Raw genomic sequence first — 46702 nt, 5'->3', positions numbered from 1 at the left:
GCACTGTGGACAGGAGGGGGTGGGCGTAAGATGATTGATCGAATTATCAGAAGGTTGCCTTAGAAACGCGTGATTTGAATCTCAACCAGTGATCATGAATGGTGAAAAATGCGGGTAATGGTTACAGGTGCCACAGGGTTTGTGGGGCGCGCATTGGTCGAAAGTCTCGGTAACGAAAGTGGTGCGTTCGAGGTGGTTGCGGCTGTCAGGTCAAGGGCGAGTAGTTACGCCCATTGCGCTGATGTTGTGCAGGTTGGCGGCGTCGATGGCTCAACTGAATGGCAGGTGGCTCTCACGGGTGTGGAGGTAGTGGTCCATCTTGCTGCGCGGGCTCATGTGCTGGACGACAACTCTGCTGATCCGCTGAGCGAATTCAGGCGAGTAAACACGGACGGTACGTTGAACTTGGCGCGTCAGGCGGCATTGGCAGGTGTAAAGCGCTTTATCTTCATCAGTACCATTGGTGTGAATGGTGCGCAGAGCTTTGGCGAGCCCTTCACTGAGCGAAGCGCTGTAGCCCCCCATTCGCCTTATGCGCAGTCGAAGTATGAGGCTGAGTGTGGGCTGCTGGAGATTGCTAATAATTGCACTATGGAGGTCGTGATCATCCGGCCGCCCATGATTTTCGGGGTGCAGGCGCCTGGCAACTTTGCTCGGTTGTTGAAGTTGGTATCCTGTGGCGTGCCGCTGCCTTTTGCGCGGGTAAATAATTCGAGAAGTTTATTATCGCTCGAGAATATGGTTGGTTTTGTCAAAACGGTTGTCACTTGGCCGGGGGCGGCCAGTGGGGTGTATTTGGTATGTGATGGCGATGATCTCTCGGTGGGGGAGATGGTGCATGCCTTGGCCCGTGGCATGGCACGCCGCAGCGTTCAATTTCCATTCCCGAAAATAATCATTCGGTGGCTGGCCGGCAGGCTGGGAAGAGAAAATATGTATGTTCAATTGTTCGGATCGCTTCGGATAGACGCTGCCAAGGCGCGTGAGGCACTGGGGTGGCGGCCTTTGAAGACCTCTCGGCAAGCACTCGAGGACGCAGGTCAGAAATTCAAAAGTGGCTGATCGCTGTGGATCGCACGCTTGCCCGTCAGTCAAAGACTGTCGGGTGGGCGGGCATCGTGGTTCGCCCCGGCACGTCGGGAGCCGCGCAATATCAGCGCTCGGGGTGATTTTCTGATAATCTCTTGCGGTTCGATAGGGGGTGAGCGTCCTGAGTGTCCAGGCATATTTCAGGGCAGTAGTTGCTTTCACTCTCTACCGCTGAGAGCGATGGTCACTTGTAAGTAGGATATTGAGTACTGGTATGTTGAAGCGCTTGCTGGACCTCATGATGGCTATGGTTCTTGTGGTGTTTTTTGTGGTGCCTTTCTTGTTGGTTGCGGTCGCAGTGCGATTGACGTCCAAAGGAAGCGTGCTCTATTGGTCTGACCGTGTTGGGCGGGATAATGTCATTTTTCGCATGCCGAAATTCCGATCGATGCGTACCGAGACGCCCTCGGTGGCGACACATCTGTTAGAAGACCCCTTGAGTCATCTTACACCGATCGGTGGTTTTCTTCGAAAAACAAGCCTGGACGAACTTCCGCAGCTGTGGAGCATTTTTCGGGGCGATATGAGCTTTGTTGGGCCGCGTCCGGCGCTTTATAATCAGTACGATCTTATCCGCTTGAGGACTGAAGTCGGTGTTCATGTGTTAAGGCCGGGGCTCACGGGGTGGGCACAGGTCAATGGGCGCGATGAGTTGCCGATACCAGAAAAAGTAAAGTTTGATGCAGAGTACAAGCGTCGACAGTCACTGATGTTTGATATGAAGATAATGTTTATTACGGCCTGCAAGGTAATAAAGCGAGATGGCGTCGTTCATTGAGGCGTGCGCTGCTTCCTGGAGGGATTTTAAGTGGGTAGGAGGGAGTAATGGACGCTCGTAGCAGGTTGCTTAAACTGTCCAGGTCAAAAAAACGAATCATCCAGGTGTTCGTGGATGTCATATTGGTCTGGGCCACGCTTTGGCTGGCCTTTGTTGTCAGGCTGGGCGTGGACGAGTTTGTCAATCCGGTGACTCAGCATGTCTGGTTGTTCATTGCTGCGCCGCTGATTGCTATTCCGTTGTTCATTCGCTTTGGCCTGTACCGGGCAGTGATGCGGTATTTTGGTAACGACGCACTAATTACCATTGTCAAAGCCGTCAGTTTGTCTTCGCTGATACTGGCGCTTCTCGTGTATTGGTACAGCAATCACCAGAATATCGTGCCTCGCTCGATTGTCTTCAACTATTGGTGGCTCAGCCTGATTGCCATTGGTGGCGTCAGACTAGGCATGCGTCATTATTTCACGGGGGACTGGTTCAACGGGGCGAGCTACCGGCCATTCTCCGGGCGAGAGGACGATCTGTTGAAAGTTGCGGTGTACGGTGCGGGGGCGGCCGGCAATCAGTTGGTGGCTGCGCTTCGAATGGGGCGTCTGATGCGCCCTGTTGCCTTCATTGATGACGACAGGGATATTGCCGGTCGAGAGATATCCGGTCTTCGTGTGTACCGTTCCCAGGATATACAAGATGCCATCAATGAAACGAATGCCAAAGAGATACTCTTGGCAATCCCGTCGGCGAATCGTGGCCGTCGCCGGGAAATTCTGAACTACCTGGAACGCTTCCCGATACATGTCCGTAGTGTGCCTTCTGTGCTCGATCTTGCCAGTGGCAGGGTACAGGTCGACGATATTCAGGAGGTGGACGTAGCCGATCTTTTGGGGCGGGACGTAGTGCCTGCTCAATCAGAACTGCTTGAGCGCTGTATCAAAGGGAAGACGGTACTTATTACGGGCGCCGGTGGTTCCATTGGTTCGGAACTGTGTCGGCAGGCATTGGCGCTGCAGCCGGTGACGTTGATTCTGTATGAGGTAAGCGAGTTCAACCTCTATAGTGTTTTTTCTGAGCTCGAGCAGCAAGTGCTGCGTGGATCACTGACGACCACAGTGATTCCCATGTTGGGCTCTACCAATAATGTAGCCCGGCTACAAAGCATTATGCGTCGTTGGCGGGTAGATACCGTCTACCATGCGGCTGCTTACAAGCACGTCCCTATTGTCGAGCATAATATCTACGAGGGGGTGACGAACAATGTCTTCGGCACGCTTGCCACCCTTCGAGCGGCTATTGAGTGCCAGGTCCCCAATTTTGTTTTGGTATCGACCGACAAGGCGGTACGCCCAACCAACATCATGGGCTGCACAAAACGCCTGGCCGAACTGATACTGCAAGGCGCAGGTGCTGAAGACGCACTGGTGTTCCCCGGTGAACAGGCACTTGTCACGAACCGGACGCGTGTCACGATGGTCAGGTTTGGCAATGTCTTGGGGTCCTCCGGGTCGGTGATCCCGCTGTTCCATAAACAGATCAAGGCGGGCGGACCGCTTACCGTTACACACCCGAAGGTCACTCGCTATTTCATGACTATTCCCGAAGCCGCACAGTTGGTCATTCAGGCCGGCTCGATGGGGGAGGGAGGGGATGTCTTCGTTCTGGATATGGGAGAGCCGGTCAGGATTGTTGACCTTGCCCAGAAGATGATTCATTTGTCGGGTCTGAGCGTGCGCTCAATGGATCAGAAGCATGGTGATATTGAGATCAGGTTTTCCGGTTTGCGACCTGGGGAAAAGCTCTATGAGGAGCTGTTGATCGGGGACAATGTCACGGTCACGCGACACCCGATGATTATGCGTGCGAGTGAAGACTTTATCTCCTGGGCTGACCTCAAGTTGCGCCTGGTGGAGCTTCAGGATGTGCTGCAGCAGGAGGACTTTTCCAAGGTTCGCCAGATTCTGAAAGAACTGGTAGTTGGCTACAGCCCCAGCGAAGATATTGTTGATTACCTCTATAACGCAAACCCTGATCGGGCGATGTAGGAGAGGCCGCTACTCTCCGCGTCTCTACAAGAGGCGGCGCTTTGAACGGTGGGGCTGCTCGTCACGGCCCCACTGTCAAAACGGATAGGCGGGTGCCGACAAGCTACCGGGTCATTGCAATGCTCAGTTGCTGCTGCTCGAGGTCAGCTACAAACTTTCTGGCTTCGATCAGGTCGTTCGCGGTGTCCACCTCGGCCAAATCCAGGTGCATCGAAGGCAGTGGAAGGTGTTCTTCTAGCCTCTCGTACACATAGCCGTTTGCATCGGTAAGCAAATCTGACGGGCCGCTGACTACGTTCGCCCACTCGAATGGGCCCTTCACTGTGCGCGTGAAAGCCTCCACGATTGTGCCATCGGATGTCTGTTGGCAGTCGGCGAACACAGCATTTTCACTCTTCGAGTCAGTCAGCCCCACCAGAATTTCGTGTTTGTGCGACGCTGCAATGAATTGACTCAGCGAGGTTGGCGAAATAATCAGGTCACCGTCGATATAGATGATCTTTCCGTTGGTGTGCTTGGCGCCTTTGTCAAAGCTGAAAGCAGTGTTGGTAGTTCTGTATTCCTTGTTTCGAACTAGTATGACATCGCGATGGTGCTGCGCGCAGTACTCAATTACCATATCTTCCCGATACCCTACGACCACCTTCATGATGTCCACTTGTGGTCGAAGCTGTTCGATCAGTCGCGTAAGGATGGTTTTGCCGTCGATCTCGATCATGCATTTTGGCATGCCGAGCCCGATCCGCGTGCCCATGCCTGCTGCCGCAATTACAGCGCACGTAACATTTTGCATAGTGCTTCCCCCTCGTGAATGATATGGCTGGCGACTTTTTTTGCGGCCTGCGCGGGAGGGTGAACACCGCCATAGGCAATGGAGATGTCCGCGAGTGCAAGCATGGGGGCGTCGTTGGCACCATCTCCGATGGCAATGATGCGCTCATATCCTTCTTTGCGTAACGCCATGATCACGTCCGCCTTGTTCAAAACCTTTTCCACGCGGATCCTGTTGTTTTCATAGAGCCCTTTTGATGAAAATGCGTGACAGCTACACCGTTCAAGTAGGGGGGCGATCCACAAATCTAGATTGCCGGTAACAATAAAGGAATTTTCTTTATTCTGCTGGATGAATGAAAGGAGAGATTTGTCCAGGGGGACTTCCGAGACAATGCTTGCAATACGTGAAGGGTGAACCTGCCCTAGGATTAGGCAGCGGAGCCGAAATGAATCCTCGAAGGGAATCAGTCCGTCCATAGTTATCCGGGTAAGTGTTGAAATTTCATCGGCTACGCCGAGTTCGGAAGCGATGCAAGGTAAGATTTCCAGGCTTGAGACAGTGCCATCCAGGTCGAAGCAAAATGCCGTCTTCATGGGCTACGCTTTCTCCCACAGGAACCATTTCTGCTTGGTCTCAACACGATTGTTGAGCGTGTTATCCGAATAGACGTCACCTTCAGAAACCTGCCGAAAACCGTGCTTCTGTAGCGTGGGTTGCATCAGTTGTCGCAGTTCGCCTTCTGTGCGATAGATTGCGCTGTATTGCTGATTCATCTCATCGGAAAAGTGTTCAAGCAGTGTCAGGCGTTCAGAGACAGCGATCGGTTCACGGAACAGTATCTTGGTTGCCGTGCTAGCTACTGAGAGGTAGCCATTCATGGCTTTTGTGATCTCGTCGTCATTTAAATAGATAAAGACGCCAAATGACAGGATGTGACTGAACGGAAGGTCCATGTCTTCGGCGTTTGGGGTGATCGTATCGACTGCGCAGACATGGAAGCGAGCGTTTGACGCTGCGATGAAGCGCTGTTTCGCTATGGCTACCAACCCGGGGCTGACGTCCACCCCAACATAGCTGGAACAGAGAGGAATCACCACTTCTGCCCAGCGACCGGTGCCGCAACCTGCGTCTAGAACTCGACTGTTGTCTGTCAGGTTAAGTTTGGGGAGCAGAAGCGCTTTCTCGGCATGATCGCGACGCTCTGCCAGGTCGAGGCTTTTATCCTGATAGATGACTGCGCGTGTGGGGCCAAGATCTGCAGCTTTCTTGGCGCGTTGCTCGAAAAAATCCAGCACAGACTGTTTGTCAAGTTTGGGCTTTTCATCGCCGGGCTTTGTGTAAATGCGTGTCATGAGTGCCCCGTTTCTTGTCAGGAACTGAAGATGGCTTTGAAAATGAATAACTTGTTGACCAGTTGTCGCTCCCTGGCCTCGGTAATCAGAATTTCCTCAGAAAGCTCAAATCCGAGTTGTGTGACCAGGGTTTTGTAGTCAGAGATTGATCTGTAGCAGGCTTGGTAGCCACTTTGGTCTTCAGCAAACTGATCCGCGGCGGTGGACAGGCTGTCAATGAGCATCAACGTGGCGCCCGGTTTGGCCAATGACTTGAGGCGTTGCAGGAAGTGGATGAATTTCAGGCTGTCGATGACGCAACTGGTCACGCCGAGGCATGAGATGAGGTCGAATTTCTCAAACGGAGCGATATCGTCCAGCTCATTCTGAATGAAGGTGATGTTCTTGGCATTATTGAGTTGCGCGCTTTCGTGTGCTTGAGCCACAAGGTTGGCAGACAGCTCGTAGGCTTGTACCCTTTTGGCGTGCTTGGCTATTTGTAAGGAGTATTTACCGTCGCCGCAACCGATGTCGATGGCGCTGTGAATGTTCTTGAGTTTTGACAGTTGCTCCTCGAGGATTAATGTTTTTTTCTCATAATACTCGGGAGGAGCCAGGTAGGTTGTTGTTGATTCTCGCCAGTAGTTTTCAGACTTCAGCTGGCTGTCGGAGTGCGAGGGGTCGAATGCAGGGGACCAGTCGTCGCCCTGGTGCAGGCTGTCATAAATGATGTCACAGATATTTTTAGCGATGTTCTCATTGAGGCCAAATAGGAATTCTGATTTGGCTCGAAGTCGCATGTTCAGGCGGTCGTCTTCGCCGGCTGCAATCATATTTACGAAATTGATGATGTCATTGGTGCCCGCGGCTTTATATAAACTCTCAACCAGCGCGCTGTCGTCATTCATGCCCAAACCTTCTGGGTGGTGCAGGTAGAGCAGCGGCTTGTCGGTAGCCAGGTATTCAAGCAGAAACGAGCCCACATCAGTCATGAGTGCACTGGACGCGTTGAACGCGCTCTGGTAGTCCGGCGTGTCATCCAGTGCCATGTTTTCACTGTATTCCAGCATCTGGCGAAATGTCGCTTCGCCGTCCTCTGTCCAGTGGCCATTGTCGCGCATGGCCTTATAGAAAAGCGGGTGTGGTCGTACGAGCAGGAAGAGATCCGGCCGTTTGGCAAACGTTTCGAATATAGTTTCGCTGTACAGCGTGAATGTTGACCAGGCTGGCGTCTGTGTTACCGAAAAATGAGGTGTCCAGAGTATGGTTCTTCGGCCTTTCGACTTCGCGGCGAACAAGGGCTGGGCGGGGAGGGACTGGGTGGCCTCAGTCGGTTTGTTATCGAATTTCGGGTGGCCGGTAACTACAACGTGATTGCTGCCAGATCGGCAGTATTTTGCGAACATGGCCTTATGCCGCTCGGATCTGGCAAATATTCTCCAGGCCTGCCGCTGAACGGGCAAGTCGAACTGAGCCTTGAGATTCCATGCGCCTCCGCCCATTTCCAGGCCGTAGGGGATATAGGCAACGCGGATACCCGCCTGTGCCAGGGCTGCGCTTTTGAAGCGTGCAGGGCGTGTTTCGTCGTAAGGATTTTGCAAGAACGCGACATGCGGTCGATAGTGTTCCGGATTGATGGCGTCAGCGGTGCAAAAGCTGATGTTCTCGTCAATCAAGGCCTGTCGCATGCTGTGCAGGGTGGCCGACGCAGAGGTCAAAGGATGAAGGAATGGGCAGAGTAGGACCTTGATGATGAATCTAGAGTCCTCATTCATTTGTCGGATCAGACTGCGCCAGCCCGAGAGCAAGGAGGGGTGCTGGGCGACGAATAAAACGCGCACCCCTTTGCCGTCCTTGCTGGAAAAGGGTACAGGTGCCAAGTGTGGCTCCTGGGTTTGAGTGATAGCCGCCTGCCCGTCTTCGGCGGGTGGGCATTCATCCTGCCGGAGCTCCTGCGGGGTGGCAGCCGCCGGGGATTCCGATAGCGGGAGGTCGGCTGCTGAGGAATCCGGTGACGGGAGGTCGACCGTTGGGGCTTGCGGTGGTGGGAGGTCTGCCGCTGGAGGGGGGACTGAAAGGGACTCGGGAGGTTGCGCTTGAGCTTGGTGCTTTCTGCACAGAAAGCCGACTGCAGATCTTATGCTGTTTGTTAAGAACGTCATTTTTCTGTTGATGTTCGCTCGATGATTGATGAATTATTTTTATTAGCGAGTGGTTAGGTGCTGCTCTGTCAAAAATACGCTATCCCGTCAACGTAGGGTGTCTATTTCCGCTTCTGAAAAAACGGCTCGCCTGGAGATGAGGGGGGTGCCGGCGACCCTGGTCGATTGCTATAATAGCGAACTATGTCTGGGGAGGGGCTGCGCGCGACGCACGGCAGATCAGCGGATCCCCAGGAGCACAGCGCAACTCATGATATGATGCCTTCACTTTGTACTGGGTTTTGCCCAGGCAGTTTTGCCGCACGCCCCCAGCACCAGCTTTTTCACGGCAGTGAAGGGCACACGGCCAGCGCCGGCTGGTCGGGCGCGGATCGGCTGGTGAATGCATGACCAAAGCGACTGCTTTGAAGCTTAATATTTATGGAGGACGAGGCTGGTGAGCCTGGTTAAATGGATTGATTTTCAGGTCCTGGGTGATGCGCGAGGGAGCCTGGTGGCTCTCGAGCGAGAGCATAATGTGCCCTTTGAGATCCGCCGCGTTTATTTCATCTACAACACTGCTGAGGGCGTCAGTCGCGGCTATCACGCTCACCGCAAACTTCGCCAGGTAGCGGTGTGTGTGGCAGGTTCCTGCACGATGGTGCTGGATGACGGCCACAAGCGCGAGGAAGTCGTCATGGACACACCTACGCGTGGGCTGCTCATTGAAGACTTGGTTTGGCGAGAAATGCACCATTTCAGCGATGATTGCGTACTCATGGTGCTCGCCAGCGAGCTTTATGATGAGGCGGATTACATCCGCGACTACCAGAAGTTTGTCACGGAGCGATGCAAATGAGAATTGAATCCAAGACGGTTCGGTTGCGACTGGTCGAGCCCGACGATGCATCGTTCATTCTGTCTTTGCGCCTGGACCCCAAATACAATCGTTTCCTGTCCGAAGTGACCAACGACGTCGATGCCCAGCGCCGCTGGATCGAACGCTACAAGCAGGATGAGCGTGACAGGACCCAGTTCTATTTCATCATCGAGCGGCTGGATGACGGAAGCCGATGCGGGACGGTCCGTCTCTACGATTTTCGGCAGGATTCGTTCTGCTGGGGAAGCTGGATTCTCCTGGAAGAAAACAAGACCAAAACAGCGGCGCTTGAGAGCACCTTGATGGTGTATGACGTCGGTTTTGATGAGTTGGGCTTCGCGAAGTCACATTTTGATGTGCGAAAGGGTAATGAGAAGGTCGTGAAGTACCACGAGCGCATGGGCGCAGTCCGCGTTTCGGAGGATGATGAGAACTTCTATTTCGAAATCACCAAGGATGCGGTTGATCAGGTTCGTGTTGATTTTGAAAAAGTCATTCACAAAGAGCCCAGAAAGGGCTGACTCATAATGCATTGCTTGCTTTGGGGCGACCTCGAAACAGGGGCTCCAAGGTATTTACCTGATTGGTCGTATAGGGTGCTCGTGATGCACCTTAGGGGGTTGAGTGATTAGTTTTCTGGATTTGAAAGAAGTCAATAAGTCTTTCCGCGATGAACTCGTTGAGGCGTGTCGTCGCGTCATCGATTCTGGTTGGTTCATTGGCGGGCGTGAGTTGGAGGCGTTCGAGCATGAGTTCGCCGCCTGGTGTGGTGTGCGTCACTGCATCGGTGTCGCCAATGGCCTGGATGCGCTGATCCTGACGTTGCGAGCTTGGAAGCTGCTAGGCAAGCTGAAGGAAGGGGACGAAGTCATCGTGCCTGCCAATACCTACATTGCCAGTATTCTCGCGATTACCGAGAACCGCCTGGTGCCTGTGCTCGTCGAGCCGGAAGAGGGCACATTCAACCTGGGCACTGCAGCGCTCGAAGCGGCGTTGACCGAGCGCACACGTGCCATTCTGCCCGTTCACCTCTATGGGCGCCTGGCCGACATGCCTGGCATCATGGAAATTGCCCGTAAGCACAAGCTTCTGGTGCTTGAAGATGCCGCCCAGGCCCACGGTGCAACCATCGACGGGCGCAAGGCAGGCAATTGGGGGGACGCGGCAGGTTTCAGCTTCTACCCTGGCAAAAACCTGGGGGCCCTGGGGGATGCAGGGGCGATCACCACCAATGACGATGATCTGGCCCAAGCGTTGCGAGCCCTTCGCAACTATGGCTCCCATGAGAAGTACAAGAACATTTACCCGGGCGTTAACAGTCGACTGGACGAAATTCAGGCGGCCATGCTCTCGGTCAAATTGCGCCACCTCGATGCCCATACTGAGCGTCGTCGTGAAATTGCCCGACAGTATCAGGATGGCATCAAGAACCCCGCCATCCAGCTGCCACTGTGGGAGCACGATGAGCACCAGCAGCATGTGTTCCACCTCTATGTGGTGCGCAGCAGTCGGCGTGCCGAGCTGCAAGCGCACTTGGCCAAGAATGGCATCAGTACGCTGATCCATTACCCGATCCCGCCCCACAAGCAGGAAGCGTATCCGCAGTTCTCCCATCTGTCTCTGCCGTTGACCGAGCGCATTCACGATGAGGTGCTGAGCCTTCCGATCGGGCCGACGATGTCCGATGAAGAAGCGCAGCAGGTCATCGAGTGCTGCAACAGCTTCCAGGCCCAATAGCATCACGACAGCGGACAACCGGGTTGGCCGGGGGGAAGTCGATGACGCCCTGGCGTGATGTGTGACGCGCTGTAGACTGGCCCGCCTGCACGGGCCAGTCTCGTTTCGGCAGGCAGTGGCGCAAGTGCGCGGGCCGGGCGCGGTCACCAAGGGCAGGCGAAATTTATTGCGATTGAGGTGGTGAAGTAGTGGTAGGAATATCGCGGCGATGGACTGAAGTCCAAGCCAATAGTTATGTGCTCTGGCAGTTGGTGCGCCAGCAGTTGATATTGCGTTATCGTCGCACGGTGGTGGGGTACTTCTGGACCTTGATCAACCCACTGCTGATGATGTCGGTGACCGCTATTGTATTCTCGGCCTTGTTCAAGGTGCCGCTGCGGGAGTACTCCGTGTTTCTGTTCTCCGGGATGATAGCCTGGAACAGCTTCAGTTCCACGGTCTCGCAGTCCTGCCAGGCGATCATCAGCAACGAAGGGCTGATCAAGAAAATCTATTTGCCCAAGATTCTGTTCCCCTTGGCGGTGTCATTTGGGGTTGCCATTGATACGCTGCTGTCGTTCCTGGCGCTGTTTGTCATCATTCTCGTGTTGGGCGGTAAATTTTCGCTTGCGTTGTTTGTTCTTCCGCTCTCGTTTTTATTGCTGTTTATATTCTCGCTCGGTATCGGCTTGGTGATGTCGGTTGTCACCGTGTTCTTCCGGGACCTTGTCTATATCATCAACGTGATTCTGCAGGCCATGTTCTTCCTGACGCCGATCATGTATGACAAGACCATGCTGGGTGGCCCGGCTGCCTTCTTGATGAAGATCAACCCCTTGGTTGCCTATGTTGATCTTTTCCGTTCGCCGCTGGCGCATGGTACGTTGCCTTCGGCTACGTCATTCTCGCTCGCATTTATTTTTGCAATTCTTTCACTGCTGATCGGTCTGGCGGTATTGTCGGCAAACGAAAAGAAACTTGTTTACAGGCTCTAATGTATGTCGAATATCGTTATCGAAAATTTGTCCATTGACTTTCGCCGCTACAGTGATCGATCGCCGTCGCTGAAGGACTATATTTCGAGTATTTTCAGACGGCATGTAAAGAAGTCGTACTCGGAGTACAGGGCTGTCAATGAGGTGTCGCTGACCGTCGGGCGCGGTGAGCGTGTTGGTATCGTCGGGCATAATGGCGCGGGTAAAAGCACGCTGCTCAAGGCATTGTGCAATATCTATGAGCCGACCCATGGGTCGGTAAAGGTTACTGGGCGTGTGGCGCCACTGCTTGAGATTGGTGCAGGTTTTCACCCGGAGTTTACCGGGCGTGAGAATATCTACCTCAATGGTGCCATCCTCAAGTACGACCAGGCTGAACTGAAGCGCCTGGAACCCGAAATTATCGCGTTCTCGGAGATTGAAGAGTTTATTGATACGCCGGTGAAATACTATTCAACGGGTATGTATCTGCGCTTGGCATTCTCGCTGGCAACTGCAATTCAACCGCAGATTCTTATTCTCGATGAAATGTTCGCCGGGGGTGACGCTGCCTTTGTAAAGAAGGCGACGGACCGCATGGCCAATCTGGTCAACCAGTCAGACATCATGATCCTCGTTTCGCATGATATAAACCTGTTGCGCAAGATGTGCACGCGTGTCATCTGGATGGATCATGGACGGGTCAAGGATGATGGTCATCCGGATATCATCATTGATCGATATCTGGGTGGGAATACTCAATGAAAGGCCTGATGAATGAGGAGTCCAGGAACTGGCAGGACTCCGCCCGGTTGTATCTCCTCAACAGGACACCGTTGGGGCGGTTCTACCATCGCTACATGAAGCCTCATGCTTTTTCTCGTCAATTGGCTATCTGGGCCTGGACGAGAGGATTTCCTCTGTTCGTTACCGTTTTCCAGCGGTTGTCTTCGCGCATCCAGCCATTTCGCCTGAGAACCATACGCTCCTGTGCGCAAACCGTGGTTACACTCGCGCCAGACGAATCGGTGGTTACACCGTCGCCAAAAATTTTTCCCGCACGCCTGGTTGCACGGTGCCCCTCGCCGCATGACACTTACCAGTTTCCTGAGGTTTACACTACCCAGTTAACCGACTGCGTAGTGCGCGGCGGCAGCAATTTCATTATTCATCGTGAAAGGGTTTTGCATCACGAGCTTTTTCGTGCGACCCATGATTACACCAGCGAGGAAATGCACGGTCGCTTGGTCCTTAAGCCCAAGCGGCGGAAAGCCTATGCCTTCAGGGTAGATCCCGATATCGAACGCATCGACGAGGCGGCGATTTTCACGGATGCGTTGAGCGCAAATTACGCGCACTTCATGACTGAAGTCCTGCCGCGTATCGCGATGTTCGTAAAACACGCCCCCCCTGGACTGCCGTTGCTGATCGATGCCGGGCTGCATGCCAACATCATGGCGGCCATTCGCTGCGTGGTCGGGGAAGAGCGGACGCTGATTCTGCTCAACAAAGGCAAGCGTATTCGTGTTGGCTTGGCTCATGTTATTTCAAATTGTGGTTATGTTCCTTTTGAGCGGCGCCCTGGGACCCAGCAACTGAGTGGGCATTCTCAGGGGCAGTTCAGCCCTGCTGCGCTGCATGCCGTACGCGATGCGGTATGGGGTACATTGGGCACTGCGGATTGCGCCGGTCGGTATTTGTACATTCGGCGAAACTCGGGTTACAGGAATGTGGTCAATGCTCAAGAGTTGGAAGATGCGCTGGTTCGGCTGGGTTTCGAGGTCGTAGAGCCAGAAAAACTTTCGTTCGCCCAGCAAGTCGAAACCTTTTCTGCTGCGAAAGTGGTGGTGGGTGCAACCGGGGCAGCCTTTGCCAACTTGATTTTCTGCAAGCCTGATACACGGATCGTGATCATGATTGCAGAGCTTGAGAATACATCATATTACTATTGGCAAAATATGGCGTGCGCCGCTGGCAGTACGGTGACGTATGTGTTTGGCGAGATTAAATACGCGCTCGGTCAATCGATCCACAGCGATTTTCATGTGGCACTTACCGATGTAGTTGATGCCTTGGACGGATGCTTGCCCGAGAACGGCTCTCCCGAGGGCGTTCACCCGTGACAGTGCGCTCCACAGTGCTGGCGGATTTCATTGGCGCGTTGGTAGCGCGGGTGAGCGCCGAGCCAGACTTGGACAAAGCGATCAAGCACGCCAGGTTCCTGGGAGAGTTGCTGTGGAAGAATGCCTTCGGGGTTTATCAGTTAATTGACCTCGAACAAGCGCTGCTTGAGCGATTCGAGCCTGTGTCGTTACCCCAAAGGGCGCCGCGGTTGTGTCGATACGGCCATGTTCTGACCAAGGCATACGACACGGGCGGGCACACCAGGCTGGTCGAGAGGCTGGTCGGTTCGGTGGCCCTGGATGACTCCGCTGTCATCGTGCTGACGTCGGCTTCCGACTTGGCTGCACAACGTCTAGGGAAGGCCAGGCACGGGGTCAGGAGAGTGCCGCGGCATGCCTGTGGCACGGCACGTGTCATGGCGTTGATGGAAGAGTTCTCGCGCTACGAAACGCTGGTCTTGTACATCCACCCTCATGATATCGAGGCAGCACTGGCCGCGGGCCTGGCCAAGAAGCATGCGGGTATTCGGGTTCTATTGTTCAACCATGCCGATCATGTTTTCACGTTCGGTTTGGGTGTGGCAGATAGGGTCCTGGAGATCAGCCATTTTGGCTGGCAACTGCGCGGCGTACGTAAAACTACCGACCGCTCGCTGTTCGTGGGTATACCGCTGGACCTCCCGAGCATCCGTGACACGTCTTGCGTTCGTGACGGGCCAGTCGTTGCTGCCGGGACCGCTTACAAGTTTCGCCCTGCGCTTGATTGGTCATTTCCTGATTTTGTCCAGGCACTGTGCAAACGGATAAAGCGCAACGTGCACATCGTTGGACCGCGGATGCTGGTCGACTGGTGGTGGTGGTCGGCGCAGGTTGTACTGGGCCGAAGACTGACGCTGCACAGGCGCCTGGGGCATGCTGACTACCTGGCATTCATCTCCGGCGCTTCGGCCTATGTCGATAGCTTCCCTTTCGTGGGGGGAACGGCATTTGCGGAGGTGATGGGAAGAGGTGTCAGTTGCTTCGGCGTGCTGACGGGGACGCATGGATATTCACCGGCGGACCTCCTTAAATCTTCCAGTGTCGAGCAACTTCTGGAGGCGTTGACGCATTATGTGCAGTCAGGTTCCAGGGAGACGATTGACGAGGATGAGATCTACAGGCAGGTGTTGGCAGTGCATGCTGTCGAGTGCGTCGCAGAGCGAGTGGCCGGAGCGTTGACGGCTGAAATCGGCGTGGCGCCGCCTTGGCCTTGTGAAACAGATATCGATGTCACCGCCTTCGAGCGTATATGGCGCCAGCGAAGAATTCCGGTTTTACCCGTGCATACACTGCCACGCCCCACGGTGATGGCAAAATTGCTGTTCATTAAACTTTTCTTTAGGTCTGCGCGCGCATAACCCATGCACGTGTGTTTCAGGGTTGACTAGGGATGTTGAATAACCGGCCGCGGGTTGCAGTGTTGTTGGCAGCTTATAATGGCATGGAGTATATAAGCGAGCAGGTTGACTCGATACTCCAGCAGGAACATGTGGATGTTGATATCTACGTGAGTGTTGATCGTTGTGTTGACGGTACTCAACTTTGGGTGCAGGCACTGGCGGAGCGAGAGCCACGGGTGAAACTGCTTCCCTATGGCGCTGCATCAGGGGGGGCCGGTCAGAATTTCTATCGGCTTATCGCCGATGTCGACTATTCCAATCATGACTATGTTGCCTTTGCGGACCAGGATGATATCTGGCTGCCGGGGAAGCTCGCGCGCGGGCATCAGGTACTGTGCAGCGGGCAGTATGTCGCTTACTCCTGCAATATGATGGCGTTTTGGCCTAACGGCACCGAGTCGAGGGTCACCAAGTCACAAGCTCAAGTGGCGCACGATTACATTTTTGAATCGGGCGGGGCGGGTTGTACCTACCTCTTTTCCGTCCCGTGCGCGTTGCAGATGAAGGCATTCCTGTCGACGAACCGGGATGCGGTACACCCCATTGACTCCCATGATTGGCTGATCTATGCCTGGTACCGGGCCAATGGGTTGCCCTGGTTCATCGATGAGCAGTGGTGGATTCGCTACCGGCAACATGACGCCAACCAGGTCGGCGCCAATCGCGGGCTCCGGGCATTGGCCAGGCGGCTGGGCCGGGTCCGGGATGGCTGGTACAGAAGCGAAGTGGAAAAGATTGCCAGGCTCGTTGACCCGGCGGGTAGCATTTCCAAGCTTGCGAGCTCTGGGCGTTGGTGCGTGCGATTAGGGCTGATTCCCCATATCAATCAGTTACGCCGCAGCCGAATAGAACGGCTGATCCTGCTTGCCTTCATTATCCTGGGTATTTTTTAACGCGCCTTGCCCATCCCGGGCGTGTGTCCCACAATGCGGCCAGGAATACTGGCTACCCTTTGGTACGGTCCCTGTGCGCAGTGTGACTCGTGAGATAACCAGCAAGAGAAAGATTGAAAAATGACTATTTTGGTAACTGGCGGTGCAGGTTTCATCGGGGCGAACTTCGTAATGGAGTGGCTTTCCGGCGCTGATGAGAAAGTCATCAATCTGGACAAACTGACTTACGCCGGCAACCTCGAGAGCCTCAAGTGCCTTGAAGGCAACCCCGCTCATGTATTCGTGCAGGGCGATATCGGCGACAGCGCGCTGGTACAAGATCTCCTGCAAAAATACCAGCCCCGTGCCGTGATCAACTTTGCCGCGGAGTCGCACGTCGATCGTTCCATCCACAGCCCTGGCGATTTCATTCAGACCAACGTGGTGGGCACGTTCCACCTCTTGGAAGCTGTGCGTGCCTATTGGAACGAGCTGCCAGAGGACGCGCGCACGGATTTCCGCTTCCTGCATGTCTCTACGGATGAGGTTTACGGTAGCCTCGCGGCGACGGACCCTGCGTTCACCGAAACCAATCGCTACGAACCGAACAGCCCCTATTCGGCAAGCAAGGCCGCCAGTGATCACTTGGTTCGCTCCTACCACCATACCTACGGGTTGCCGGTGTTGACGACCAATTGCTCGAACAACTACGGCCCCTACCACTTCCCCGAGAAGCTCATTCCTCTGATGATCGTGAACGCGCTGGCCGGCAAGGCATTGCCGGTTTACGGCGATGGTCAGCAGATTCGTGACTGGCTGTATGTCAAGGATCACTGCAGCGCCATCCGCCGCGTGCTCGAAGCCGGGCGGGTTGGCGAGGTCTATAACGTGGGCGGGTGGAACGAGAAGCCGAACCTGGAGATTGTCAATCGCGTCTGCGCGCTGCTCGATGAATTGCGGCCGCGCGAGGATGGCCAGTCGTACCAGGAGCAAATCAGCTTTGTCACCGACCGGCCTGGCCATGACCGCCGCTACGCCATTGACGCGCGCAAGCTTGAGCGCGAGCTCCAATGGAAGCCTGCCGAAACCTTCGAGACCGGTATCCGGAAAACGGTTCAATGGTATCTCGAGAACCAGCAATGGGTGGAAAACGTGCAGTCGGGTAGCTACCGTGACTGGGTTGAGAAAAACTACGATGGCCGTAGTGCGTGACACGTTGCTGCCGCGCTCAAGTTCTAGTGCGGTCTACGATTAACTGCTGATATGGCCAATGGCATACAGTGTTCACACGCTGCCGTGACGAGCGTTGATGTCCTCGCACAGAGCATGTGGGCACTGCTTGAATTACAGAGAAGTTCAAAACATGAAGCGTAAAGGAATAATTCTGGCGGGTGGGTCCGGTACTCGTCTGCATCCAGCGACTCTGGCGATCTCCAAGCAGCTACTGCCTGTCTATGACAAGCCGATGATCTATTACCCGCTGACCACGCTGATGCTTGCGGGTATTCGCGATATCCTGATCATCTCCACGCCAATGGATACGCCCCGTTTCGAACAGTTGCTGGGTGACGGTGCGCGTTGGGGGATGAACATTTCCTACGCTGTTCAACCATCACCGGATGGCCTGGCTCAAGCGTTCCTGATCGGTGAGCAGTTCCTGGGCAATGACCTGGCAGCGTTGGTGCTGGGAGACAACATCTACCACGGTCACAACTTCCAGGAGCTTCTTGGCAACGCAATGACGCGTGAAGAGGGCGCTAGCGTCTTCGCGTATCACGTCAATGACCCAGAGCGTTATGGCGTGGTTGAATTCGATCAGCGTGGCAAGGCGATCAGCCTTGAAGAGAAGCCTGCGAAGCCCAAGTCGAACTATGCGGTCACGGGCTTGTACTTCTACGACAAGGATGTTGTCGAGATGGCGAAGACGATCAAGCCGTCGGCGCGGGGTGAACTGGAAATTACCGACCTGAACCGCCTCTATCTGGAACAGGGCAGGTTGTCGGTCGAAATCATGGGGCGCGGTTACGCGTGGCTGGATACCGGGACACACGAATCGCTTCTGGAGGCCAGCCAGTACATTGCGACCCTGGAGCATCGCCAGGGCCTCAAAGTCGCTTGCCCGGAAGAAGTTGCATACCGTCAGCAATGGATTGATGCAGCACAACTGGAACAGTTGGCTGCGCCATTGACCAAGAATGGTTATGGTCAATACCTGAAGCGACTGCTGGAAGAGCGCAGTGCTTGATGGGTGAATGTATGCGAATGTTTCGTATGATTCAGTAAAACTTGCATGGGTTTGTCGGTTTGCAATGGCCTTCGCCGAGGGCTAGTTTGGTTGAGGCAGCGAGGGAAACGTTGCCTCAACCTGGCTAAAGGAGTGCTATTGCATGCGTAAATCGATGTTGTCCTACCTGTTACTTCCAATCTTTGCCAGCGCCAGTTTCTTGCTGAGTGCTGCCCCCGCGAACACCGCGAGCGTGCCGATTTCCGCCAGTGCGGAGCAGGTCGAGATGCAGGCATCTCAACCCAGGCTTGACCTCAACAAAGCGGATGCATTGACCCTGCAAACGACACTCAACGGGATCGGCAAGACCAAGGCCGATGCCATTGTCGCGTATCGCGAGCAACAGGGGCCCTTCACCTCGGTTGATGAGCTATTGGAGATAAAGGGTATTGGCAAGGCGCTGCTCGACCGTAACCGTGACAAGTTGATGGTTGAGTAAGTGCAGGGGTCAATTGCCCGGGCACACTCCAGGTAATTGACCCGCCTTTATGAAGTCAGCGATCTTCTGCATCTTTTGCATCCATTTCCGCATTTCGCTCATGCACCTTCTTCAGCTGCTCTTCAGTCAACGGCAACTTCTTCGCCGTATCGCGCAGCAGCAACAGCCCGCCGATGATGGACCCAAGGGCGAGGACCAGTATCAACCACGCATACCAAGGCATAGCTATTCTCCTGGAGTCGAAGGCGACAGCGCTTGCACAAGATTCGAGCCCTGGGCGTGCGCAATGGTTCAATTATAGGAGTGGTGCGGCCCCAGGCCAATTCTCGTGATCCACGGCCCCCAAAGCCCCCGCCACTTCGTTTACAATGCGCGCCGTTCAAGACTTGCCAAGAGACCCTGCCCATGTCCGCCTGCCAGACGCCCCTGATCGTCGCCCTGGATTTCCCCACCCGTGATGCCGCCCTGAAGCTGGCCGACCAGCTCGATCCGGCGCTGTGCCGGGTGAAGGTCGGCAAGGAGCTGTTCACCAGCAGCGCCTCCGGCATCGTCGAAATCCTGTGCGCCAAGGGCTTCGAAGTGTTCCTCGACCTCAAGTTCCACGATATCCCCAACACCACGGCGATGGCGGTCAAGGCCGCGGCCGAGATGGGGGTGTGGATGGTCAATGTGCACTGTTCCGGTGGCCTGCGCATGATGTCGGCCTGCCGTGAAGAGCTGGCCAAGCGCAGTGGTCCGCAGCCATTGCTGATCGGCGTGACCGTGCTGACCAGCATGGAGCGTGAGGACCTGGCCGGCATCGGCCTGGATGTCGACCCGCAAGAGCAGGTACTGCGCCTGGCGGCGCTGGCGCAGAAGGCCGGGATGGACGGGCTGGTGTGCTCGGCACTGGAGGCTCCGGCATTGAAGGCGGCGCACCCCTCGCTGCAACTGGTCACCCCGGGTATTCGCCCGGCGGGCAGTGCCCAGGACGATCAGCGCCGTATCCTGACCCCGCGGCAGGCGCTGGATGCTGGCTCCGACTACCTGGTGATCGGTCGCCCGATCAGCCAGGCCGCAGACCCGGCGCAGGCGCTGGCGGCAGTGGTTGCCGAAATTCGCGGCTGATCATAGGCCCCCATCGCCGGCAAGCCGGCTCCCACACTGACCGCGCCATTCTCAAGGCTTGCGGTGTACCTGTGGGAGTCGGCTTGCCGACGATGAGGCCAGTACAGGCAACACAAGACAGCTGCTCCCGCAGAAGCCAGTCTGTCGGTGATGGGGGCCTTCCGCATGCTCAGACCTTCAACACCAACTTGCCGAAATTCTCCCCGCTGAACAGCTTGAGCAGCGTCTCGGGGAAGGTCTCGAGCCCCTCGACCACATCCTCCTTGCTCTTCACCTTGCCGCTGGCCAGCCACCCGGCCATCTCCTGTGCGGCCTTGCCATATTCCTTGATGTAATCCATGACCACAAAGCCTTCCATGCGTGCGCGGTTGACCAGCAGCGCCAGGTAGTTGGCCGGCCCTTTGACCGCTTCCTTGTTGTTGTATTGGCTGATGGCGCCGCAGATCACCACCCGGGCCTTGAAGTTCAGGCGTGACAGCACCGCATCGAGGATGTCGCCACCGACGTTGTCGAAATACACGTCCACCCCGTTCGGGCATTCGCGCTTGAGGCCCGCCAGGACGTCTTCGGCTTTGTAGTCGATGACCCCGTCGAAGCCCAGTTCGTCCTTCAGGTACTGGCATTTCTGCGCACCGCCGGCGATGCCGACCACGCGGCAGCCTTTGATCTTGGCGATCTGCCCGGCAATGCTGCCGACCGCACCGGCAGCGCCGGAGATCACCACGGTCTCGCCGGCCTTGGGCTGGCCAACGTCGAGCAGGGCGAAGTAGGCAGTCATGCCGGTCATGCCCAGGGCGGACAGGTAGCGCGGCAGTGGCGCCAGGCGTGGGTCGATCTTGTGCAGGCCCTGGGGTTCGCCCGTGAAGTAGTCCTGCACCCCCAGGGCGCCGCTCACATGATCGCCGGGCTTGTAGTCGGGGTGGTTGGAGGCGACCACCTCGCCGACACCGAGGGCGCGCATCACTTGGCCGAGGCCCACGGGCGGAATATACGACTTGCCTTCGTTCATCCAGCCGCGCATGGCTGGGTCCAGGGACAGGTAGAGGTTCTTCACCAGCACCTGGCCTTCGCCCGGCTCGACGGCGGGCACCGTTTCGAAGGTGAAATCATCGCGGCGTACGGCGCCGACCGGGCGTTGGGTGAGCAGGAAGCGGCGGTTGGTATGGGGCATGGCGAGTTCTCCTGAACGGGGCGAAAAATAATGATCGACTGCAATGATGCATGGCGTCACGCAAGATCACCGCGAACGATAGTAGTCCAACCGTGCCCCTGATGATGCTGCCCAGCTCGGCGGCACGCTGACTAGACTCAGCCTCGATTCCCTTTTCCCATGCAGGAGCCCGTGATGAGCATGACTTTCTCCGGCCAGGTTGCCCTGGTCACCGGTGGCGCGGCCGGCATTGGCCGGGCGACGGCCCAGGCGTTCGCCGCCGAAGGGTTGAAGGTGGTGGTGGCCGACCGTGACGCGCTGGGGGGCGAGGCCACGGTGGCACTGATTCGCGAAGCCGGCGGCGAGGCGCTGTTCGTGGCCTGCGACGTCACCCGTGACAGCGAGGTGCGCCAGTTGCACGAGAAGATTGTCCAGGCCTACGGCCGCTTGGACTATGCCTTCAACAATGCGGGCATCGAGATCGAGAAGGGCCGCCTGGCAGAGGGCAGCGAGGCGGAGTTCGACGCGATCATGGGGGTCAACGTCAAGGGCGTGTGGCTGTGCATGAAGTACCAGCTGCCGCTGTTGCTGGCCCAGGGCGGCGGGGCGATCGTCAACACGGCATCGGTGGCCGGGCTGTCTGCGGCGCCGAAGATGAGCATCTACGCGGCCTCCAAGCATGCGGTGATCGGCCTGACCAAGTCGGCGGCCATCGAGTATGCGAAGAAGGGCATACGCGTCAACGCGGTGTGCCCGGCGGTGATCGACACCGACATGTTCCGCCGCGCTTATGAAGCCGACCCGCGCAAGGCTGAGTTCGCTGCGGCGATGCACCCGGTCGGGCGCATCGGCAAGGTCGAGGAAATCGCCAGTGCGGTGCTGTACCTGTGCAGCGATGGTGCGGCGTTCACTACCGGGCATAGCCTGACCGTTGACGGCGGTGCGCTGGCGATCTGAGGGCTTATGAGGTGCTAAGGGGCGTTGTGAGCCCCTTGGCCGCCTGCATCGGGGGCCGCGTGGGAGCCGGCTTGCCGGCGAGAGGCCCTCGAGACCTTCCACAAAATGCGCGACACCATCGCGCACCCCACTGACAACACCACCCCAAACACCATCAGCGCCACGCGCGAACCCAGCCGGTCGCTGAGCACCCCGGTAAAGATCACTGGCACGCTGAACCCCAGGTACGCCAGCAGGAAGAACCCGGCGCTGGCGCGGGTTTTCTCGCTGCCCGCCAACCGGTTCACCGCCGCCAACCCCCCCAGGTAGATAAAGCCATAGCAGGCGCTGCTGGCAGCGATCGCGCCCAACAGTACACCCGCCAGGTTGCCGCTGTCGGCGCCCCAGGCCAGCACCCCATAGCTGCACGGCAGGATCAGCAACCCAAGCAAGGTCGCCTGGGCGCTGGCCAGGCGCCGGGCCATGGGCTGGAACAGCAACCCGCAACTGATCACGCAGAAGGTCGAGAAACCCGACCAGGCGCTCAACCCGTGTTGGCGCAGAATCCCTGGTAGCAGCGCGATCACCAGCCCGACGCAGGCCCAAGCCAGCAGGATCGCCAGGCCATAGGCCAGGCTGCCGGCGGGATAGTACGGCAGGCGCAGCATGGGGTTGCGCCCGGCCGGGCATGGGTCGGGCAGGCGCCACACCAGCACCAGGGCGAGGCCTGCGAGCAGCAGTTGCAGGTGGAAGCTACCGGGGGTGAGGCTGGGGCCGTGCAACAGGAACACGCTGGTCAGTGCCGCACCCAGGCCGAAGCCCAGTGAGGTGCTGGCGGTGACCCAGGTCGCTGCGTGGCCACTGCCACCTCCACCCATCAATTCGTCCATGTAGGCGGTGGCCGTGGCCGAGGCCAGGCCAGTGCCCAACCCCAGGCACAGGCGCGCCACGCCCAGTGCTTCCAGGCTTGGGGCCAACAGCATGATCAGCGTGGCGACCATCGACAGCACCAGGGCGGCGAGAATCAGCGGGCGTCGCCCGACCCGGTCGGCCAGCCCGCCCAGGGCCAACAGCACCGGCAGTACCCCCAGCACATAGCCGGAAAAGGCCACGGCGGTGGCCGCAGCACCGCGCCCGGAAAGCTCGGCGTAGGTGATGTACAAGGGCGCCTGCAGGTTCACTGCGAGGGTGATCAGGCACAAGGCGAATGCCAGTAGGGCAGGGGCATGGCGGGTATGCATGGGGTTATCCACAAGGTTATGAGTATCTGCTGGCAGCTTCGAGCCTGCGGGGCCGCGCAACAAGGCACACACACCGGGCATTTGTGCTTAACTGTTCGCCTGAAATCAGCGAACACTTGCCATGCACCTGAACCTCGATCGCCTTCACCCCACGCCGCTGGTCCAGCAACTGACCGAACAATTGCAAGCCTGGATCGAACAACAGCGGTTGCGCCCCGGTGCCCGTCTGCCGTCGATCCGTACGCTGGCCAAGGCCCAGGCGGTCAGTGCCTCCTGCGTGATCGAGGCCTACGATCGCCTGGTGGCCAGTGGCTGGCTGGTGGCGCGGCACGGCGCCGGTTTCTTCGTCGCCGAGCGCAAGGCCGGACAGCAAACTGACGCCGGCAGCGCCTGGGGCGAGGCCATCGACGGCAGTTGGCGGTTGTTTGGCGAAGGCCATGAGTCGCTGCTCAAGCTCGGCTGTGGCTGGCTGCCGGTGGCCTGGCGCGCCGAGGCCGAGCTGGCCCAGGCGATACGCCAGGTCAGCCGTGGCGAACCGGAGGCGCTGTTCGACTACTGCCCGCCCCAGGGCCTGGCCAGCCTGCGCCTGCAACTGCACAAGGGCCTGGCGCGGCTGGATATCGCCGCCGAACCCGAGCGCATCCTTACCACCCAGGGCATCAGCCACGCCCTCGACCTGCTGGTGCGCACCTTGCTGGCGCCGGGCGACACGGTGCTGGTGGAGCGCCCTGGCTACTACAACCTGTTCAACCTGCTGCGCCAGCACGGCGTGCATATGCTCGAAGTACCGCGCACACCCAACGGGCCGGACGTCGCCGTGCTCGAGCAGTTGCTGGCCGAGCACCGCCCGCGCTGCCTGTTCACCAACAGCCTGTACCAGAACCCCACCGGCACCAGCCTGACACCAAAGGTCGCCTATCGCCTGCTGGAGCTGGCCCGCGAGCATGACCTGCGGATCATCGAGGACGACCTCTATGCCGACTTCCAGGAAGGCCCGGCCACGCGCCTGGCCACCCTCGACAGTGAACAGCGGGTGATCTACCTGGGCAGTTTCTCCAAGACCTTGAGCAGCTCTCTACGCGTAGGCTACGTGGTGGCCGATCCTGTGCTGATCGCCCGCCTGGCCGAGCTGAAGATGGTCAGCGGCATCGGCACCTGTCGCTTTGCCGAGCAGGTGATCGGCCAGATGCTTGTCACTGGCAGTTACCGCAAGAGCATCCAGCGTTTGCGGGTGCGCCTAGGGCAGCACATGGCCAAGTTGCTCGGGCAACTGGAAACGTGGGGCTGGGAGGTGTTCTGCGAGCCTTGTGGCGGCATGTTCGTCTGGGCGCGTGTGCCCGGGCGCGGCTTCGCCGAACTGGAGCAGTTGGCACTGGAGCATGCCGTGCTGCTCACCTCGGGCAGCGCTTTCGATCCGCAGGGCCGGGCCTGCGACTGGCTGCGAATCAATGTCGCCTACGGGCAGGATGTGCGCGCCCAGGCGTTCTTCGAGCATGCGGGGCGACCTTGAGCGGTCTGAAAGCGACACGCTCATAGCTAAATGACACCATTCTGGCGCCAGGCTCTTGTGAGGTGAGCGTCGCGGTTGTCAATCTTGTTGCTTGGAAAATTCCTACGACATAGCGGGCCGACTTGCGGCTCATCACCGGCGCTGGCTCTGCTTTTGTGGGAGCTGGCTTGCCAGCGATGGTTGCGCGGCAGCCCGGTAAGAAAGACCAGCGCAGGGGGAATCGATGATGGCGCCAACCAAGCACGGTGTTCTGGCCAACCTGGGCATGGCCCGCAAGCTCGCGTTGGGCTTCGCCCTGGTGCTGCTGCTGACGCTGCTGGTGGCCGTCATTGGCGTGTATGCGCTGTCCAGCGTAGGCCAACGTTTCGAAGGCCTGCGCCAGATGGCCCAGTTCAACACCGACCTGTCGCGCCTGCGCCAGCATGAACAGGCGTTCGCCCTGCGCTCCGACATCAAGGAGGCCGACGCCCTGCGTGAAGGCCTGCAAGCATTGCTTGAACGCGCCCGTGGCGTGCCGGCGCTGGCCTCGGCCGAGAGCGACTTGACGGCCTATGGCCAGGCCTTCGACCAGTTCGTCCAGGCGGTGCAGGCCAAGGAGCTGGCGCTGGACATGGCCAGCTGGTCGGTATCCAGCGTGGCCAACAACCTCGATGTGTTGCAGGCCGGCCTGGCCGACGACGGCACCTACACCCTCAAGCAGTCCCAGGGCCAGCAGGGCGGTGAGTTTCTCGAACAGGCGGGGCAAGTGGCGCAGGTCTCGCGGCTGATGTTGCAGGCCATGGACGAAGCCCGCGTGCGCCTGGAGCAGAGCCGCAAGGGCGACGAGGCGGTAGGCCAGGGGCGCATCGCCCAGACCGTCGAGGCTGCCAGCCTGGTCGAGCAGCTCAAGGGCGCGATCAGCGACGCGGGCTACCAGAGTGTGCTGGGTGAGGTGGCCGGGCATATCGCCAGTTTCTCCGACAAACTCAATGAATACACCGACCTGCTCGGCCAGGAGCGCGGTATCAAGGACCGGCTGCAGGCCAGCGCCGGGCAGGTCACGGCACGGGTGGAGCAGGCCTACACCGCCCAGGAGCAAGCGATGCAGGCAGAGCTGGCGCGCAACGCCGTTGCCATTGCCGCCGCCACCGCGCTGGCGCTGCTGGTTGGCGTGCTGGCGGCCTGGTTGATCACCCGCGCCGTGGTGGCGCCACTCAAGCGAGTGATCGCCCGTGCCCGGCGCATCGCCGCTGGTGAGCTGGCCAGCGAGGTGCAGGCGCCGCGCAGCGACGAGGTGGGGCAACTGTTGCAGGCCATGGAGCAGATGGCCGAGGGTTTGTCTGGTGTGGTCAGTGGCTTGCAGCAGGGCATCGAACAACTGGCCGGCAGTGCCCAGGCGCTGTCGGCGGTGACCGAGCAGACCAACCGCGAGGTCGGCAGCCAGAAGGACGAAACCGAGCAGGTGGCCACCGCCATGCAGCAGATGACCGCCACCGTGCACGATGTGGCGCGCAATGCCGAGCAGGCGGCACAAGCGGCGCAGGCCGCCGACGACAAGGTCGGCTCCGGCCAGCAGGTGGTGCGCCAGAGCATGCAGCGCATCGAGCAGCTGGCGGCGGCCGCCGAAACCGCCAGCAGTGGCATTGACAGCCTCAGTGCTGAGATCCATACCATCGGCGACGTGCTGGAGGTGATCAAGAGCGTCGCCGAGCAGACCAACCTGCTGGCCCTGAACGCCGCCATCGAGGCGGCCCGGGCCGGTGAGCAGGGGCGTGGCTTTGCCGTGGTGGCCGACGAGGTGCGCGCGTTGGCCCGACGCACCCGGCAATCCACCGAGGAGATCGAGCGCCTGGTCGCCAGCTTGCGGGGCAATGCCCAGCAGTCGGTGGCGCAGATCCGTGGCAGCACCGAGCTGGTGCGCCTGGCCGTGGCCGATGCGCTGCATACTGAAAGCGCTCTGGGCAGCATCGCCGCTGCGGTGTCGCTGATCCAGCAAATGAACCAGCAGATCGCCGCCGCCGCCGAGCAGCAGAGCTCGGTGGCCGAGGAGATCAGCCGCAGTGTCACACAGATCCGCGGCAGCGCCGATCAGGCGGCGCTGGCGATGGAGGACAATGCGCGGTCAAGTGTCGAGCTCGCGGGGTTGGCGGATGATCTGAAAGGGGTGGTGGGGCATTTCCGGCTTTGAACGTGATCGAACCATTGCACAATGCGTCGGATCACCGCGCCAGCCTCATCAGCCGTCAAGTGAGTTCAGGATAGGCAAAATCAGCAAGTGGTGGAGGCTACTGCAGAGGTATCGAACACATCATGTCAGCCTCCAGCCAGCATCGTTACGACGGGTATCGCACAGCAGCGTTCGACTTCGTTTTCTTCGAGTTGAGAGTCACCAGAATTCAGGTAGCTGGTGAATGCACCGCGATGCCGATGCCGCCAACAGCTACGTCAGCGTCATCGTTGCGGGTATACTTGGCGGCTGAGGTCCCTCCGGCCAGGCCTGCATGTCAAGGAAGGTGAGGGCGTGGCAGGGGATCCAAGATTCTGGTCATTTTCAAACCCGGTGTTTGCAAACCCAAGCATCGGCTTGAGGGGCTGCAGTGCAAAGACCTGTAGTAGCGGATAGCACGTGATGCTCTTGGCTTTACGCCTACAGAAACGCTGGCTTGGGCACGGATGTCTGCACGATGAACTCAGCTCCCGTACAGTATGGAATTATACAATGATTGAAAAGTCAGAAATCCTCCCGCTTACCGGTTTGCGATTTTTTGCAGCGCTTTATGTATTTATTTTTCATATCCATATCCGCTGGCCGCTCACTGAGAACCCGTATGTAAAAAACATATTGGATCAGGGGGCGATTGGCATGAGCCTGTTTTTCATTTTGTCGGGGTTTGTGCTCGCCTATAGATATTCAAGCGGTGGTACGGCGTACAGGTCGTATTTGGTCAGCCGATTCTCTCGCATATATCCCGTCTACCTGTTGGCTGCAGTTGCAACCATTCCGTGGATGGGTGTGAATTTTGGGGACGGGTCTTTCGTTGACACCGCATTGGCTGTTTCGAAGGTGGCGATGCTGGTGGTTGCCAACCTTTTTGTGATCCAGGCCTGGTTCCCACAGATGTTTAACTATTGGAATGACGGGGCAAGTTGGTCGATTTCGGTTGAGGTGTTCTGCTATTTCCTTTTGCCTTTGATGCTCCCGGCACTCAACAAAATGAAGAGCACACGTTTGTTGTTGCTGGGCGCGGGGTGCGCCGTCTTTTCTGCACTGATAGGTGTCAGTGCGGCGCTGTTCGACGATGCGGCCAACAAAGTATTTTACTCAATTCCAATTTTCAGGCTTCCAGAGTTCGTTGTGGGTATTTGTGCCTGCCTCTGTTTCATGCGAGGCCACGGCAGGCGCGCTGGTCAGTCAATGCAGGTGGTTGTACTTGGGTTGCTTGTCCTGTATTTGTCTGTGGTTGGAAGTAAAATGCCACTGTATGTCGGGCATAACTGGATTGTCATTCCCACCATTGCATTCTTGTTGGTTTCGCTTTCTGCGGGGGGCGGTATTCTGAACTGGTTGCTTTCTACTCGGTTGGTCGTATGGCTGGGGAAAATTAGCTACTCGTTCTATTCGCTGCAGTTTCTGGTCATTATTCCGCTGGTTGAGCATCACGCTGACGTGGTCGGAGAATTCTCAGCGCTGAACAATCCAAAAATCCTGATGGTCTGTGCATTTCTTGTGCTGGTCGCTGCATCAGCAGTTGCGCACCACTTTGTTGAAGAGCCCATGCGGAAGTGGATAAACAGAAAGTATCAAGAAAAGCAGCGGGGGAGTCGCCATGATGATCAATTGCTGGCGGTAGCCAAGTAACGGGTTCTGGCCGGTTTGACAATAAATGCTGGTGGGCCCGTCAAGTATCCCTTGAACACCTTCGAAAACGCGCCGGCTATCGAACTCAGCAGCGATGCCGGCCAGCCAGGCCTATGACCTGTCTCGGAAACAAGCCGTTCGCTGCTGGCGGTGTATTGGCCGCCTGGCCGGCGTTGCCGCTCCTCGCCTGTTTTCGCTTTGCCTGATTGCCGCTGCGTGACTTCGTACAAACCCCAGGTGGGCGTGGTCCAGCAGCTGGCGCGACTGTTCCCCTTGCTGAAAAGCCAGGTCGGCAAGCAAGGGGCGCTTGAGAGGCGTGTCCTGTCCATGGCATCTCCCGCAACAGTGCACCTGCTGGAGCCGCTTTTTCAGTGACAGGGCCGGTGCCTACTTTCGATTGATCACGCCTTGCGCGGGCTCAGGATCAGCAAGGTCAACACTCCCGCCACGATCCCCCAGAACGCCGAGCCGATCGAGAACAAGGTGAAGCCCGACGCCGTCACCATGAAGGTGATCAGCGCCGCCTCGCGCTCGCGCACCTCACCCATGGCCACGCTCAAGCCATTCATGATCGACCCGAACAGCGCCAATGCGGCGATCGACAGCACCAGCTCCTTGGGCAACGCACCGAACAGCGCCGCCAGGGTGGCGCCGAAGGTACCGGCGATACCGTAGAAAATCCCGCACCAGACTGCCGCGGTGTAGCGTTTGCGTGGGTCTTCATGGGCATGCGGCCCGGTGCAGATCGCCGCGCTGATCGCCGCCAGGTTGATGCCGTGGGAGCCGAACGGCGCCAGCAGCAGCGAGGCGAAGCCGGTGGCCGAGATCAGTGGCGAGGCCGGCACCTGGTAACCGTCGGCGCGCAGCACGGCCACCCCGGGCATGTTCTGCGACGTCATCGCCACCACGAACAGCGGGATACCGATGCTGATGGTCGCCGCCAGCGAGAAACTCGGTGTGGTCCACACCGGTGTCGCCACCTCCAGCTGGAAGCGGCTGAAATCGAGCAGCCCGAGGGCACCGGACAGCGCCGTGCCGACCAGCAGCGCCGCCAGCACGCAATAGCGCGGCGACAGGCGCTTGACCAGCAAGTAGCTGAAGAACATGCCCAGCACCAGCACAGTGCGGTGCTGGGCGGCGACGAAGATCTCGCTGCCGATCTTGAACAGGATGCCGGCCAGCAGCGCCGAAGCCAGCGAGGCGGGGATGCGCCGGACCAGCCGCTCGAAACTGCCGGTCAGGCCGCAGATCAGCACCAGCACGGCGCAGGTGATGTAGGCACCGATGGCCTCGCCGTAGCTCACTCCGCCCAGGCTGGTGATCAGCAGCGCCGCGCCTGGCGTCGACCAGGCTACTGTCACCGGGGTGCGGTAGCGCAACGACAGGCCGATGCTGCACACCGCCATGCCGATCGACAGCGCCCAGATCCATGACGAGATCTGCGCGCTGGTCAAGCCGGCGGCCTGGCCGGCCTGGAACATCAGCACCAGCGAGCTGGTGTAGCCGGTGAGCATGGCGATGAAGCCGGCGACCACCGCCGACGGGGAGCTGTCTGCCAGCGGGCGCAGTGGCGCAGTGGTGGCATCGGTCATGGGTGAATTCCTTGTACAGATGTAAGCATTTTTTGCAGGCTACCCTGTGATAGCGCGAACCGTGCCATACAGCAGGCATTGCATTTAGCCGTACAGTCGCCAACTATTGGCCACGACTACGCAACTGCGTGAAAGGGGAGGGGCGATGTACAAGGTGTATGGCGATTACAACTCGGGCAACTGCTACAAGGTCAAGCTGATGTTGAGCTTGCTCGACCGACCGTGCGAGTGGCACCCGGTGGATATTCTCAAGGGCGAGACCGAGACCCCCGAGTTCCTGGCCATGAACCCCAACGGCAAGGTACCGGTGCTCAAGCTCGAGGATGGCACCTGCCTGTGGGAATCCAACGCGATCCTCAACTACCTGGCCGATGGCAGCGAGTTCCTGCCCAGCGAGCCGCGCCTGCGCACTCAAGTGCTGCAATGGCAGTTCTTCGAGCAGTACAGCCATGAGCCGTACATTGCCGTGGCGCGCTTCATCCAGTTCTACCTGGGGCTGCCGCAGGAGCGTCTGGAGGAGTACAAGGGGCTGCACAAGGGCGGCTACAAGGCGCTCAAGGTGATGAACAAGCAGCTGCAGATGACGCCGTATCTGGTGGGGGATCAGTACTCGATCGCCGATGTGGCGTTGTACGCCTACACCCATGTGGCACACCAGGGTGGGTTCGATCTCACCGATTATCCGGCGGTGAAGGCCTGGCTCGAGCGGGTGGCCAGTCATCCGCGGCATGTGCCGATGGTGGACTGAGGGTCTTTTCGCGGGTAAACCCACCCCACACCTGTGGGAGCGGGTTCACCCGCGAAGAGGGCGACAGATCCGTATCAGGCCGCCGCGAACCGCTTGTCGAGGTAGGCAATGATGTCCTTGGACTCATACATCCAGGTCACCTTGCCGTCTTCCTCGATACGCAGGCACGGCACTTTCACCCGGCCACCGCCCTCGAGCAGCGCCTGGCGGTGCGTCGAGTCGTTCTTGGCATCGCGCAGCGCCACCGGCACGTTCAGCCGGTGCAGGGTGCGGCGGGTCTTCACGCAGAACGGGCAGGCATGGAACTGGTACAGCGCCAGGCCCTTGGCATCCTGTTCGACACGCGCCTGGGCGGCGGCGTCGCGCTTCTTCTTGGCCGGGCGGCTGACCCAGTCACCGAACACGATGAGCTGGCCGAGGCCGACGCGCAGGGCTTTGACGATCATGCTTCACTCCTGAAAAAGAAAGGGCCGACCCCAAGGGGCCGGCCCGGATCCTGCGCCGATCACTTGATCAGGCTGAGGAACTCGCTGCGGGTGGCGGCGTTTTCGCGGAACTCACCGAGCATCACCGAAGTGAGCATGGTCGAGTTCTGCTTCTCCACACCACGCATCATCATGCACATGTGCTTGGCCTCGATGACCACGGCTACGCCTGCGGCGCCGGTCACCTGCTGCACGGCCTCGGCGATCTGACGGCTGAGGTTTTCCTGGATCTGCAGGCGGCGGGCGTACATGTCGACGATGCGCGCCACTTTCGACAGGCCCAGCACCTTGCCTTTGGGCAGGTAGGCGACATGGGCCTTGCCGATGAACGGCAGCATGTGGTGTTCGCACATCGAGTACAGCTCGATGTCCCGGACCAGCACCATCTCGCTGTTGTCGGAGGTGAACAGTGCGCCGTTGGTCACTTCTTCCAGCGTCTGCTCGTAACCGCGGCAAAGGTACTTCATGGCCTTTGCTGCCCGCTTCGGCGTGTCGAGCAGGCCCTCGCGGGAGACGTCCTCGCCCAGTTGGCTGAGGATCGCGGTGTAGTTCTGTTCCAGGGACATGGATCTACCTGTGGAAAATTTCGCAAAGGCGAAGGGTACGGCGGCGGCAGCGGCGCTGCAAGCACGATGTCACTCGTCGCGGCCTTCGAGCATGGTTCGCTTGAGCATTACGTAAAGCGCGCCAGTGCCGCCATGGCGGGCCTGGCAGGAGGCGAAGCCGAGCACCTGCGGGTGCTGGCGCAGCCAGGTGTTGACGTGGCTCTTGATCATTGGCCGCTTGCCATCGATGCGCGCCGCCTTGCCATGAGTGACGCGCACGCAGCGCACTTCGAGCTTGGTGGCCTCGGCGATGAAGTCCCACAGGGTCTCGCGGGCTTTCTCGACACTCATGCCGTGCAGGTCGAGGCTACCCTCGAAGGCGATCTGGCCGAGCTTGAGCTTGCGGAGCTGGCCTTCCTGCACGCCGTCGCGGCGCCACATCAATTCGTCTTCGGCGCCGACATCGATGACGAACTGGTCGGACAAGCCATCGATCACCAGCGGCTGGTCGCTGCGAATGGTCGCCGCCTGGCGCAGCCCGGCCAACTGCTTGCGGTCGGCCTTGGGCTTGCCGACCTCGGCGCGGTCGTGCTTGATCGGCTTGACGCCACGCACCTCGGCGCTGAACAGGGAAAAATCGTCGTCTTGCATGGTGCCTCCACGTGGGCGGCGTAGTTTACGCGAGTCTTGGCCCGAGTGAAGTCCTGTGTTTCACGCGCTCTGTAGGAGCGGCCTTGTGTCGCGAAAGGGGCGCGCAGCGGCCCCAGATTCTGGTGCAAGCGCTCAACTCGTCGGGGCTGCTTTGCAGCCCTTTCCGGCCGGTCCGGCGCCCCGGCAAGGCCGCTCCTACAGAAGAGCGTGTCTGGGGTGATCAATCGTGCTTCTTCATCAAGTGCGGCGACAGGTTCAAGCCATGCCCACGGCGCAGGCGAATGCGGCTGCGCCGCCAGAAGCGCACCCCCACATACAGCAGCAACAGCCCGACCACGGCCAGGGTGGCCGCGAGCGGGCGGTTGGCGTTGAGTTCGGCGAGGGCGGCATAGTTGCCCAGCAGGCCGGCGATGCCGGCCATGGCGAGCAGGATGCCCAGGGTGGCCAGCAGCACGGAGAAGGCGGCAGCCAGGCGCGCCCCCCAATTGCTCGGTTCGCGCTGGCGCAGGCGCTTGGCGTCGAAACTGCCTTTGAGCTTCATTCGGTTTCCTCAGGATCTGGTGTAGCTGATCCGCAATTCGACCTGTCGCCGGCCCTTCGGGTTCCGCCCGTCCGCCGGGCGGTGCGTGGCTCAGACCAGGCTGGCGGTTTGAGCGACGCAGGCGAAGTTGTCGGCCATCACGGCCATTTCGCACTGGTGGATCTGCGCGGCAGGGATCACCTTGTCGCCGAACGCCAGGTCGCGCGTCGCCGAGGCATCTTCCACCAGGGTGCAGCGGTAACCATAGTCCTTGGCGCGGCGCACGGTGGTGCTGACGCTGGAGTGGCTCATGAAGCCGCAGACGATCAGGTCCAGGTGGCCGAGTTCCTGCAACTGCTCGTGCAGCTTGGTGTTCTTGAAGGCATTGGGCATGCGCTTTTCGATGACGATCTCGCCATCGCGTGGCTCCAGGCCGGGAATGAATTCGCCCGCCGGGCCCTGGGGGTCGAAACGGCCGCCAACGGTGCCGAGGTGGCGAACATGGATGATCGGGCGCTTGGCCTCGCGGGCCGCTTTGAGCAACCGGGCGATGTTGGCCACGGCCTCGTCCATGCCCGACAGCGCCAGCGGACCGCTCAGGTACTCCTTTTGCGCGTCGATGACGATCAGGCTGGCTTGGCCCAGCTTGGCCGGCGGGTAGTCGCGGCCAGTGAGGCGGAACATCGTGGTTGGAACGGAGGACATCAAGGGCTCCTTGGATAGGGCTTTTGTATACCTATTCTCCCTTGCCTTGGCGTCAATGTGAATGGTTGACATTGCAGGCGGCATGATTACTGGCCTGGGGCTACCCATTCGGACGGCGTGGGGAACAATTGTGCGGGTGGGGCTGTTAGACTTTTGTCCTGTCTTAAAAGGAGTCCTCCGTGATCACATCCCGCCTGCGCACCCTGCGCGACCATATCCGCTGGGCGGTCAGCCGCTTCCACGAGCATGAGCTGTTCTTCGGCCACGGCGCCGACAATGCCTGGGACGAGGCCCGCCTGCTGGTGCTCGGCGCCGTGCACCTGCCGTGGGAGGTGGCCGACAGCTACCTGGATTGCCAGCTGGAAGACGACGAACGGGTACGCCTGCAGCACCTGCTCAAGCGCCGCATCGAAGAGCGCGTGCCGACGGCCTACCTGCTGGGCGAGGCGTGGTTCTGCGGGATGTCGTTCATCGTCGACGAACGCGTGCTGGTGCCGCGCTCGCCCATCGGCGAGCTGATCGAAAAACGCTTCGAGCCGTGGCTGGCCAGCGAGCCTGCGCGCATCCTCGACCTGTGCACAGGCTCTGGCTGCATCGGTATCGTCGCTGCCGACGTGTTCCAGGACGCCGAGGTAGTGCTGGCCGACCTGTCGTTCGACGCGCTGGCGGTGGCCAACCAGAACATCGAGCGCCATGGCCTGGATACGCGGGTCTACACCGTGCAGGGTGATGGCTTCGACGGCCTGCCGGGGCAGCGCTTCGACCTGATCCTGTCCAACCCGCCGTATGTGGATGCCGAGGACTTCGACGACATGCCGGCGGAGTACCACCACGAGCCCGAGTTGGGCCTGGCGTGCGGCAACGATGGCCTGGACCTGGTGCGGCGCATGCTGGCCGAAGCGGCCGATCACCTGACCGACAAAGGCCTGCTGATCGTCGAAGTGGGTAACAGTCAGGTGCATGTCGAGGCGCTGTACCCCGAGGTGGACTTTGCCTGGCTGGAGTTCGAGCGCGGTGGGCACGGGGTGTTCATGCTGACCGCCGAGCAGTGCCGGCAGCATCAGGAGTTGTTCAAGGCGCGGGTCTGATTCCAAATAACATCGCGGGGCAAGCCCGCTCCCACCGTGGGAGCGGGCTTGCCCCGCGATAGCGTCAGAACAGGCTCAACGGGTGGCGATCCAGATCAGCAGCCCTGCCTGGAACACCGCAAAGGCCACCAGGCAGGTGATGGTGAAGCGCAAGCCACCGTCTTCGCGGCGGTATTTGGCCACTCGCTCGTCGCGCTCGCGCAGCTGCGCTTCCTTCTCCAGCAGGTTCTGCTCGGCCTGTTGCAGCATGCCAGCCGCCTCGAGGATGTCGACGCGCTGCACTTTTTCATTGTTCCAGCCGCCCTTGAGCTGGCCCACCGGGGTCTCGACCACGCGCCCCTTGAGCACCTGGCCGTCGACGTTGTCCACCTCCAGCCCGACACTGCGCAGCACATGGTCGCGGCGCAGGCGGGTGTCTTCGTTCAGCGCATCCTTGTTCGGCAGGTTCATGCCTTCGATGCGGTAGTGCGCGCAGCGGTGCTGCAGCCACTGCACCGCCTGGGCCAGCAAATAGCGGCCGACGCCGCGGTTGACGGGCTCGATTTGCAGGCCGGCGTCACTGCCGATACGCACCAGGCGCTGTTCATGGTCAACGCGGATGTCCAGCTGGTTCTGCTCCTTGCGCACCTTCTGCCCGGGCAGGCGGATCTCCAGGCGCAGCAGGCTGTGGGCCTTGTCGTGACGCTCGGCGTAGCCGAACTGGACAAAACGCAAGGGCCGCGCGCCGCTGTTGCGGTCGGTGGGCTGGGCTGCCAGGCGCAGCAGCTGGAAGTGTTCGGCCGCCAGGTCCGCCCAGGGTTGCGGGGCGCTTTCCGGGGCTTGTTCTTCGGTCGCCTCGGCGGCGGGAGCATCGGTCATCAGGGCAATCCTCAAATACGCGGCGGCCGGATGATCGTGCCTGTTGCAGCCACGATCACCGCCTTCTTATGCCGCGTTATCGGCAGCCCAGGCCAAGACCTGAGGCCCGGCAAGAGGAAAGCTTCAGGCCCGGGGCAGGCGCTGGATGAAGCTGACGATCCGCTCTCCCAGCTCGCGGGCCAGTGGCAGCTCGGGGTTCTGGTAGCTGTCGCGTTGCTGGCGCATGTCCCGGGGGCTGATGCGCAGCATGTGGTTCATGCCGTCGATCAGTGCCAGTTCGGCTTCAGGCTTGGCCGCCTTGAGCTGTTCGGCGTCGGCGACCTCCACCTGGATGTCGTTGCGGCCCTGGATGATCAACGCAGGCACCTTGAGCCGGGCGAAGGCTGCTGCGGGGTCCTGGTGCAGCAACGAGATCAGGTAGGGCTGCACACTGGGGCGGAACACTTGGCGCAGCAGGGGCGGGACGTCCAGGCTGGTCTGCCCGGCCTGCAAGCGGTCGATCAACGCCACGCCGCTGGCCAGTTGCGCCGGCGGCAGGCGCTGGGCCAGCTGTTCACGCAGTACATCGGCCACCGGCCGACCGCTGCCGGCCAGGGTGATCACCGCGCTGGCGCCGGCCTGTTCGGCGGCCAGGCTGGCGATCAGCGCGCCCTCGCTGTGGCCGACCAGGATCAGCGGGCCGAACCGTGGGTCCTGGCGCAGCTTCTGCCCCCAGGCCACGGCGTCGGCGACATAGCGTTCGACGCTGAGGTCGCGTTCGTCCGGGGTGGCCGGCTGGCTGGCGGCCACCCCGCGCTTGTCGTAGCGCACGCTGGCGATGTGTTCGTTGGCCAGCAACAAGGCCAGGCGCTTGAGGTTGTCGATGCGTCCGGAGGCGGGGTTGTTGCCATCGCGGTCGGTGGGACCGGAGCCGGCGATGATCAGCACCACCGGGGGCGGGGTGGCTTGTTGCGGCAGCAGCAGGCTGCCGTGCAGCACGCCCTGGCCGGTGTCGAGGTCGATGGGGCGTTGCAGCACGGTGGGCGCGGCCTGGGCGAGGCTGGTGAACAACAGCAGGAGCAGGGCGGTGAGGCGCGACTTCATGGTGGGGGTACTACATGACGAGGTGCTGGGTAAGACACGGCCGTGCAATGAAGGTTCGCCTGTTTGTGCTGCCTGTGCGGGCCTTGTCGCGGGGCAAGCCCGCTCCCACAGGGCTCGACGGGCTTTTGTGGGCGCGGGCTTGCCCCGCGATAAGGCCCGCACAGGCCAGTCTGATTTACGTATACTGCCCGCTTTCGTTCACCTCAGGCTGATTTCGCGGAGCGTCCATGTCCGGCAATACCTACGGCAAGCTGTTCACTGTCACCACCGCTGGCGAAAGCCATGGCCCGGCGTTGGTCGCCATTGTCGATGGGTGCCCGCCAGGCCTGGAAATCTCGCTGGCCGACCTGCAGCACGACCTCGACCGGCGCAAACCGGGCACCAGCCGGCACACCACCCAGCGCCAGGAACCGGACGAGGTGGAAATCCTCTCCGGGGTGTTCGAAGGCCGCACCACGGGTTGCTCGATCGGCCTGCTGATCCGCAACACCGACCAGAAGTCCAAGGACTACTCGGCGATCAAGGACCTGTTCCGCCCGGCCCATGCCGACTACACCTATCACCACAAGTACGGCATCCGCGACTACCGTGGCGGTGGCCGCAGCTCGGCCCGCGAGACCGCCATGCGCGTCGCCGCCGGCGCCATCGCCAAGAAGTACCTGGCCACCCAGGGCATCCGAGTGCGCGGCTACATGAGCCAGCTCGGCCCGATCGAGATCCCGTTCAAGACCTGGGACTCGGTTGAGGACAACGCCTTCTTCAGCCCAGACCCGGCCAAGGTGCCGGAGCTGGAGGCCTACATGGACCAGCTGCGCCGTGACCAGGACTCGGTCGGGGCGAAGATCACCGTGGTCGCCGAGGGTGTGATGCCAGGCCTGGGCGAGCCAATCTTCGACCGCCTCGATGCCGAGCTGGCTCACGCGCTGATGAGCATCAACGCGGTCAAGGGCGTGGAGATCGGCGCCGGTTTTGCCAGCGTTGCCCAGCGTGGGACCGAGCACCGTGACGAGCTGACCCCCGAAGGCTTCCTCAGCAACAATGCAGGCGGCATCCTCGGTGGCATCTCTTCCGGCCAGCCGATCGTTGCGCACCTGGCGCTCAAGCCCACCTCCAGCATCACCACCCCGGGCCGCTCGATCGATGTCGACGGCAACCCGGTCGAGGTGATCACCAAGGGCCGCCACGACCCTTGCGTCGGCATCCGCGCCACGCCCATCGCCGAGGCGATGATGGCCATCGTGCTGATGGACCACCTGCTGCGCCACCGCGCGCAGAATGCCGAAGTCAAGGTGAACACCCCGGTACTGGGCCAGCTCTGACAGTCCCGCCCCTATCGCGGGGCAAGCCCGCTCCCACGCTGAGATTTGTGGGAGCGGGCTTGCCCCGCGACAGGGCCGGTCGCCTCTGAACGGACTACCCCATGCCCCCCATCCCCTACTGGCGCCTGTCCAGCTTCTACCTCTGCTACTTCGCCCTGCTCGGTTCCACCGCGCCGTTCCTGGCCCTTTACTTCGACCATCTGGGCTTCTCCCCGGCGCGCATCGGCGAACTGGTGGCCATCCCCATGCTGATGCGTTGCGTCGCCCCCAACCTGTGGGGCTGGCTGGGCGATCGCAGCGGCCAGCGCTTGCTGATCGTGCGCCTGGGCGCGCTGTGCACCCTGGCCACCTTTTCGCTGATCTTCTTCGGCAAGAGCTATGCCTGGCTGGCGCTGGTGATGGCCTTGCACGCCTTCTTCTGGCATGCGGTGCTGCCGCAGTTCGAGGTGATCACCCTGGCCCACCTGCACGGCCAGACCGCGCGCTACAGCCAGGTGCGGCTGTGGGGTTCGATCGGCTTCATCCTCACCGTGGTCGGCCTGGGCCGTTTGTTCGAATGGCTGAGCCTGGATATCTACCCGGTGGCGCTGGTGGCCATCATGGCCGGTATCGTCGGCGCCAGCCTGTGGGTGCCCAACGCGCAGCCGGTGGAGCAGGCCGAACGACGCGGGGCAGGGGGCTTCCTCGGGCAATTGCGGGCGCCTGGGGTGCTGGCGTTCTACCTGTGCGTGGCACTCATGCAGCTCAGCCACGGGCCGTACTACACCTTCCTCACCCTGCACCTGGAGCACCTGGGCTACAGCCGTGGTGACATCGGCCTGCTGTGGGCGTTGGGGGTGGTGGCCGAAGTGCTGGTGTTCATGGCCATGAGCCGGATCTTCGCGCGCTTTTCGGTGCGCCGGGTGTTGCTGGCGAGCTTCGTGCTGGCCGCCGTGCGCTGGCTGTTGCTGGGCAACCTGGCGGATGTTCCGGCCGTGCTGGTGTTCGCCCAGGTGCTGCATGCGGCCACTTTCGGTTGCTTCCACGCCGCCAGCATCGCCTTCGTCCAGGCCAGTTTCGGCGCCCGCCAGCAGGGCCAGGGCCAGGCGCTGTACGCGGCGCTGTCGGGCACCGGCGGTGCGTTGGGTGCCTTGTATTCAGGCTACAGCTGGAAACTGCTGGGGCCGCAGTTCACCTTTGGTATGGCCAGTGCCGCAGCGCTGGCGGCAGCCGTTATCATTGCCCTTTGTTCGAAAGACAGCAGGAACGACCCCGGATGAGCATTCTCAGTGTTTTCCACCATGCCAGCCCCGACCTTGCGTACAAGGTGCTGACCCACCCTGACGATATCGCCACCACCCTGGCCGAACACGGCGTGCGCCTGACGCACTGGCAGCCGGGCGTGCGCCTGCGCCCTGGTAGCAGCCAGGACGAAGTGCTCGATGCCTGTCGCGCGCCGCTCGACCGCCTGATGAGCGAGCATGGCAGCGCCGCCTTCAGCGTGCTCAGCCGCGACGGAGTCGACGCCACTCAGGCGGACCTGCGCGACGAGCATGTGCACGACAGCGATGAAGTGTTTGCGCTGATCAGCGGCCGTGGCCAGGTCGGCCTGCGCGTGGGCGACTATGTCTATGCGGTGCTGTGCGAGAAGGACGATGTACTGGTGGTACCCGCCGGTACCCGGCGCTGGCTCGACCTGGGCGACAACCCGTTCTGCCTGGCGCTGCGCCTGTTCGCCAGCGACCAGGGCGCGCAGCCGCGCTTCACCGGCGACACCAGCGCCCGCGACTTCGCCGGGATGGACGAACTGTAAGCACGCGCGGAGCGTTGAAATGGCTTGTGGGGCTATCCACCTCCTGCACCTTTACCGGGTGAGAAGAGGACCGCCCCGCAAAACAGCTGCCGTGAAGGCTCAGCGATAGGTCGGCAGGGCAAAGCGCTGCTGGCTTTGCAGCCTCGAGATCACGGGCAGTTCACTGGCTTGTTCGGCCAGGTCGCGACGGATCGCGCTGATTGCCCACGACAGCTGTTCGGCGCTGTGCAATTGGGCGTAGGACAACACCCGGCGGGTCACCACGCCATCGGCGGCGCGCAGGGTCAGCAGGATGCCGCCATCCGGGCGGGACTGGGTGGTGACCTGGTAGGCGCAGAACACCGAGGCGAATTTTTCCTGGATGAGGTCCATATCAACTCCTGAACGATTGGGTGGTCAGATGAGTTGAGGGGTGCAGCGACCGTGCCAGTTTTTGTTGTTAATAAAATACTTATAAATCAAAGGCTTATGTGCTTTTCGTTAACGCTTCGCCATGCATTCTGCAAGGTCGTGCATTTTGCACAGTGCAATTTGCACGGTGATAGGCTGCCTCTGTCCGCCCCATAGAAACTGAACCTTTGACCCTGCGCGGCTGCCTGACCAACACTTGGCCATCGAAAATGCCAGGAGGTAGCCCATGTCCGATCACTCGCCCGCCACCATGACCGCCGAAGAAACCGCTGCGTTCGCCGAGGAAGTCTTCGACCGCGCCCGCCGTGGCGACGCCCAGATGCTCGGGCGCCTGCTCGCCAGTGGCTTGCCAGCTGACCTGCGCAACCACAAGGGCGACACCCTGCTGATGCTCGCCAGCTATCACGGCCATCGCGAAGCGGTGCAGGTGCTGCTGGCCCATGGCGCCGACCCGCTGATCGCCAACGACAACGGCCAGTTGCCCATCGCCGGGGCGGCGTTCAAGGGCGACCTGGCGATGATCCGCCTGCTGCTGGAGCAGGGCGTGCCGGTGGACGCCGCTGCTACGGATGGCCGCACTGCACTGATGCTGGCGGCGATGTTCAACCGGCTGGAGATCATCGACTACCTGCTGGCCCAGGGCGCTGACCCCAACCTGTGCGATGCCGGCGGCGCCAGCGCCTTGATGGCAGCCCGTACCATGGGCGCTGCAGAAGCCGCAGCACGCCTCGAAGCGCTCGCCGGCTAACCCCCCGGGGGCGTTTGCGGCTATCCTTGGCGCCTTTTCACGCCAACCCGCAGGGCCCTCCATGAAAGACCAGTTGCTCGAACTCATCAGCCTCATCGGCGCCGGCTGCATGCGCGATGAAGACATCGAGCGCATCGCCGGCGAAGCCGCCCAGGCCTACGCCGACCCCGCCGCCTTCCTGGCCGCCAACCCCGACATCAACTACGACGACAGCTTCCCGTTCCCGCTGGGCGAATGGGTGGTGGTCGGCAGCCTGCCGGACACCGTGCTGTTCCAGGCCGACAGCTACCAGGACCTGTTCCAGCAGATCAGCGATTCGTTCGACAAGAGCGTGCCGTTCACCCTCAAGCCCAAGCAGCTGGCGCGCACCGAGGCGCTGACCGCACTTAACCGCATCCAGGTGCAGATGGGCGCGCTGAACAAAGAAGCCGGCGGTTATGTGCTGCTGAACTTCAGCCAGTTGCTCGATGACGAGCTGCAGATGGTGATGATCGGTCAGAACGACCTGACGCGGGTGCTGGAGCTGGGCGCCGCGGTGGGCATCAAGGTGGAGCCGGCGCTGGAAGCGTTGAAGGTGGCCGTGCACGTCTAAAGGCTGGCGCAGTCCCTTTGTAGGAGCGGCCTTGCCGGGGCGCCGGACCGGCCGGAAAGGGCTGCGCCGCAGCCCCAGGATGTTTGCGCCGCTGCCGATATTGCCGGGGCCGCTTTGCGGCCCTTTCCGGCCGGTCCGGCGCCCCGGCAAGGCCGCTCCTACACCAGCAGTCAGGATTCCTTCAACCCAGCGCGGTATCGAGGAACATCATCACCGCGAACCCGCCCATCAACCCCAGGGTGGCCGAGGTCTGGTGGCCGTTGCGGTGGGTCTCGGGGATCACCTCGTGGGACACCACGAAGATCATTGCCCCCGCCGCCAGGCCCATGCTGATCGGGTAGGCGAGGGCGAAACCGGTGGAGATGCCCAGGCCGATCACCGCGCCCAGCGGCTCCATCAGCCCGGAACCGATCGCCACCAGCATCGCCTTGACATTCGACAACCCCGTGGCGCGCAGCGCCAGGGCCACGGCCAGGCCTTCGGGGATGTCCTGGATGGCGATGGCGCTGGTCAGCGGCAAGCCGATGTTCATGTCGCCATTGGCGAAGCTCACGCCGATGGCCATGCCCTCGGGCAGGTTGTGCAGGGTGATGGCCAGCACGAACAGCCACACCCGGTTGATGCGCTCGGCCTGCGGGCCGCAGGGGCCGGTGCTTTCGTGCTCGTGCGGGGTGAAGCGGTCGAGGCCGAGCATCAACAGCACGCCCAGGCCCATGCCCAGCACCACGGTGAAGGCGGCGGCCGGGCCATTGCCGGTGATCTCGCGGGCGGCATCCAGGCCCGGCAGGATCAAGGAAAACGAGCTGGCGGCGAGCATCATCCCGGCGGCGAAGCCGAGCATCACATCCTGGCTGCGCGCGCTGACATCGCGCAGGATCACCGCCAGCACGGCTCCCAGTGCGGTGGCGCCGAAGCCCGAGAGCCCGCCCAGCAGCGCCAGGTGCAGGTTGTCGGCGTGGTCGCCGTTGACCGCGTTCCAGATGCTCGCCAGCAGCAGCGCGGCGATGGCCAGCAGGCTCAGGCCCAGGCCGGCGCTCAGCCAGGGGGTGGCGAACACTTGTTGTCGCCAGGCGCCCAGCATGGAGACGGATGTGGCGGATTGCGTGTGGGCAGGGGGCATGTGGACCTCGGAACCGGGTAATGACGCCAGTCTATCCAGTGACCCGCGCGCCCGCCCAACGATTCCCTTCTATCGAAGCCATAGCCGGCTATGCTCAGCGGCACATTCACCGTGTGGGAGCGGCAACATGGGGTCCACCTTCAACAGCCTGGTCGGCCTGATCATCCTGGCCCTCGACATCTGGGCCATCCTCAACGTACTCAAGAGCGGCGCCGAAACCGGCATCAAGGTGCTGTGGATCCTGCTGATCGTGCTGTTGCCGGTCTTGGGGCTGATCATCTGGGCAATTGCCGGGCCGCGCGGCAATGTGCGGGTATGAGCAGCCCGTGAGGCCCTATCGCCGGCAAGCCGGCTCCCACAGTTAACAGCGCGAAATTCAGTCCATGTGGGAGCCGGCTTGCCGGCGATAGGGCCGAGCCTGCCGATGTTATCGACAAAATTTTCACACTCGATTTTTGAAAATCCGCGCCGCACAATGCGGCCTTGGTCTGACCTCGTGTTCGAGAGACGGGCCTCCAGGCTGTTGGCGATTTCGCCTTCCCGCAAACCGCAATCCTAGGACCTCTCCATTCATGGCTAACACGGACGCCTTGAAGCAACAGGGCGTGCGAGGCTCGTTCTCGCCGACCCTGAAATCCCACCTGGCCTACACGCTGCTCAGTGGCCTGGTGATCATGCTGATGCTCAGCCTGGTGCGCCTGGCGCTGCTGGTCTACAACAGCGACATGATCGGTGACACCCCCTATTCCACCGTCGCCGAAGGCTTCCTCAACGGCTTGCGCTTCGACCTGCGGGTGGTGGTGTACATCAGTATCCCGCTGCTGCTGGCCCTGCTCAGCCCCTGGTTGATGGCCCGGCGTGGGTTGTTCCGCTGCTGGCTGACCCTCGCCTCGAGCGTGGTGATGTTCCTCGGCCTGATGGAGATGGACTTCTATCGTGAGTTCCACCAGCGCCTGAATGGCCTGGTGTTCCAGTACATCAAGGAAGACCCCAAGACCGTCATGAGCATGCTCTGGTACGGCTTCCCGGTTGTGCGCTACATCCTGGCCTGGCTGGTCGGCACCTGGCTGCTGAGCCTGCTGTTCAAAGGCATCGACCGCATGACCCGCAATGGCAGCGGTTCGGTGCAGGCTGTTGGCCAGCGTTCGGTGGCGCCGTGGTATGGCCGCCTGGCGGTGTTCATGGTCATCCTGCTGATCGCCGTGGTCGCTGCCCGCGGCACCCTGCGCCAGGGTCCGCCGATGCGCTGGGGCGATGCCTTCACCACTGACTCGAACTTCGTCAACCAGCTGGGCCTGAACGGCACCCTGACCCTGATCGACGCCGCCAAGAGCCGCTTTGGTGAAGACCGCGCCAACATCTGGAAAGCCACCCTGGACCAGACCGTGGCGACCCAGAGCGTGCGCGAGCAACTGCTGACCGCCCACGACACCCTGGTCGACGCCGACGAAGCGGCCATTCGCCGTGACTTCGTGCCGCCGCAGGCAAACACCCTGCCGATCAAGAACGTCGTGGTCATCCTCATGGAAAGCTTCGCCGGCCACTCGGTGGGCGCCCTGGGCAGCCAGACCAACATCACCCCGTATTTCGACAAGCTGGCGAAAGAGGGGGTGTTGTTCGACCGCTTCTTCTCCAACGGTACCCATACCCACCAGGGTATGTTCGCCACCATGGCCTGTTTCCCCAACCTGCCAGGCTTCGAATACCTGATGCAGACCCCGGAAGGCGGCCACAAGCTGTCCGGCCTGCCGGCGTTGCTCAGTGCCCGCGATTATGACGATGTCTACGTCTACAACGGCGACTTCGCCTGGGACAACCAGTCTGGGTTCTTCGGCAACCAGGGCATGACCACCTTCATCGGCCGCAACGACTTCGTCGACCCGGTGTTCTCCGACCCGACCTGGGGCGTCTCCGACCAGGACATGTTCGACCGTGGTAACGAAGAGCTGGCCAAGCATGACGGCAAGAAGCCGATCTACGCGTTGCTGCAGACGCTGTCCAACCACACCCCGTATGCGCTGCCCAAGGACCTGCCGGTCGAGAAAGTCACCGGCCAAGGCCGCCTGGATGAGCACCTGACCGCCATGCGCTACTCCGACTGGGCGCTGGGGCAGTTCTTCGAGAAGGCACGCAAGGAACCGTACTTCAAGGAAACGCTGTTCGTCATCGTCGGCGACCATGGCTTTGGCAACCACCAGCAGGTCACCGAGCTGGACCTGGGCCGCTTCAACGTGCCGCTGTTGCTGATTGCCCCGGGCATCCAGGAGAAGTTCGGCGCGGTGAACCACACCGTGGGCACCCAGGTCGACATCGTGCCGACCATCATGGGGCGTCTGGGTGGCCAGGCGCGTCACCAGTGCTGGGGCCGTGACTTGCTCAACCTGCCTGAGGGTGATCAGGGCGTGGGCATCATCAAGCCGTCGGGCAGCGAGCAGATCGTCGGGTTGGTGCAGGGTGACCGTATTCTCATCGAGTCCAAGGACATGAGCCCGCGCATGTATCGCTACCAGCTGGGGCGGGAGTTCAAGGCCGAGCTGATCGAGAGCCCGGACGAGTCGCAGATGCAGAAGAGGCTGGAAGCGTATATCCAGACGGCGACCAAGAGCTTGTTGGATAACACGGCTGGCGTGGTGCACGGGACGCCTAAGTAGTTCCGCTGAACGCTTGCCAAGCCCGCCCTCACCGGCGGGCTTTTTTTTGGTTGTTCATGGGGTGGAGTGTTGGGTGCGTGAGGTTGGTTAGTTGGTTAGTTGGTTAGTTGGTTAGTTGGTTTTGGAAGTTGTGGGCATATCCGTTTGCGATGGTGACGCTTATTCACCTTTCCGCCCTTACGGCGGGTCACTTTTTGAAGCATCAAAAAGTAACCAAAAAATGCTCGCTCCATTCATACGGCCCCTACGCTGCGCTTCGGGGTTCCCTCACTCCGGTCTTGCTCCCGGGAGTACGCACCGAAGGGCCATCCATGGCCCATCGGTGCTCGACGGGCATCCATGCCCGTCGCCTCCCTCCGCAAGCCCTCCGATCGGCCTCCTGAAGTCGCGAAGTTAGGGGCGGCGCCTATATTGGCGCTGCTATCGCTAGTTGATTGTTTTGTTGAACTTTCAATTGCAATCGCTGGCAAGCCAGCTCCCACAGGAACTGCGCTGAACTAAAAACTTTCGCGGTCACTGTGGGAGCCGGCTTGCCGGCGATGAGGCCATTACAAACAACACATCAATAACAATTCAATACGATCCGCTCTTGCTCTTGCTCTTGCTCTTGCTCTTGCTCTTGCTCTTGCTCTTGCTTCTAAGCGCGCGATAGTCCAGTCACCGCCAAACGCGACTTCAGGAGGCCGAACGTAGGACTTGCGGAGCGGGGCGATGGGCATGGATGCCCATCGAGCACTGATCGGGCCATGGATGGCCCGTCAGTGCGTCCACGCGGGAGCAAGGCCGGAGTGAGGGAACCCCGGAGCGCAGCGTAGGGGCCGTATGAATGGAGCAAGGATTTTTTGGTGGGCCTGTCCCGTGACAACGGACGCCAAAAAGCTGGCTATTTAGCCTTCTGCCTTAAGCTCTTGGCATATTCGTTCGGAGAACGGTAGCCAAGGGCGGAGTGCAGCCGACAGCTGTTGTAAAAACCATGAACATAGCTGGCGATGGCTAGTTGAGCATGTCGTTTACTGGGATATGCACTGAATGCTTCTTCCCTTTTCAGCGTAGCGAAGAAGCTCTCAGCCACTGCGTTGTCCCAGCAGTTTCCCTTTCGGCTCATGCTTTGCGTGAAGTCTTTCCTGGCCAGTAC

The 46702-nt window shown here is 60.3% G+C and carries 46 protein-coding genes and 1 pseudogene; 29 read left to right on the top strand and 18 right to left on the bottom strand.

The window, feature by feature from the left end; genetic code table 11:
- Positions 1 to 108: 108 nt before the first annotated feature.
- From IX761_RS22860 to IX761_RS22850, 3 genes are all read left to right on the top strand, one after another.
- Positions 109 to 1062 carry an NAD-dependent epimerase/dehydratase family protein gene (locus IX761_RS22860; RefSeq protein ID WP_194791775.1) on the top strand — a complete coding sequence of 318 codons (954 nt, stop codon included), beginning with the start codon at positions 109 to 111 and terminating at the stop codon, positions 1060 to 1062.
- Between the two features lie 241 nt (positions 1063 to 1303).
- Positions 1304 to 1867, top strand: a complete 564-nt coding sequence (locus IX761_RS22855) for a sugar transferase (protein ID WP_228533873.1) — start codon at positions 1304 to 1306, stop codon at positions 1865 to 1867.
- A gap of 47 nt (positions 1868 to 1914) precedes the next feature.
- Positions 1915 to 3903, top strand: a complete 1989-nt coding sequence (locus IX761_RS22850; RefSeq protein ID WP_194791774.1) for a polysaccharide biosynthesis protein — start codon at positions 1915 to 1917, stop codon at positions 3901 to 3903.
- Between the two features lie 103 nt (positions 3904 to 4006).
- Here the strand turns inward: IX761_RS22850 and IX761_RS22845 are convergent, their stop codons facing one another.
- From IX761_RS22845 to IX761_RS22830, 4 genes are read right to left on the bottom strand one after another with little or no spacing between them, the layout of a single operon-like run.
- A complete protein-coding gene (locus IX761_RS22845; RefSeq protein ID WP_267241141.1) occupies positions 4007 to 4621 on the bottom strand; it encodes a DUF6564 domain-containing protein in 615 nt (204 codons plus the stop codon).
- A gap of 50 nt (positions 4622 to 4671) precedes the next feature.
- Positions 4672 to 5271: an HAD-IB family phosphatase gene (locus IX761_RS22840; protein WP_194791772.1), complete on the bottom strand. Its 600-nt coding sequence runs from the start codon at positions 5269 to 5271 to the stop codon at positions 4672 to 4674.
- Between the two features lie 3 nt (positions 5272 to 5274).
- Positions 5275 to 6030, bottom strand: coding sequence for a class I SAM-dependent methyltransferase (locus IX761_RS22835; protein ID WP_194791771.1), 756 nt, complete (start codon positions 6028 to 6030; stop codon positions 5275 to 5277).
- A 17-nt stretch (positions 6031 to 6047) separates the two neighbouring features.
- Positions 6048 to 7889: a methyltransferase domain-containing protein gene (locus IX761_RS22830; RefSeq protein ID WP_194791770.1), complete on the bottom strand. Its 1842-nt coding sequence runs from the start codon at positions 7887 to 7889 to the stop codon at positions 6048 to 6050.
- Positions 7890 to 8607: 718 nt separating this feature from the next.
- Here IX761_RS22830 and IX761_RS22825 point away from each other — a divergent pair.
- The 11 genes from IX761_RS22825 (at position 8608) to IX761_RS22775 (ending at position 18877) form a co-directional block, all read left to right on the top strand.
- Complete coding sequence (locus IX761_RS22825; RefSeq protein ID WP_194791769.1) at positions 8608 to 9009, top strand: sugar 3,4-ketoisomerase; 402 nt, start codon at positions 8608 to 8610, stop codon at positions 9007 to 9009.
- Positions 9006 to 9551, top strand: a complete 546-nt coding sequence (locus IX761_RS22820) for a GNAT family N-acetyltransferase (RefSeq protein WP_194791768.1) — start codon at positions 9006 to 9008, stop codon at positions 9549 to 9551. Before IX761_RS22825 ends, IX761_RS22820 begins: the two co-directional genes overlap by 4 nt.
- A gap of 103 nt (positions 9552 to 9654) precedes the next feature.
- The gene (locus IX761_RS22815; protein WP_194791767.1) at positions 9655 to 10767 is read left to right on the top strand and encodes a DegT/DnrJ/EryC1/StrS family aminotransferase; all 1113 of its coding nucleotides are present in this window, start codon (positions 9655 to 9657) and stop codon (positions 10765 to 10767) included.
- A gap of 188 nt (positions 10768 to 10955) precedes the next feature.
- Positions 10956 to 11741 carry an ABC transporter permease gene (locus IX761_RS22810; RefSeq protein ID WP_194791766.1) on the top strand — a complete coding sequence of 262 codons (786 nt, stop codon included), beginning with the start codon at positions 10956 to 10958 and terminating at the stop codon, positions 11739 to 11741.
- 3 nt (positions 11742 to 11744) lie between these two features.
- A complete protein-coding gene (locus IX761_RS22805) occupies positions 11745 to 12485 on the top strand; it encodes an ABC transporter ATP-binding protein (protein ID WP_194791765.1) in 741 nt (246 codons plus the stop codon).
- Positions 12482 to 13843, top strand: coding sequence for a glycosyltransferase family 61 protein (locus IX761_RS22800; RefSeq protein WP_194791764.1), 1362 nt, complete (start codon positions 12482 to 12484; stop codon positions 13841 to 13843). Before IX761_RS22805 ends, IX761_RS22800 begins: the two co-directional genes overlap by 4 nt.
- Positions 13840 to 15240, top strand: coding sequence for a hypothetical protein (locus IX761_RS22795; RefSeq protein WP_194791763.1), 1401 nt, complete (start codon positions 13840 to 13842; stop codon positions 15238 to 15240). The genes IX761_RS22800 and IX761_RS22795 overlap by 4 nt, the downstream gene beginning before the upstream one ends.
- A 32-nt stretch (positions 15241 to 15272) precedes the next feature.
- Entirely contained in the window at positions 15273 to 16175 is a 903-nt protein-coding gene (locus IX761_RS22790) for a glycosyltransferase (protein WP_194791762.1), read from the top strand.
- A gap of 120 nt (positions 16176 to 16295) precedes the next feature.
- Complete coding sequence (rfbB, locus tag IX761_RS22785; RefSeq protein WP_194791761.1) at positions 16296 to 17366, top strand: dTDP-glucose 4,6-dehydratase; 1071 nt, start codon at positions 16296 to 16298, stop codon at positions 17364 to 17366.
- 151 nt (positions 17367 to 17517) lie between these two features.
- Positions 17518 to 18399 (top strand): glucose-1-phosphate thymidylyltransferase RfbA, encoded by an 882-nt coding sequence (gene rfbA, locus IX761_RS22780; RefSeq protein WP_194791760.1) that lies wholly within the window; start codon positions 17518 to 17520, stop codon positions 18397 to 18399.
- A gap of 142 nt (positions 18400 to 18541) precedes the next feature.
- Positions 18542 to 18877, top strand: a complete 336-nt coding sequence (locus tag IX761_RS22775) for a ComEA family DNA-binding protein (RefSeq protein ID WP_194791759.1) — start codon at positions 18542 to 18544, stop codon at positions 18875 to 18877.
- A gap of 55 nt (positions 18878 to 18932) precedes the next feature.
- Here the strand turns inward: IX761_RS22775 and IX761_RS22770 are convergent, their stop codons facing one another.
- Positions 18933 to 19100 (bottom strand): DUF2897 family protein, encoded by a 168-nt coding sequence (locus IX761_RS22770; protein ID WP_194791758.1) that lies wholly within the window; start codon positions 19098 to 19100, stop codon positions 18933 to 18935.
- 182 nt (positions 19101 to 19282) lie between these two features.
- On the opposite strand from IX761_RS22770, the gene pyrF reads away from it, so the two are divergent.
- Positions 19283 to 19984, top strand: coding sequence for an orotidine-5'-phosphate decarboxylase (pyrF, locus tag IX761_RS22765; protein ID WP_194791757.1), 702 nt, complete (start codon positions 19283 to 19285; stop codon positions 19982 to 19984).
- A 169-nt stretch (positions 19985 to 20153) separates the two neighbouring features.
- On the opposite strand, the gene IX761_RS22760 is transcribed toward pyrF, so the two are convergent.
- Complete coding sequence (locus IX761_RS22760; protein WP_194791756.1) at positions 20154 to 21155, bottom strand: NADP-dependent oxidoreductase; 1002 nt, start codon at positions 21153 to 21155, stop codon at positions 20154 to 20156.
- A gap of 174 nt (positions 21156 to 21329) precedes the next feature.
- Here IX761_RS22760 and IX761_RS22755 point away from each other — a divergent pair, with 174 nt between their 5' ends.
- The gene (locus tag IX761_RS22755; RefSeq protein ID WP_194791755.1) at positions 21330 to 22091 is read left to right on the top strand and encodes an SDR family oxidoreductase; all 762 of its coding nucleotides are present in this window, start codon (positions 21330 to 21332) and stop codon (positions 22089 to 22091) included.
- 14 nt (positions 22092 to 22105) lie between these two features.
- On the opposite strand, the gene IX761_RS22750 is transcribed toward IX761_RS22755, so the two are convergent.
- Complete coding sequence (locus IX761_RS22750) at positions 22106 to 23311, bottom strand: MFS transporter (RefSeq protein WP_194791754.1); 1206 nt, start codon at positions 23309 to 23311, stop codon at positions 22106 to 22108.
- Between the two features lie 121 nt (positions 23312 to 23432).
- Between IX761_RS22750 and IX761_RS22745 the strand changes: the two genes are divergently transcribed.
- From IX761_RS22745 to IX761_RS22735, 4 genes and pseudogenes are all read left to right on the top strand, one after another.
- Positions 23433 to 24821: a PLP-dependent aminotransferase family protein gene (locus tag IX761_RS22745; RefSeq protein WP_194791753.1), complete on the top strand. Its 1389-nt coding sequence runs from the start codon at positions 23433 to 23435 to the stop codon at positions 24819 to 24821.
- Between the two features lie 223 nt (positions 24822 to 25044).
- A pseudogene (locus IX761_RS27740) lies at positions 25045 to 26130 on the top strand (HAMP domain-containing protein); the annotation flags it as partial.
- Positions 26116 to 26988 carry a methyl-accepting chemotaxis protein gene (locus IX761_RS27735; protein WP_416366810.1) on the top strand — a complete coding sequence of 291 codons (873 nt, stop codon included), beginning with the start codon at positions 26116 to 26118 and terminating at the stop codon, positions 26986 to 26988. The pseudogene IX761_RS27740 and the gene IX761_RS27735, both read left to right, overlap by 15 nt.
- Positions 26989 to 27519: 531 nt before the next feature.
- The gene (locus tag IX761_RS22735; RefSeq protein ID WP_194791752.1) at positions 27520 to 28659 is read left to right on the top strand and encodes an acyltransferase family protein; all 1140 of its coding nucleotides are present in this window, start codon (positions 27520 to 27522) and stop codon (positions 28657 to 28659) included.
- Between the two features lie 401 nt (positions 28660 to 29060).
- Here IX761_RS22735 and IX761_RS22730 read toward each other — a convergent pair whose 3' ends face one another.
- A complete protein-coding gene (locus tag IX761_RS22730) occupies positions 29061 to 30251 on the bottom strand; it encodes a benzoate/H(+) symporter BenE family transporter (RefSeq protein WP_194791751.1) in 1191 nt (396 codons plus the stop codon).
- A gap of 145 nt (positions 30252 to 30396) precedes the next feature.
- On the opposite strand from IX761_RS22730, the gene IX761_RS22725 reads away from it, so the two are divergent.
- Positions 30397 to 30999 (top strand): glutathione S-transferase family protein, encoded by a 603-nt coding sequence (locus IX761_RS22725; RefSeq protein WP_194791750.1) that lies wholly within the window; start codon positions 30397 to 30399, stop codon positions 30997 to 30999.
- Positions 31000 to 31073: 74 nt separating this feature from the next.
- Here IX761_RS22725 and IX761_RS22720 read toward each other — a convergent pair whose 3' ends face one another.
- The 5 genes from IX761_RS22720 to IX761_RS22700 all read right to left on the bottom strand — a co-directional run bounded on the left by IX761_RS22720 (position 31074) and on the right by IX761_RS22700 (position 33905).
- Positions 31074 to 31445 (bottom strand): glutathione S-transferase N-terminal domain-containing protein, encoded by a 372-nt coding sequence (locus tag IX761_RS22720; protein ID WP_194791749.1) that lies wholly within the window; start codon positions 31443 to 31445, stop codon positions 31074 to 31076.
- Positions 31446 to 31504: 59 nt separating this feature from the next.
- Positions 31505 to 32050, bottom strand: coding sequence for a GTP cyclohydrolase I FolE (gene folE, locus IX761_RS22715; RefSeq protein ID WP_194791748.1), 546 nt, complete (start codon positions 32048 to 32050; stop codon positions 31505 to 31507).
- Positions 32051 to 32119: 69 nt separating this feature from the next.
- Positions 32120 to 32680, bottom strand: coding sequence for a Smr/MutS family protein (locus IX761_RS22710; protein WP_194791747.1), 561 nt, complete (start codon positions 32678 to 32680; stop codon positions 32120 to 32122).
- Positions 32681 to 32900: 220 nt separating this feature from the next.
- Positions 32901 to 33221 carry a hypothetical protein gene (locus IX761_RS22705; protein ID WP_194791746.1) on the bottom strand — a complete coding sequence of 107 codons (321 nt, stop codon included), beginning with the start codon at positions 33219 to 33221 and terminating at the stop codon, positions 32901 to 32903.
- A gap of 90 nt (positions 33222 to 33311) precedes the next feature.
- The gene (locus IX761_RS22700; protein ID WP_194791745.1) at positions 33312 to 33905 is read right to left on the bottom strand and encodes a cysteine hydrolase family protein; all 594 of its coding nucleotides are present in this window, start codon (positions 33903 to 33905) and stop codon (positions 33312 to 33314) included.
- A 179-nt stretch (positions 33906 to 34084) separates the two neighbouring features.
- Between IX761_RS22700 and prmB the strand changes: the two genes are divergently transcribed.
- Positions 34085 to 34993 carry a 50S ribosomal protein L3 N(5)-glutamine methyltransferase gene (gene prmB / locus IX761_RS22695; RefSeq protein WP_194791744.1) on the top strand — a complete coding sequence of 303 codons (909 nt, stop codon included), beginning with the start codon at positions 34085 to 34087 and terminating at the stop codon, positions 34991 to 34993.
- A gap of 75 nt (positions 34994 to 35068) precedes the next feature.
- Here prmB and IX761_RS22690 read toward each other — a convergent pair whose 3' ends face one another.
- Positions 35069 to 35851, bottom strand: coding sequence for a hypothetical protein (locus IX761_RS22690; RefSeq protein WP_194791743.1), 783 nt, complete (start codon positions 35849 to 35851; stop codon positions 35069 to 35071).
- A gap of 123 nt (positions 35852 to 35974) precedes the next feature.
- Positions 35975 to 36934, bottom strand: a complete 960-nt coding sequence (locus IX761_RS22685) for an alpha/beta hydrolase (protein WP_194791742.1) — start codon at positions 36932 to 36934, stop codon at positions 35975 to 35977.
- A gap of 227 nt (positions 36935 to 37161) precedes the next feature.
- Between IX761_RS22685 and aroC the strand changes: the two genes are divergently transcribed.
- The 3 genes from aroC (at position 37162) to IX761_RS22670 (ending at position 40045) form a co-directional block, all read left to right on the top strand.
- Positions 37162 to 38253: a chorismate synthase gene (aroC, locus tag IX761_RS22680; RefSeq protein ID WP_194791741.1), complete on the top strand. Its 1092-nt coding sequence runs from the start codon at positions 37162 to 37164 to the stop codon at positions 38251 to 38253.
- A 101-nt stretch (positions 38254 to 38354) separates the two neighbouring features.
- Positions 38355 to 39512, top strand: a complete 1158-nt coding sequence (locus IX761_RS22675; RefSeq protein ID WP_194791740.1) for an MFS transporter — start codon at positions 38355 to 38357, stop codon at positions 39510 to 39512.
- On the top strand, positions 39509 to 40045 hold the full coding sequence (locus tag IX761_RS22670) for an oxidase (protein WP_194791739.1): 537 nt from the start codon (positions 39509 to 39511) through the stop codon (positions 40043 to 40045). Before IX761_RS22675 ends, IX761_RS22670 begins: the two co-directional genes overlap by 4 nt.
- Positions 40046 to 40144: 99 nt before the next feature.
- On the opposite strand, the gene IX761_RS22665 is transcribed toward IX761_RS22670, so the two are convergent.
- Positions 40145 to 40417, bottom strand: coding sequence for a DUF3509 domain-containing protein (locus tag IX761_RS22665; protein WP_194791738.1), 273 nt, complete (start codon positions 40415 to 40417; stop codon positions 40145 to 40147).
- A 265-nt stretch (positions 40418 to 40682) separates the two neighbouring features.
- On the opposite strand from IX761_RS22665, the gene IX761_RS22660 reads away from it, so the two are divergent.
- Both IX761_RS22660 and IX761_RS22655 read left to right on the top strand, forming a co-directional pair.
- Positions 40683 to 41204 carry an ankyrin repeat domain-containing protein gene (locus IX761_RS22660; protein WP_194791737.1) on the top strand — a complete coding sequence of 174 codons (522 nt, stop codon included), beginning with the start codon at positions 40683 to 40685 and terminating at the stop codon, positions 41202 to 41204.
- 61 nt (positions 41205 to 41265) lie between these two features.
- Positions 41266 to 41796, top strand: coding sequence for a hypothetical protein (locus tag IX761_RS22655; RefSeq protein WP_194791736.1), 531 nt, complete (start codon positions 41266 to 41268; stop codon positions 41794 to 41796).
- A 181-nt stretch (positions 41797 to 41977) separates the two neighbouring features.
- Here IX761_RS22655 and IX761_RS22650 read toward each other — a convergent pair whose 3' ends face one another.
- The gene (locus tag IX761_RS22650; protein WP_194791735.1) at positions 41978 to 42916 is read right to left on the bottom strand and encodes a ZIP family metal transporter; all 939 of its coding nucleotides are present in this window, start codon (positions 42914 to 42916) and stop codon (positions 41978 to 41980) included.
- 127 nt (positions 42917 to 43043) lie between these two features.
- On the opposite strand from IX761_RS22650, the gene IX761_RS22645 reads away from it, so the two are divergent.
- A complete protein-coding gene (locus IX761_RS22645; protein ID WP_194791734.1) occupies positions 43044 to 43235 on the top strand; it encodes a PLDc N-terminal domain-containing protein in 192 nt (63 codons plus the stop codon).
- A 253-nt stretch (positions 43236 to 43488) separates the two neighbouring features.
- On the top strand, positions 43489 to 45567 hold the full coding sequence (locus IX761_RS22640; RefSeq protein WP_194791733.1) for an LTA synthase family protein: 2079 nt from the start codon (positions 43489 to 43491) through the stop codon (positions 45565 to 45567).
- Between the two features lie 883 nt (positions 45568 to 46450).
- On the opposite strand, the gene IX761_RS22635 is transcribed toward IX761_RS22640, so the two are convergent.
- The coding region (locus IX761_RS22635) for an integrase core domain-containing protein (RefSeq protein WP_194791339.1) at positions 46451 to 46702 on the bottom strand (252 nt) is incomplete at its 5' end.

It is taken from the genome of Pseudomonas sp. UFMG81, from assembly GCF_015354575.1.
Taxonomy (GTDB): domain Bacteria; phylum Pseudomonadota; class Gammaproteobacteria; order Pseudomonadales; family Pseudomonadaceae; genus Aquipseudomonas.
Note: the sequence above shows the minus strand (reverse complement) of the source record. Positions and strands in the feature narration are given on the sequence as shown.

Excerpts from the sequence above, each read along its gene's own strand:
- IX761_RS22775 (WP_194791759.1), top strand. The coding sequence starts at position 18,542 with ATGCGTAAATCGATGTTGTCCTACCTGTTACTTCCAATCTTTGCCAGC.
- pyrF (WP_194791757.1), top strand. The coding sequence starts at position 19,283 with ATGTCCGCCTGCCAGACGCCCCTGATCGTCGCCCTGGATTTCCCCACC.
- IX761_RS22645 (WP_194791734.1), top strand. The coding sequence starts at position 43,044 with ATGGGGTCCACCTTCAACAGCCTGGTCGGCCTGATCATCCTGGCCCTC.
- folE (WP_194791748.1), bottom strand. The coding sequence starts at position 32,050 with ATGTCCCTGGAACAGAACTACACCGCGATCCTCAGCCAACTGGGCGAG.
- IX761_RS22835 (WP_194791771.1), bottom strand. The coding sequence starts at position 6,030 with ATGACACGCATTTACACAAAGCCCGGCGATGAAAAGCCCAAACTTGAC.
- rfbA (WP_194791760.1), top strand. The coding sequence starts at position 17,518 with ATGAAGCGTAAAGGAATAATTCTGGCGGGTGGGTCCGGTACTCGTCTG.
- IX761_RS22670 (WP_194791739.1), top strand. The coding sequence starts at position 39,509 with ATGAGCATTCTCAGTGTTTTCCACCATGCCAGCCCCGACCTTGCGTAC.
- IX761_RS22650 (WP_194791735.1), bottom strand. The coding sequence starts at position 42,916 with ATGCCCCCTGCCCACACGCAATCCGCCACATCCGTCTCCATGCTGGGC.
- IX761_RS22705 (WP_194791746.1), bottom strand. The coding sequence starts at position 33,221 with ATGAAGCTCAAAGGCAGTTTCGACGCCAAGCGCCTGCGCCAGCGCGAA.
- IX761_RS22720 (WP_194791749.1), bottom strand. The coding sequence starts at position 31,445 with ATGATCGTCAAAGCCCTGCGCGTCGGCCTCGGCCAGCTCATCGTGTTC.
- IX761_RS22840 (WP_194791772.1), bottom strand. The coding sequence starts at position 5,271 with ATGAAGACGGCATTTTGCTTCGACCTGGATGGCACTGTCTCAAGCCTG.
- IX761_RS22845 (WP_267241141.1), bottom strand. The coding sequence starts at position 4,621 with ATGATCGAGATCGACGGCAAAACCATCCTTACGCGACTGATCGAACAG.
- IX761_RS22660 (WP_194791737.1), top strand. The coding sequence starts at position 40,683 with ATGTCCGATCACTCGCCCGCCACCATGACCGCCGAAGAAACCGCTGCG.
- IX761_RS22640 (WP_194791733.1), top strand. The coding sequence starts at position 43,489 with ATGGCTAACACGGACGCCTTGAAGCAACAGGGCGTGCGAGGCTCGTTC.
- IX761_RS22750 (WP_194791754.1), bottom strand. The coding sequence starts at position 23,311 with ATGCATACCCGCCATGCCCCTGCCCTACTGGCATTCGCCTTGTGCCTG.
- IX761_RS22665 (WP_194791738.1), bottom strand. The coding sequence starts at position 40,417 with ATGGACCTCATCCAGGAAAAATTCGCCTCGGTGTTCTGCGCCTACCAG.
- IX761_RS27735 (WP_416366810.1), top strand. The coding sequence starts at position 26,116 with ATGGAGCAGATGGCCGAGGGTTTGTCTGGTGTGGTCAGTGGCTTGCAG.
- IX761_RS22770 (WP_194791758.1), bottom strand. The coding sequence starts at position 19,100 with ATGCCTTGGTATGCGTGGTTGATACTGGTCCTCGCCCTTGGGTCCATC.
- IX761_RS22860 (WP_194791775.1), top strand. The coding sequence starts at position 109 with ATGCGGGTAATGGTTACAGGTGCCACAGGGTTTGTGGGGCGCGCATTG.
- IX761_RS22735 (WP_194791752.1), top strand. The coding sequence starts at position 27,520 with ATGATTGAAAAGTCAGAAATCCTCCCGCTTACCGGTTTGCGATTTTTT.
- IX761_RS22805 (WP_194791765.1), top strand. The coding sequence starts at position 11,745 with ATGTCGAATATCGTTATCGAAAATTTGTCCATTGACTTTCGCCGCTAC.
- aroC (WP_194791741.1), top strand. The coding sequence starts at position 37,162 with ATGTCCGGCAATACCTACGGCAAGCTGTTCACTGTCACCACCGCTGGC.
- IX761_RS22655 (WP_194791736.1), top strand. The coding sequence starts at position 41,266 with ATGAAAGACCAGTTGCTCGAACTCATCAGCCTCATCGGCGCCGGCTGC.
- IX761_RS22685 (WP_194791742.1), bottom strand. The coding sequence starts at position 36,934 with ATGAAGTCGCGCCTCACCGCCCTGCTCCTGCTGTTGTTCACCAGCCTC.
- IX761_RS22725 (WP_194791750.1), top strand. The coding sequence starts at position 30,397 with ATGTACAAGGTGTATGGCGATTACAACTCGGGCAACTGCTACAAGGTC.
- rfbB (WP_194791761.1), top strand. The coding sequence starts at position 16,296 with ATGACTATTTTGGTAACTGGCGGTGCAGGTTTCATCGGGGCGAACTTC.
- IX761_RS22760 (WP_194791756.1), bottom strand. The coding sequence starts at position 21,155 with ATGCCCCATACCAACCGCCGCTTCCTGCTCACCCAACGCCCGGTCGGC.
- IX761_RS22710 (WP_194791747.1), bottom strand. The coding sequence starts at position 32,680 with ATGCAAGACGACGATTTTTCCCTGTTCAGCGCCGAGGTGCGTGGCGTC.
- IX761_RS22745 (WP_194791753.1), top strand. The coding sequence starts at position 23,433 with ATGCACCTGAACCTCGATCGCCTTCACCCCACGCCGCTGGTCCAGCAA.
- IX761_RS22700 (WP_194791745.1), bottom strand. The coding sequence starts at position 33,905 with ATGTCCTCCGTTCCAACCACGATGTTCCGCCTCACTGGCCGCGACTAC.
- IX761_RS22755 (WP_194791755.1), top strand. The coding sequence starts at position 21,330 with ATGAGCATGACTTTCTCCGGCCAGGTTGCCCTGGTCACCGGTGGCGCG.
- IX761_RS22855 (WP_228533873.1), top strand. The coding sequence starts at position 1,304 with ATGTTGAAGCGCTTGCTGGACCTCATGATGGCTATGGTTCTTGTGGTG.
- IX761_RS22730 (WP_194791751.1), bottom strand. The coding sequence starts at position 30,251 with ATGACCGATGCCACCACTGCGCCACTGCGCCCGCTGGCAGACAGCTCC.
- IX761_RS22690 (WP_194791743.1), bottom strand. The coding sequence starts at position 35,851 with ATGACCGATGCTCCCGCCGCCGAGGCGACCGAAGAACAAGCCCCGGAA.
- IX761_RS22675 (WP_194791740.1), top strand. The coding sequence starts at position 38,355 with ATGCCCCCCATCCCCTACTGGCGCCTGTCCAGCTTCTACCTCTGCTAC.
- IX761_RS22790 (WP_194791762.1), top strand. The coding sequence starts at position 15,273 with ATGTTGAATAACCGGCCGCGGGTTGCAGTGTTGTTGGCAGCTTATAAT.
- IX761_RS22850 (WP_194791774.1), top strand. The coding sequence starts at position 1,915 with ATGGACGCTCGTAGCAGGTTGCTTAAACTGTCCAGGTCAAAAAAACGA.
- IX761_RS22820 (WP_194791768.1), top strand. The coding sequence starts at position 9,006 with ATGAGAATTGAATCCAAGACGGTTCGGTTGCGACTGGTCGAGCCCGAC.
- IX761_RS22800 (WP_194791764.1), top strand. The coding sequence starts at position 12,482 with ATGAAAGGCCTGATGAATGAGGAGTCCAGGAACTGGCAGGACTCCGCC.